Source organism: Actinomyces glycerinitolerans (assembly GCF_900098745.1).
Taxonomy (GTDB): Bacteria; Actinomycetota; Actinomycetes; order Actinomycetales; family Actinomycetaceae; genus Actinomyces; species Actinomyces glycerinitolerans.
Genome location: NZ_FQTT01000011.1, coordinates 276,945 through 334,615, shown reverse-complemented (window position 1 = coordinate 334,615; position 57,671 = coordinate 276,945). Strand labels below are relative to the sequence as shown.

At 69.5% G+C, this 57,671-nt stretch carries 49 protein-coding genes and 1 CRISPR repeat array (2 of these 50 cut by a window edge); of the genes, 38 read left to right on the top strand and 11 right to left on the bottom strand.

From position 1 onward, the window contains the following. On the bottom strand, positions 1-198 hold the beginning of the coding sequence (locus tag ACGLYG10_RS10010; protein ID WP_073331229.1) for an LppM family (lipo)protein. 594 nt of this gene lie to the left of the window's left edge; 198 of the gene's 792 nt are visible here — the first part of the coding sequence; its start codon is at positions 196-198; the stop codon falls past the left edge of the window. Positions 199-356: 158 nt separating this feature from the next. Between ACGLYG10_RS10010 and ACGLYG10_RS10005 the strand changes: the two genes are divergently transcribed. The 3 genes from ACGLYG10_RS10005 to ACGLYG10_RS09995 all read left to right on the top strand — a co-directional run bounded on the left by ACGLYG10_RS10005 (position 357) and on the right by ACGLYG10_RS09995 (position 4,190). Beyond that, entirely contained in the window at positions 357-2,207 is a 1,851-nt protein-coding gene (locus ACGLYG10_RS10005) for a phosphoenolpyruvate carboxykinase (GTP) (protein ID WP_073331226.1), read from the top strand. A gap of 337 nt (positions 2,208-2,544) precedes the next feature. Beyond that, positions 2,545-3,480, top strand: a complete 936-nt coding sequence (locus ACGLYG10_RS15610; protein WP_244542649.1) for an endonuclease domain-containing protein — start codon at positions 2,545-2,547, stop codon at positions 3,478-3,480. Between the two features lie 122 nt (positions 3,481-3,602). After that, positions 3,603-4,190 carry an isochorismatase family protein gene (locus tag ACGLYG10_RS09995; protein WP_073331220.1) on the top strand — a complete coding sequence of 196 codons (588 nt, stop codon included), beginning with the start codon at positions 3,603-3,605 and terminating at the stop codon, positions 4,188-4,190. On the opposite strand, the gene ACGLYG10_RS09990 is transcribed toward ACGLYG10_RS09995, so the two are convergent. The 3 genes from ACGLYG10_RS09990 to ACGLYG10_RS09980 form a co-directional block, all read right to left on the bottom strand. Further along, complete coding sequence (locus ACGLYG10_RS09990; protein WP_073331217.1) at positions 4,187-5,671, bottom strand: hypothetical protein; 1,485 nt, start codon at positions 5,669-5,671, stop codon at positions 4,187-4,189. The genes ACGLYG10_RS09995 and ACGLYG10_RS09990 overlap by 4 nt on opposite strands. Before the next feature lie 88 nt (positions 5,672-5,759). Continuing rightward, entirely contained in the window at positions 5,760-7,322 is a 1,563-nt protein-coding gene (locus ACGLYG10_RS09985) for a hypothetical protein (protein WP_073331214.1), read from the bottom strand. A 214-nt stretch (positions 7,323-7,536) separates the two neighbouring features. Beyond that, positions 7,537-8,874 carry a hypothetical protein gene (locus ACGLYG10_RS09980; RefSeq protein WP_073331211.1) on the bottom strand — a complete coding sequence of 446 codons (1,338 nt, stop codon included), beginning with the start codon at positions 8,872-8,874 and terminating at the stop codon, positions 7,537-7,539. 143 nt (positions 8,875-9,017) lie between these two features. Between ACGLYG10_RS09980 and ACGLYG10_RS09975 the strand changes: the two genes are divergently transcribed. The 14 genes from ACGLYG10_RS09975 (at position 9,018) to ACGLYG10_RS09910 (ending at position 23,043) form a co-directional block, all read left to right on the top strand. Further along, positions 9,018-9,248 (top strand): hypothetical protein, encoded by a 231-nt coding sequence (locus tag ACGLYG10_RS09975; RefSeq protein ID WP_073331208.1) that lies wholly within the window; start codon positions 9,018-9,020, stop codon positions 9,246-9,248. A gap of 78 nt (positions 9,249-9,326) precedes the next feature. Then, positions 9,327-10,580: a phosphoribosylamine--glycine ligase gene (gene purD, locus ACGLYG10_RS09970; RefSeq protein ID WP_073331205.1), complete on the top strand. Its 1,254-nt coding sequence runs from the start codon at positions 9,327-9,329 to the stop codon at positions 10,578-10,580. A 59-nt stretch (positions 10,581-10,639) separates the two neighbouring features. After that, a complete protein-coding gene (locus ACGLYG10_RS09965; protein ID WP_073331202.1) occupies positions 10,640-11,593 on the top strand; it encodes a phosphoribosylaminoimidazolesuccinocarboxamide synthase in 954 nt (317 codons plus the stop codon). After that, entirely contained in the window at positions 11,590-12,195 is a 606-nt protein-coding gene (locus tag ACGLYG10_RS09960) for a hypothetical protein (protein ID WP_073331199.1), read from the top strand. Before ACGLYG10_RS09965 ends, ACGLYG10_RS09960 begins: the two co-directional genes overlap by 4 nt. Next, the gene (locus ACGLYG10_RS16685; protein WP_244542648.1) at positions 12,192-13,058 is read left to right on the top strand and encodes a PsbA protein; all 867 of its coding nucleotides are present in this window, start codon (positions 12,192-12,194) and stop codon (positions 13,056-13,058) included. Before ACGLYG10_RS09960 ends, ACGLYG10_RS16685 begins: the two co-directional genes overlap by 4 nt. Positions 13,059-13,184: 126 nt before the next feature. Further along, positions 13,185-13,472, top strand: a complete 288-nt coding sequence (gene purS, locus ACGLYG10_RS09950; protein WP_073331196.1) for a phosphoribosylformylglycinamidine synthase subunit PurS — start codon at positions 13,185-13,187, stop codon at positions 13,470-13,472. Then, positions 13,473-14,168, top strand: coding sequence for a phosphoribosylformylglycinamidine synthase subunit PurQ (purQ, locus tag ACGLYG10_RS09945; protein ID WP_073331193.1), 696 nt, complete (start codon positions 13,473-13,475; stop codon positions 14,166-14,168). Positions 14,169-14,475: 307 nt separating this feature from the next. Further along, positions 14,476-16,173, top strand: a complete 1,698-nt coding sequence (locus ACGLYG10_RS09940) for an ABC transporter substrate-binding protein (protein WP_073331190.1) — start codon at positions 14,476-14,478, stop codon at positions 16,171-16,173. An 84-nt stretch (positions 16,174-16,257) separates the two neighbouring features. Next, complete coding sequence (locus ACGLYG10_RS09935) at positions 16,258-17,247, top strand: ABC transporter permease (RefSeq protein ID WP_073331185.1); 990 nt, start codon at positions 16,258-16,260, stop codon at positions 17,245-17,247. Positions 17,248-17,260: 13 nt separating this feature from the next. Next, positions 17,261-18,220 (top strand): ABC transporter permease, encoded by a 960-nt coding sequence (locus ACGLYG10_RS09930; protein ID WP_073331182.1) that lies wholly within the window; start codon positions 17,261-17,263, stop codon positions 18,218-18,220. Beyond that, positions 18,217-19,122, top strand: coding sequence for an ABC transporter ATP-binding protein (locus ACGLYG10_RS09925; protein WP_073331179.1), 906 nt, complete (start codon positions 18,217-18,219; stop codon positions 19,120-19,122). Before ACGLYG10_RS09930 ends, ACGLYG10_RS09925 begins: the two co-directional genes overlap by 4 nt. Next, positions 19,119-19,943 (top strand): ABC transporter ATP-binding protein, encoded by an 825-nt coding sequence (locus ACGLYG10_RS09920; RefSeq protein WP_073331175.1) that lies wholly within the window; start codon positions 19,119-19,121, stop codon positions 19,941-19,943. The genes ACGLYG10_RS09925 and ACGLYG10_RS09920 overlap by 4 nt, the downstream gene beginning before the upstream one ends. Then, positions 19,940-20,590, top strand: a complete 651-nt coding sequence (locus ACGLYG10_RS09915; RefSeq protein ID WP_083565825.1) for an SGNH/GDSL hydrolase family protein — start codon at positions 19,940-19,942, stop codon at positions 20,588-20,590. Before ACGLYG10_RS09920 ends, ACGLYG10_RS09915 begins: the two co-directional genes overlap by 4 nt. A 20-nt stretch (positions 20,591-20,610) precedes the next feature. Continuing rightward, positions 20,611-23,043, top strand: a complete 2,433-nt coding sequence (locus ACGLYG10_RS09910; protein ID WP_073331172.1) for a glycoside hydrolase family 2 protein — start codon at positions 20,611-20,613, stop codon at positions 23,041-23,043. Between the two features lie 40 nt (positions 23,044-23,083). Here ACGLYG10_RS09910 and ACGLYG10_RS09905 read toward each other — a convergent pair whose 3' ends face one another. Then, positions 23,084-23,947: a LacI family DNA-binding transcriptional regulator gene (locus ACGLYG10_RS09905; RefSeq protein ID WP_073331169.1), complete on the bottom strand. Its 864-nt coding sequence runs from the start codon at positions 23,945-23,947 to the stop codon at positions 23,084-23,086. Positions 23,948-24,105: 158 nt separating this feature from the next. Between ACGLYG10_RS09905 and ACGLYG10_RS09900 the strand changes: the two genes are divergently transcribed. Further along, entirely contained in the window at positions 24,106-25,296 is a 1,191-nt protein-coding gene (locus ACGLYG10_RS09900; RefSeq protein ID WP_073331166.1) for an ROK family protein, read from the top strand. A gap of 872 nt (positions 25,297-26,168) precedes the next feature. Here the strand turns inward: ACGLYG10_RS09900 and ACGLYG10_RS09895 are convergent. Beyond that, entirely contained in the window at positions 26,169-27,587 is a 1,419-nt protein-coding gene (locus tag ACGLYG10_RS09895) for a glycosyltransferase (protein WP_073331163.1), read from the bottom strand. 221 nt (positions 27,588-27,808) lie between these two features. On the opposite strand from ACGLYG10_RS09895, the gene ACGLYG10_RS09890 reads away from it, so the two are divergent. From ACGLYG10_RS09890 to ACGLYG10_RS09875, 4 genes are all read left to right on the top strand, one after another. After that, on the top strand, positions 27,809-28,291 hold the full coding sequence (locus tag ACGLYG10_RS09890; RefSeq protein ID WP_083565824.1) for a TM2 domain-containing protein: 483 nt from the start codon (positions 27,809-27,811) through the stop codon (positions 28,289-28,291). A 197-nt stretch (positions 28,292-28,488) separates the two neighbouring features. Continuing rightward, positions 28,489-28,776 carry a 2'-5' RNA ligase family protein gene (locus tag ACGLYG10_RS09885; RefSeq protein WP_244542647.1) on the top strand — a complete coding sequence of 96 codons (288 nt, stop codon included), beginning with the start codon at positions 28,489-28,491 and terminating at the stop codon, positions 28,774-28,776. Between the two features lie 1,364 nt (positions 28,777-30,140). Next, positions 30,141-32,522: a phosphoribosylformylglycinamidine synthase subunit PurL gene (purL, locus tag ACGLYG10_RS09880; protein WP_073331160.1), complete on the top strand. Its 2,382-nt coding sequence runs from the start codon at positions 30,141-30,143 to the stop codon at positions 32,520-32,522. Between the two features lie 512 nt (positions 32,523-33,034). Then, positions 33,035-34,172: a CRISPR direct-repeat array (repeat unit 37 nt; unit sequence GTCAGGAAGCACCTCGCACCTTAAGGTGCATTAAGAC). Positions 34,173-34,224: 52 nt separating this feature from the next. Beyond that, positions 34,225-35,034: a class I SAM-dependent methyltransferase gene (locus ACGLYG10_RS09875; protein ID WP_073331157.1), complete on the top strand. Its 810-nt coding sequence runs from the start codon at positions 34,225-34,227 to the stop codon at positions 35,032-35,034. Between the two features lie 204 nt (positions 35,035-35,238). Here the strand turns inward: ACGLYG10_RS09875 and ACGLYG10_RS09870 are convergent, their stop codons facing one another. Beyond that, entirely contained in the window at positions 35,239-35,658 is a 420-nt protein-coding gene (locus ACGLYG10_RS09870) for a type II toxin-antitoxin system VapC family toxin (RefSeq protein WP_073331154.1), read from the bottom strand. A gap of 275 nt (positions 35,659-35,933) precedes the next feature. On the opposite strand from ACGLYG10_RS09870, the gene ACGLYG10_RS09865 reads away from it, so the two are divergent. The 6 genes from ACGLYG10_RS09865 to ACGLYG10_RS09840 all read left to right on the top strand — a co-directional run bounded on the left by ACGLYG10_RS09865 (position 35,934) and on the right by ACGLYG10_RS09840 (position 41,254). Continuing rightward, positions 35,934-36,626 (top strand): FadR/GntR family transcriptional regulator, encoded by a 693-nt coding sequence (locus ACGLYG10_RS09865; RefSeq protein ID WP_073331151.1) that lies wholly within the window; start codon positions 35,934-35,936, stop codon positions 36,624-36,626. A gap of 95 nt (positions 36,627-36,721) precedes the next feature. Continuing rightward, positions 36,722-38,140 carry a four-carbon acid sugar kinase family protein gene (locus tag ACGLYG10_RS09860; protein ID WP_073331148.1) on the top strand — a complete coding sequence of 473 codons (1,419 nt, stop codon included), beginning with the start codon at positions 36,722-36,724 and terminating at the stop codon, positions 38,138-38,140. Positions 38,141-38,232: 92 nt separating this feature from the next. Then, positions 38,233-39,120: an NAD(P)-dependent oxidoreductase gene (locus ACGLYG10_RS09855; protein WP_073331145.1), complete on the top strand. Its 888-nt coding sequence runs from the start codon at positions 38,233-38,235 to the stop codon at positions 39,118-39,120. Positions 39,121-39,130: 10 nt separating this feature from the next. Then, positions 39,131-40,501: a GntP family transporter gene (locus ACGLYG10_RS09850; RefSeq protein ID WP_073331142.1), complete on the top strand. Its 1,371-nt coding sequence runs from the start codon at positions 39,131-39,133 to the stop codon at positions 40,499-40,501. 91 nt (positions 40,502-40,592) lie between these two features. Continuing rightward, complete coding sequence (locus ACGLYG10_RS09845) at positions 40,593-40,832, top strand: AbrB/MazE/SpoVT family DNA-binding domain-containing protein (RefSeq protein ID WP_073331139.1); 240 nt, start codon at positions 40,593-40,595, stop codon at positions 40,830-40,832. Further along, positions 40,829-41,254 (top strand): type II toxin-antitoxin system VapC family toxin, encoded by a 426-nt coding sequence (locus tag ACGLYG10_RS09840; protein ID WP_073331135.1) that lies wholly within the window; start codon positions 40,829-40,831, stop codon positions 41,252-41,254. The genes ACGLYG10_RS09845 and ACGLYG10_RS09840 overlap by 4 nt, the downstream gene beginning before the upstream one ends. 60 nt (positions 41,255-41,314) lie before the next feature. On the opposite strand, the gene ACGLYG10_RS16390 is transcribed toward ACGLYG10_RS09840, so the two are convergent. Continuing rightward, complete coding sequence (locus ACGLYG10_RS16390; RefSeq protein WP_211483012.1) at positions 41,315-41,866, bottom strand: hypothetical protein; 552 nt, start codon at positions 41,864-41,866, stop codon at positions 41,315-41,317. A 218-nt stretch (positions 41,867-42,084) separates the two neighbouring features. Between ACGLYG10_RS16390 and ACGLYG10_RS09830 the strand changes: the two genes are divergently transcribed. The 10 genes from ACGLYG10_RS09830 (at position 42,085) to purM (ending at position 56,654) form a co-directional block, all read left to right on the top strand. Next, complete coding sequence (locus ACGLYG10_RS09830; protein WP_073331129.1) at positions 42,085-42,522, top strand: cupin domain-containing protein; 438 nt, start codon at positions 42,085-42,087, stop codon at positions 42,520-42,522. 220 nt (positions 42,523-42,742) lie between these two features. Then, a complete protein-coding gene (gdhA, locus tag ACGLYG10_RS09825) occupies positions 42,743-44,080 on the top strand; it encodes an NADP-specific glutamate dehydrogenase (protein WP_073331127.1) in 1,338 nt (445 codons plus the stop codon). A gap of 339 nt (positions 44,081-44,419) precedes the next feature. Further along, positions 44,420-46,843 (top strand): bifunctional metallophosphatase/5'-nucleotidase, encoded by a 2,424-nt coding sequence (locus ACGLYG10_RS16865; protein WP_280173612.1) that lies wholly within the window; start codon positions 44,420-44,422, stop codon positions 46,841-46,843. Further along, entirely contained in the window at positions 46,840-47,211 is a 372-nt protein-coding gene (locus ACGLYG10_RS09815) for a sterol carrier family protein (RefSeq protein ID WP_108968904.1), read from the top strand. The genes ACGLYG10_RS16865 and ACGLYG10_RS09815 overlap by 4 nt, the downstream gene beginning before the upstream one ends. Positions 47,212-47,319: 108 nt before the next feature. Further along, positions 47,320-48,090 carry a DeoR/GlpR family DNA-binding transcription regulator gene (locus tag ACGLYG10_RS09810; protein ID WP_073331116.1) on the top strand — a complete coding sequence of 257 codons (771 nt, stop codon included), beginning with the start codon at positions 47,320-47,322 and terminating at the stop codon, positions 48,088-48,090. Continuing rightward, positions 48,087-49,118, top strand: a complete 1,032-nt coding sequence (locus tag ACGLYG10_RS09805) for a 1-phosphofructokinase family hexose kinase (protein WP_073331113.1) — start codon at positions 48,087-48,089, stop codon at positions 49,116-49,118. The genes ACGLYG10_RS09810 and ACGLYG10_RS09805 overlap by 4 nt, the downstream gene beginning before the upstream one ends. A gap of 50 nt (positions 49,119-49,168) precedes the next feature. Further along, a complete protein-coding gene (locus ACGLYG10_RS09800; RefSeq protein ID WP_073331110.1) occupies positions 49,169-51,265 on the top strand; it encodes a PTS fructose transporter subunit IIABC in 2,097 nt (698 codons plus the stop codon). A gap of 127 nt (positions 51,266-51,392) precedes the next feature. Then, positions 51,393-53,672, top strand: coding sequence for a 5'-nucleotidase C-terminal domain-containing protein (locus ACGLYG10_RS09795; RefSeq protein WP_073331106.1), 2,280 nt, complete (start codon positions 51,393-51,395; stop codon positions 53,670-53,672). Positions 53,673-53,799: 127 nt separating this feature from the next. After that, complete coding sequence (gene purF, locus ACGLYG10_RS09790) at positions 53,800-55,506, top strand: amidophosphoribosyltransferase (RefSeq protein WP_244542657.1); 1,707 nt, start codon at positions 53,800-53,802, stop codon at positions 55,504-55,506. Continuing rightward, entirely contained in the window at positions 55,503-56,654 is a 1,152-nt protein-coding gene (purM, locus tag ACGLYG10_RS09785) for a phosphoribosylformylglycinamidine cyclo-ligase (RefSeq protein ID WP_073331100.1), read from the top strand. Before purF ends, purM begins: the two co-directional genes overlap by 4 nt. A gap of 124 nt (positions 56,655-56,778) precedes the next feature. Here the strand turns inward: purM and ACGLYG10_RS09780 are convergent, their stop codons facing one another. From ACGLYG10_RS09780 to ACGLYG10_RS09770, 3 genes are all read right to left on the bottom strand, one after another. Then, on the bottom strand, positions 56,779-56,988 hold the full coding sequence (locus tag ACGLYG10_RS09780) for a DUF3073 domain-containing protein (RefSeq protein WP_073331097.1): 210 nt from the start codon (positions 56,986-56,988) through the stop codon (positions 56,779-56,781). 215 nt (positions 56,989-57,203) lie between these two features. Next, a complete protein-coding gene (locus ACGLYG10_RS09775; RefSeq protein ID WP_073331094.1) occupies positions 57,204-57,614 on the bottom strand; it encodes a hypothetical protein in 411 nt (136 codons plus the stop codon). Beyond that, positions 57,611-57,671, bottom strand: the end of a protein-coding gene (locus ACGLYG10_RS09770) for a phage holin family protein (RefSeq protein WP_073331420.1). Its footprint extends 407 nt past the window's final position; 61 of the gene's 468 nt are visible here — the last part of the coding sequence; its start codon lies off the right edge, out of view; its stop codon occupies positions 57,611-57,613. The genes ACGLYG10_RS09775 and ACGLYG10_RS09770 overlap by 4 nt, the downstream gene beginning before the upstream one ends.

The window sequence follows — 57,671 nt, the reverse complement described above, 5'->3', positions numbered from 1 at the left end:
GCAGTCGGCGCCGTCGGTGAAAACCGCGCCGGTGGTGTCGCGCATGACCAGGTCGACGGCGTAGGTGCCGGCCGCATCCAGGTGCATGTCCATGTGGGCGGTGCAGCCCGACAGCACCAGTGCGGCCGCGCCCACCGTGATCGCGAGGCGGTGGGCGAGTGCGCGTTTGCGGCGGTCGGCGAGTGGCTTCGGGGACACGCCCCGACGCTACACGGCGGCGGGTGTGGCGGGAAACACCACCCCGGAGGGCGCCAATTCCGCGTTCGGGGGACCTTCGGACGTGACCTGGGGCGCCAGATGAGGAAGGATAGGACCTGACCCGTTGAGTCACGAGAATCGAAGAAAGAAGGACTCACATGACAGTGTCTGAGCAGGATGTCCGGGCGGCTGCACCGGCCAACGCCCCCGAGGACGTCATTGCCTTCGCCGTCCGTCTCGCCGAGCTCGGCAAGCCGGAGGACGTTTACTTCTGCGACGGCTCCGAGGAGGAGTGGGACCGCCTGACCACCGAGATGGTCGAGTCGGGCATGTTCATCCGCCTCAACCCGGAGAAGCGCCCCAACTCCTTCCTGGCGCGTTCGCTGCCCAGCGACGTCGCCCGCGTTGAGTCCCGCACCTTCATCTGCTCCGAGAAGGAGGAGGACGCCGGGCCGACCAACAACTGGTACGACCCGACCGAGATGAAGAAGATCCTCAACGAGAAGTTCGACGGCACCTACGCCGGCCGCACGATGTACGTGATCCCCTTCTCCATGGGTCCGCTCGGCGGCCCGATCTCCCAGCTGGGCATCGAGATCACCGACTCCCCGTACGTCGTGGCCAACATGCGCATCATGACTCGCATGGGCGCCAAGGCCATGGACCTCATCAACGAGGGTCGCACCTGGGTTCCCTGTGTGCACTCCGTGGGCGCCCCGCTGGCCCCCGGCCAGGAGGACACCACCTGGCCGTGTAACGAGGAGAAGTACATCACCCAGTTCCCGGAGACCAACGAGATCTGGTCCTACGGCTCCGGTTACGGCGGCAACGCCCTGCTGGGCAAGAAGTGCTACGCGCTGCGCATCGCCTCGACCATGGCCCGCCGCGACGGCTGGATGGCCGAGCACATGCTGATCCTGCGCCTGACCGACGAGAAGTCCGGCAAGCAGTACCACGTGACCGCCGCCTTCCCGAGCGCCTGCGGCAAGACCAACCTGGCCATGCTCCAGCCGACCATCCCCGGCTACAAGGTCGAGACCGTCGGCGACGACATCGCCTGGATGCGCCCCGGCGAGGACGGCCGCCTGCGCGCCATCAACCCCGAGGCCGGCTTCTTCGGCGTCGCCCCGGGCACGTCCTACAAGACGAACCCGGTGGCCATGGACACCATGAAGGCCAACACCATCTTCACCAACGTCGCCCTGACCGACGACGGCGACGTGTGGTGGGAGGGCATCGACGCCGAGCTGCCGGACCACCTGATCGACTGGCAGGGCAACGACTACACCCCCGCCGACGCTGAGGCCGGCAAGAAGGCCGCGCACCCGAACTCGCGCTTCACCACGCCCGCTTCGCAGTGCCCGATCATCTGCCCCGACTGGGAGGCCCCCGAGGGCGTTGCCATCGACGCCATCCTGTTCGGCGGTCGCCGCGCCACCAACGTGCCGCTGGTGGCCGAGCAGTACAGCCCCGCGCACGGCGTCTTCATCGGCTCCTCGGTGGCCTCCGAGGTCACCGCGGCCGCCCTTGACGCCAAGGTCGGCTCGCTGCGCCACGACCCCTTCGCGATGCTGCCCTTCTGCGGCTACCACATGGCCGACTACTGGGGCCACTGGCTGGAGATGCAGGAGCAGCTGGGCGAGAACTTCCCGAAGGTCTACCAGGTCAACTGGTTCCGTAAGGACGAGAACGGCAAGTTCCTCTGGCCGGGCTACGGCGACAACTCCCGCGTGCTCGACTGGATCGTGCGCCGCTCCGCCGGTGAGGTCGACGCGATCGAGGGCGTGACGGGCCTGTACCCGAAGTTCGAGGACTTCAACCTCGAGGGCCTGGACGTCGACGAGTCCATCTGGAACCAGATGTACGACATCGACCCCGACGCCTGGGCTGCCGAGATGGACAGCACCGAGGAGTACTACGAGCAGTTCGGTGACAAGGTCCCGGCTGCCATCCGCGAGGAGCTGGCCAAGTTCCGCGAGCGCATCGCCGCTGCCAAGGCCAACGCCTGAGCAGCCGACACTCCCCAGGCGACGCCTGGATGTCAGCGGGCGCCTGAGCGCCTCGGGGTCCCCGGTCTTCTGACCGGGGACCCCGCCGCATTCAGCGGGCGAATTGTCCAGAATCGGCACGAACGCCCCTCCCGCCCGCCGACGGCGAACCACGATCGGCGTCATTTCAACGTTCCGCACCCGGCCGGTGTGCGCCCGCAGGGCGTTTATGCCGTTTGGAGCACCATTCGCGCCAGCCAATGTCACCGGCGCCCACAGGCTCGGTTCGTGCAGGGTGAATCCACAGAGCTCGTTCGGTCGGGTGGCGCGGCATCGCCCACCGGCGCACCCTCGGGACATGAGACAGGATGAGGATGACATTCTGGTGCGGGTACGGGCTTGCCATGGCGCCGTTCGGATACGGGACTTGCATCCGGATCGGACGGAGCGTCGTCACATCGAGAGGCTGGTCGAGGCTCGCGAACTGATTGCGCATCCCCATGGGGTGGTGAGTTTGCCTGGCGTGGGCTGGGACTTGGTCCTTGCTCGCATCCATGGCGGGGTGATCACCTGTATGCACGCCGCCAAGCATTATGGGTACCCATGCCCGCGGCTGTGGGTGCCGGTGCATTTGGCGGTTCCTCGCGGCAGGACGATGCCTTCGCTCAAGGGCGAGGTGCTGCACGCTGAGGGCTCCCTTCAGCCGCCTCCTCCGACTCGGTTCCCGGTTGCGCCAGTGCCGCTTATGCTGGCGCGCTACCTGCGCTGCGATCCCAGCCGCGAAGCACCACTAATGGCCTGCGACGCCGCCCTTCACCAGGGACATACCAACATCGAGACCATCGCGGCGCTGCTGCGAGGGCCGGGGTCCCGGCAGGCGCTTCGGCGGCTGGCGCTGGCCAGCCCGCGGGCGCGCTCCCCGCTAGAGACTCTGGCCCGTTTGCAGTTGTACGACGCTGGGATTCCCTTCGAGGACGGTGTGGTTATTCCGCACGTGGGCGAGGTAGACCTGCTGGTTGACGGCCGCCTGGTTATGGAACTGGACGGTTACACCTACCACGAGGACGACTTTCAGTTCGCTAAGGATCGCACCCGCGATCGGGAACTGGTCCGACAGGGGTATCGGGTTGCCCGTTTTACCCGCAAGGACGTCCACCTTGGGAAGGTAGGTGCGGAGGTTCGGAGTCTGCTGGCCGCACGCGACGATCTACTCGGACGCCCGCACACGGCTGACGGTTCTATGGCTGTCAAAAATGATGACAAACGGGGAAGCCGACGTCCGCGACGCTCTTGAAAATGGCGAAATCATGCGGGTGCCGAGCCGGTGCCCGCGGCCACGCGAGCCGTTTGTCATCGATTTTGACACCCGGGCCGCTCCGCCTTGTGTCAAGACACCTGGGCGGCTAGCGTGGCCACATGACTGCTGCCAACCGCGCTCTGATCATCGTCGACGTCCAGCCGACCTTCTGCGAGGGCGGCGCCCTGGCGGTGTCCGGCGGTAACGCGGTCGCCGAGCGAGTGGCCGCCTATGCCGCCGCTCACCGCGCCGACTATGCCCTGGTGGTCACCACCCAGGACTGGCACATCGATCCCGGCGAGCACTTCTCCGAGACCCCCGACTTCGTGGACACCTGGCCGCCGCACGGCGTCGCCGGCACCGCCGAGGCCGAACTGCACCCGGCCCTGACGGCGCTGGCCCCGGACGTGAGCGTGAAGAAGGGCCAGTACGCCGCGGCGTACTCCGGCTTCGAGGGTGTGGACGAGACCGGCACCGGCCTGGACGCGATCCTGCGCGCCCACGGCATAGAGGCCCTGGACGTGGTCGGCCTGGCCGAGTCTCACTGCGTGAAGGACACGGCGCTCGACGGCGTGCGCGGCGGTTACCGGGTCCGCGTCCTGACCGACCTGACCGCGCCCGTCAGCCCCGAGCAGGGCGAGGCGGCCCGCACCGCCATGGCCGAGGCCGGCGTGGAGCTCGTGCCCTCCGCCCGGGCCGCCGGCTAGGAATCCCCCAGCCGGGCTTGCGGTGCCCGCCAAATGCCGAAGCGCTCGATCTCGGCCCGCAGCGCCGGCCGGGCGGCGACCTCGTCCCAAGGCAGAAATACGTGCCGCATGCGGTCGTCGACGAGCATCAGCACCTGACTGTCGGCGTCGTAGCTGGTCAGCTGCAGGCGGGACATGTCGGCCCAGCGCACGGAGGTGTGCCCGGTCAGGCGCCAGGCGCCGTCGTCGTCGCGACGACGCTCCTGCCACAGGGCGGCCAGCGTGTGCTCGCTGACGCGCAGGCTCTCGGGGTGGGCGATGTCGATGCCGCGGTCGGGGTCGTAGGGGAGCGCGACCTCCATGCGGGCGGGCTCTTCGGGCACGTCCCAGACGATGTAGCCGTGGCGCTCGGCCAGTGCGCGGGTGGAGTCGTTCAGGGGCACGTGCACGCCGGCGCGCAGTTGGTCGTAGGCGCGGCGCACCCCGGCGGAGGTCGGATGCAGTTCGGCACTGCGGCCGGTCAGGTGCAGATGGCGGTCGAGAGCCGCCACTTCCTCCGCCCCGAACTCCTCCAGCGCGGCATCGACGACGGCGTCCGGGATGGGCAACGGGTTGTGGATCAGCTGCTCGACGATGCGGCGCAGCAGCATGGGGGTTGGCTCGCGCTCCTCCAGGTGGATGCAGCAGTAAGCCGCGTCGCGCAGCTCCACCACGTTCAATCCGAGGTTGTCGTAGACGTTGAAGTCGCGCAGGACGCGGATCGACTGGTGTGCCAGAGCGCGCATGGCTACCAGCGTGTTCGCGCCCGGGTTCCCCGTCGCGCTCAGCAGGATGCGCCGGTCGTCATTACAGGGCAGCAGGGCGGGGCGGCGGTCGAGGTACACGGGCGGACGCGCCGGGGCCGCGCCGTAGGCGGGCTGCGCGGTCCAGCCGACGCCGACCAGGTAGGGATCGTTGGTGTCGAACACGTGCCGGACCTCGCCGCGGCGCGGGTCCAGATGCGCCAGCAGGGAGCGCACGGCCTGCCAGGCGGCCTCGCCGTCGGGCGCGTGCACGCGCAGGTTTCCGAGGGTCTGGGTGTTGGTGCCGACGTAGGTGGCCAGGTCCCGGTCCCAGACGACCCCGGGTCGGCTAATCGGTGTCGCGTCGGTGGCCAGCAGACCCGGCTCGGCAAACAGGTCGCCCAGATGCTCCCAGGCGCGCAGCACAGCCTCGCGGCGCCCCCACACGGCGATGGTGAGGCTGACGGCGGTGAAGCTCGCCTCCGCCTCGGGGACGACCACGTCGCCGACGCCGACCTCCACCGGCCGCTGCAACTCGGCGCGCAGCGCCCCGCACAGGCGTGCCAGGGTGTCGAGCGCGGCGGGCGGCTCGTCGACGGCGCCGTAGTCCAGACTCAACCCCAGCAGCGCCTGCCCGGGCTCCAGGCCCGCGGTGCGCACCATCCAGTCGTGCCCGGCGAAGGTCGCCCACTCGTGCTCGGGTTCGACGGCGTCGTTCATCTCGGCTCACCTGCTTGACTGCGTGCTTGGGTGTGGACCGCGGCCGGGCCTGGCGAGGCCGGCCTTCCCGGCCGGCGGACGGGCGCGGTCATTGGATAAGTCCGAAGGTACCGCGCGGCAGGCGCCAGATGCCGCGGCGTTCCAGTTCGGTGCGCAACTGGGGGTGGGTGACGACCTCGTCCCAGTACAGGCTGACGGTGCGCAGCCGGTCGTCGATCAGCTCCAGGTACTGGTCGGAGGGGTCGTAGCAGGCCATCACCAGCCGGGTGGAGTCCACCCACCGGAAGCCGGCGGAGTGGTCGGGATGCCAGCGTCGAGGCAGCCCCCGATACACCCAGTTGAACTGGTGCGCTTGAATCTGGTGGGCGGTCAGCTTGATGGCATCGGGATGGTCGGCGTTGCGCCGGTGTTGCGGCCCGTCATGGAGGAGGATGACGTCTCCTCCGGGCTCATCGATGTGCTTCCAGAGCAGGTAGCCGGCCTGCTCCGCCAGCGGCTCGGTCTCATCGCGCAGCGGCAGGTGCACCGAGGCGCGGATCTCCGCCAGGGCCCGCCGCACGCCGTCGGCGGTCGGCTGCACGTTGCCGGCCCGACCGCTGGTGCGTAGCCGCAGCGCGTCGTCGACCGTCGCGGAGGGGCCGTATGCGTTCAGCGCCCGCTCGATGAGCGTGTCGGGCACGGGCTGGGGGTGGGTGACGACGGCGTCGTGCACGGCCATCACCTCCCGGCCGCCCAGGCGGCCGTCGTTGGTGTTGAGCGCGAAGCAGCAGTAGAAGGCGTCCCGCAGGGTGATGAACTCGTAGCCGAGGCGGGCCTGCATATCCATCCGGTCCAGCAGGTCGGCGATCAGGGCCTGCATGACGAACCCGGCCACATAGGCGTCCGCGCCCGGGGTGGCGGTGGCGGAGAGCACCACGCCGTCGTCGGGAGGGCACAGCACCAGGGCCGGACGCCGGTCGAGGTAGACGGGCGGGCGGGTCGGCGGTGCCGCGGCGGGCGGGTCGGCCGTCCAACCGACGCCGACCAGGGTGGGATCGTTGGTGATGAACACGTGCCGGACTGCGCCGCGGCGGGGGTCCAGGTGGGCGAGCAGCTCGCAGGACAGCAGTCGGCCCGCCTCGCCGTCGGGGCCGTGGATGGGCATGTCTGCCAGGTTCATGGCGGAGACGCCCGCATGGGTGGCCAGATCCCGGTCCCAGGCGTTGACCTGACGGGGGAGCAGCGGCGCATTGGCGGGCAGGTCCGGGCGAGCGAAGAGCTCTCCCAGATGCGTCCAGGCTCCGAGCACGGCGGCGCGGCGGCCGCGGATGCGCAGTCCCAGCATGGACGGCTCCAGCTCGACGGCGACCTCGGGCACCGAGACCTCGCCGACGCCGACCTCGATCGGGCGCTGCAACTCGGCGCGCAGCGCGCCGCACAGGCGAGCGGCGGCATCCAGGCGGGCGGGCGGCTCGTCCACCAGGCCGTAGTCGAAGTAGGCGGCCAGCAGCAACTGCTCGGGGTCGGGATCGGCGAGTATCAGCCAGTCGTGGCCGGCGGAACTGGTCCAGGAGCCGACGTCGCCGAGGTCCGGTGGTTGGGTGGAGGGCGCGGGGGAAGCGCTCGCAGTGGGGGCGTTCGCGGAGCTGATGCCGTATCCGCCGTCGCTCATGGGGGTCCTTCCTGCGCCGCGGCCGGGAACCGCGCACACTCCAGGCTACACGCGTGAACCCGCGCCGCCATGGGCAGCGGTGCCCACGGGCGAGTCGCCCCCTTCCGCCGAGGTCGGTCGAAGTTACCGGCGAGGTCGGTTGATATGGCGGCGGCTGGGACGCTTGTGAAGCCCGGCAGCTGTCGTCCGGCTCGGAGGCACCATCGGTCGGGGATCAGCCCGCATAGCGGGTCAGGCCTTCGAATTCGCCGATGTTGACCTCGACTTCGCTTCCGACACTGACTTTCACGCCGGTCCGACCGACTCGGAAGAGACGCATGAGATGTCCCCAGGTAGACAGTTCCTGCCCGAACGGTCTGCCGTATCGCCCTTCGAGCGCCTGGGCCAGCCACCATCCCAGTCCAAGCACCTCCCGCGTCTTGTAGGTGACGCCCCGTGGCGGATAGGGCAGGACATTCACGGTCCACGTGCCGAGGTGCTCCTCCGCGTACCACCCCTCACCGATCAGGGCGGGTCGGCCATGACGCTCCCCGGCAGTTGCCCCCATCTTCGTAAGGACCTCAATCGCAGGCTCTCCACGCAGTAATCCGTCTATCAGGTCCAGGACTTGGGGAATCGTCAGGCCCGGTTGCATGGGACGAACCTCCCGAACGCGCGGCCCAGGACGATTGGGACGGGCGGGCCCCTCCTCCACAAGGGCACGCAGCTTCTCCAAACTGATGCCCGTGCGCGGCGTGTCCTCTACGTCATCCCAGCCCGGCTCGGGGATCGGGATCTCCGCTCCGAGGGTGCTGTAGCGACCTGGCGTCATGATGAATAGGTCCCCGGTGCGCAGATCGAATCCCTCGACGTCGAGAAGTCGGATGTCCGCGGCCAGCCCGCCTCCCGCCAGCCCCGCCAGGATATCGGCGACTGTCAGACGATGGTGGCGGAGCACGGTCGGGGGGACCAACAACCGGGCAGGTTCGGCCTGCCCGTCACGGCTCGTGGCGACGATCTCGATGCCCTCGGGGTTCGCCGCCACGCGGACTTTGCTCCAGGGGGAGGTCTCGGGCATCTCCCACAGGTAGGCGAAGTACCTGCGCCATTCCGGCGGAGTGAGTGCCACGTCCAGGGGCCAGTCATCCATTACGGGGTCTAGGGTGTTCTCCACTCCCGCCCAGGTTGCGACCGTAGTAGCCGAATCGGGATCCCACATCTCCACCAGACGGTCATTGGGCTCCTGATCGATCCCGACCGACCACAGGTAGGGAAGCGAGTGGTCCAGGACGCCGTACTTGAACCACCGGTACTCGATGTCGTCGACCACCTCCGTGCTGAAGGATTGCACCTTAAGGCTGTAGTCGGTACCGATCCCCTTGCCAGCACCGACCTGCACGACGCGATCATCAAGGAACCAGCGGAACCTTACGCCCGGCCCCACCATCTCCCGTGGTGGTGAGCCCAGGAAGTCGGCTGTGTCCAGGAGGAACCGGTGCACGTCCTCCTGGCTGACATCAACATCGAGCAGGGCTGCGGCTCGTTCCTCCAACACAGCGGTAGGGGCGTCCATCTGTTCTCCTCCGGTGTCGCAGACGCTCGCGGGTGCGGGGGCGGTCGTAATGAACGCCGACGATACCGCCACACCGGCCTGCCAGGGATCCGATACGTCGGCGATTGACCGTACGCTCGGGTGTGCATGTTGAGGAGGAGCCGATGGAGATACCTATCGGGGTCAAGGGGAGAATCCTTGCGGGAGAGTATGCGGGCTGGGACGTCGAAGTCATGTATGACGCCGAGGGGACTGGTGGCTACTACATTTTCCTCACCCGCGGCGAGCAGGGCTACGACGACTGGGTGGAGGACGCCGACAGTGTCCGAGGCTACTTCGAGGAAGCGAATTGGCCTATCGACTGGGGGCGCGGCGACCCGCGACCGCATCGATGACTGACCTGAGCATGTAACTGGTGCCGGTCTCGGTGAGGGGTGGAGGCGGAATGGTCACGGGACGGCTAGGCTGGGAGCGTGAAGATATTGCTGCTGGGGTCCGGCGCGCGCGAGCACGCCCTGGCCCGCGCCCTCGCTTCCGACCCCGCCACCACCGAGCTCGTCGTCGCCCCCGGCAACCCCGGCACGGCCGACATCGCCACCAACATCAAGATCGACCCCACCTCCCCGGAGGAGGTGGTGGACCTGGCCACCCAGATGGTCGCCGACCTGGTCGTCGTCGGCCCGGAGGCACCACTGGTCGCCGGGGTCGCCGACGCCGTCCGCGACGCCGGCATCCCCGTCTTCGGGCCCGGTGCCGAGGCCGCCCAGTTGGAGGGATCGAAGTCCTTCGCCAAGCGGGTGATGGCCTCGGCCGGCGTGCCCACCGCCGACTCCGTCACCTGCACGACCGAGGCCGAACTGGACACCGCCCTGCGCAACTACGACGCGCCCTACGTCGTCAAGGATGACGGCCTGGCCGCCGGCAAGGGCGTGGTGGTCACCTCCGACCTCGAGGCCGCCCTCGCCCACGGGCGCGCCTGCCTGGCCAAGGAGGGCGGGGCCGTCGTCGTCGAGGACTACTTGAACGGCCCGGAGGTCTCGCTGTTCTGCGTCTGTGACGGCGCCACCGTCCGCCCACTCGCCCCCGCTCAGGACTTCAAGCGGCTCGGCAACGGCGACGTCGGCCCCAACACCGGCGGCATGGGCGCCTACACGCCGCTGACCTGGGCACCCGATGACCTGACCGAGCAGGTGCTGCGTGAGGTCGCCCAGCCGGTCGTGGACGAGATGGCCCGCCGCGGCACCGCCTTCATCGGCCTGCTCTACTGCGGCCTGGCCCTGACCGACAAGGGCCTGCGCGTGGTCGAGTTCAACGTCCGCTTCGGCGACCCCGAGACCCAGGCCGTCCTGGCCCGCCTCGACTCCCCGCTGGCCGAACTGCTGCTGGCCGCCGCCACCGGCCGCCTGGCCGAGGTCCCCGCCCCGCGCTGGTCGGAGCAGGCCGCAGTCGACGTCGTCCTGGCCGCCCCCGGCTACCCCGGCACCGTCACCACCGGCGGCCTGATCACCGGCATCCCCGACGCCGAGGCCCTCGAGGGCGTCCACGTCCTGCACGCCGGCACCGCCCGCGACGACGACGGCAACCTGATCGCCTCCGGCGGGCGGGTGCTGTCCGTGGTCGCCCTGGGGGAGACGGTCGCCGACGCCCGCGCCCGCGCCTACGAGGCCATCGGCAAGATCCACCTCGACGGCGCCCAGTACCGCACCGACATCGCCGCCGGGCGCTGAGCCGGCGCAGTTGCTCGCGCCCATCGCCGCAGGCACGCCTGCGGTGGCAGGATGGGGGCATGAGCGAGCTCAGCACCCCTGACGCCCCCTTCACGTCCGCTGCGGGCGGGCCCCCGCCGGCCCCCGACCTGCCCGGCTGGAAGCACATTTCCTCCGGCAAGGTGCGCGACGTCTACGCCCCCGCCGAGGTCGGCCCCTGGTCCGGGCAGGACGTGCTGTTGCTGGTCGCCTCCGACCGCATCAGCGCCTATGACCACATCCTGTCCACTCCGGTTCCGGACAAGGGCAAGGTACTCACCGCCCTGTCCGTGTGGTGGTTCGAGCAGCTCGCCGACATCGTTCCGGGCCACGTGGTCAGCCTGGACGTGCCGGCCGCGGTCGCCGGTCGCGCCATGATTTGCCGGCGCCTGAAGATGTACCCGGTCGAATGCGTCGCCCGCGGCTACCTCACCGGCTCCGGCCTGGTCGAGTACCGCGCCGGCGGCACCGTATGCGGCCTGCCCCTGCCCGCGGGCCTGACCGAGGCGTCGCGCCTGCCAGAGCCGATCTTCACGCCAGCCGCCAAGGCCGAACTCGGCGAGCACGACGAGAACGTCTCCTTCGAGCGGGTGGTGGAGACGGTCGGCCGCGAGGCGGCCGAGGCACTGCGCGAGACCACCCTCGCCCTGTACACCCGCGCCGCCGAGATCGCCCGCGCTCGCGGCATCATCCTGGCCGACACCAAGTTCGAATTCGGCCAGGACCCCGCCACCGGCGCCCTGATCCTGGGCGACGAGGTCCTCACGCCCGACTCCTCCCGCTTCTGGCCCGCCGACGCCTGGACGCCCGGCCGCCCCACCCCCTCCTTCGACAAGCAGTACGTGCGTGACTGGCTCACCTCGCCCGCATCCGGCTGGGACCGCGGCTCCAATACCGCCCCGCCCGCCCTGCCCGACGACGTCGTGCAGCGCACCCGGCAGCGGTACCTGGAGGCCTACGAGCGCCTTACCGGCAGCCCCCTGGAGCTGGCATGAGTGCTCCCCAGGCGACTCCCGACCCCACGGCCGTGCGCACGACCCGCAGCTTCCAGCCGGGGCCCGGCTTCGTGATTGCGCTGGTTGCCGTCGGCGCGGTGCTGCTGCTGGCGCTTGTGGCCGCCGCCGCCAGTGCCTTCGGTGCGCCCGGTCTGTCCGCCATCCTCGGCGGCGTGGCGCTGGTGATAGTGGGAGTCGGGCTGCTGCTGCTGCTGCGCGTGCCGGCGCGAAGCGTCGTCGTCAACGCACCCCGGCTGCGGCTGGAGCGCAACCGGGCGCGGATGGCGCGGCGGCGGCGCGGGACGCAGCAAGCCGCCGCGACGGGGTACCCGGAAGAACCGGCCCCGCTGACGGTGCCCGGCACCGACCTGATCATTCCCGACTCCGGTGGGCGACGGGAGCTGACCACGCTCGACGTCGTGAGCGGGCCGCTGACCACCGCGCTCGCCACCACCGCCGCGGGGCGGAAGGCCGACGAGTTGCTGGCCGGAACCACCATCGGCGAGACGCTGATCCGGGTCCTGCAACTGCTCGCCGGAACGCTCGGCTTCCTGCTGCTCGCCCTCGGACTCGCCTCGATCCTCGGGCAGGTGATCGTGTGACGCCGCCACGCGACCGTCGTCGGGAGGATGAGCGCGGTCCCGTCGACTGGGGCATGGGGGAGCGCGCCAGGGCCTACGCCGCCCAGGGCGGCACCCGGGCCCGCGCCTATGCAGCGCCGGACACGGATACCGAGCCCGACGTTGACTGGGGCGCTCCCGCCTCTCCCGGAGGCGCACAGCGCCGCCGCAACGACACCGGCACCGACTGGGGCGTGGGGCGCGGGCCCGCTTCCGCCGCCGCGCCCGGTCGCACCCCCTGGCCGCAGGCGGTGCGCCGCCAGCGCCTGGCCGGCATCGTGTTCGCCATGGTCGGGCTGGCGCTAGCCACCTGGTCGGCCATGCACCTGGCCGCCAACGCGGAGGCCGGCCACCCGTGGCTGCCGCCCTGGCTGGTGGTTGTGCTCGGCGGGGCCGGGCTGGTCTCCGCCGCCGGCTACCTGGCCTGGGCCGGCGGCACGGCCGTGCGCCATGAGGCCGAGCGGTGGGAGCCCACCGTCGTCGACGCGGCGGCGGGCCTGACCGCGGGCGTCGTCGACGCCGCCGACCCCCACCACCTGCTGGCCGGCGCGGGCCTCGGCGGGCCCGCACTGCCACCGGGGCAGCGCAATGTCGGTGTCGGCGGCTCCGGTGTGAGGATCGACTCCGGACCTAAACCGGTCATGGGCACCTCCACCATGGACCAGTCCGTGCACGCCCCGGCGGGTGTGGCCGGCGCGGTCGGCGGCTTCATGCTCGCCGCCGCGGTGGTGTGCGCGATCCTCGCGCTGGTGCTGGGCAGCGAATGGCTGTTGGGCACGCTGGCTCTTGCCATCGGTGGCATCCTCGCCGTCCGCCTGGCCGGCGACTGGCTCGGCACGATCTAGCTCGCCGAGGTCGGTCGTTGTTACGTGCCGAGGTCGGTTGATATGGCGGGCCATGCGATTCATGCAGGCCCGGGCCGGTAGGCTGGGCCCGGACCCGCTCCCGCCCGACCGCATCCAGGAGGACCGATGGGACGCATCGTCGTCGAGGTCATGCCCAAGCCCGAGATCCTTGACCCGCAGGGCAAGGCCGTCATGGGCAACCTACCCCGCCTAGGATTCGACCAGTTCACGGCGGTGCGGCAGGGCCGCCGCTTCGAGCTCACGGTTGACGGTCCCGTCACCGACGCCCACCTGGCCGCCGCCGCCGAGGCCGCCGAGAAGCTTCTGTCCAACCCGATCATCGAGGACGTCGTCTCCGTAACCGCCGACCCGGCCGACGGCGCGGACGCCGCGTCGAACCCCGAGGAGGCCTGAGTGACCCGCATCGGCGTCATCACCTTCCCCGGTACGCTCGACGACGTCGACGCCGCCCGCGCGGTCCGGCTCGCCGGCGCCGAGCCCGCCTCCCTGTGGCACAAGGATGCCGACATCCACGGCGTGGACGCAGTGGTGGTCCCGGGCGGCTTCTCCTACGGCGACTACCTGCGCTGCGGCGCCATCGCCCGCTTCGCCCCGGTCATGGACGAGGTCATCGCGGCCGCTGGGCGGGGCATGCCGGTGCTCGGCATCTGCAACGGCTTCCAGATCCTCACCGAGGCCCACCTGCTGCCCGGCGCGCTGATCCGCAACGACCACCAGAAGTTCATCTGCCGCGAGCAGCGCCTGCGCGTGGAATCCACCACCACCGCCTGGACCAACCTGTTCGATGAGGGGGAGGAGATCGTCGTCCCGCTGAAGAACGGCGAGGGCAACTTCATCGCCTCCCCCGATGAACTGGACCGCCTCGAGGGCGAGGGACTCGTCGTCTTCCGCTACCTGGACAACCCCAACGGCTCCGCGCGCGACATCGCCGGCGTGCGCAACCAGCGCGGCAACGTCGTCGGACTCATGCCGCACCCCGAGCACGCCGTCGAGCCCGGCTTCGGCCCGGACTCTCCGGCCGGCGCCCGCCAGGGCGTAGACGGCCTGCGCCTGTTCCAGTCCGCCATCAGCGCGCTGGTCGGCGCCTGAGTTCGAGTCGCCGGCCGGCGTCACGCCGGTTGCGCGTCAACTGCACCGCCCGGCGGCCTACTCCGTACGTCGCCTTCGGCCATACCACCGACGGCAACGTGGCGTACCAGCAGCGTTCGGGACCGTCATGCGGGCGCGCCGCAATTGTGGGCAAAAGTAGGGACGATCGTCCCATTGCACTTAGTTAAGTAAGTGAGTTAAGTTGCGGTGGTCGGTAGAGACCGCGACCGATCCAGCGGCGACACCCTTCCCCGGCCGCGTCGAGAGGTCCTCGCCAACGATGGCGAATACGGAAAGTAGGCACGCAATGCAGCTGCGCAACATCCCCATCACCCGCCGCTCCTTCCTGGCCTCGACGGCGGCGGTCGCCGCCGTCGGCACCCTCGCCGCCTGCGGAGGCGGCTCGGGCTCCTCCGGCGGAGGGGCGGGCGGCTCCGGCGGCACCCTGACCATCTTCAACGGCGCCACAGGTACCGTCACCGCCAACTTCAACCCCCAGAGCCCCACGGCGCTCCAGCCCACCCGCGGCGTGATCTACGAGCCCCTGTTCTTCTACAACCTCGTCACCGGCGAGGACCCCCAACCGATGCTGGGCACGGAGTACAGCTGGAACGACGACGGCACGGTCCTAACGGTCAAGACCCGCGAGGGCGTCACCTGGTCCGACGGCGAACCCTTCACCGCCAACGACGTGGCCTTCACCTTTAACCTCATCCAGAAGACGCCGGCATTGAACACCTCCGGGCTGGCGGCGACGGCCGAGGCCCCCGATGACACCACCGTCGTGCTCACCTTCCAGCAGACGTCCTTCACCTCGGAGGCGGACACCCTGGGCAACCAGGCGATCCTCCCCGAGCACCTGTGGAAGGATGTCGCCGAACCCGACACCTACACCAACGAGGAGCCCGTCGGCACGGGCCCCTTCGTGCTGGACAGCGTCTCCTCTCAGTCCTACTCCCTGGTCGCCAACGAGAACTACTGGAACGGCAAGCCGAAGGTCGAAGAGATTCGCTACATCTCCTTGGAGAACGCCGACTCGGCCTCCGCCTCGCTGGTCGCCGGCGAGGTCGACTGGATGAGCGCGTTCCTGCCGAGCATCGACGACATCATCGCCTCCAATCCCGACCTCACCTACGTCAACACCCCGACGCTGACCAGCTGCATCTACGCCTCCTGCAACCCCGACCTCGGCTCCACCGGCCCACAGACCGACAAGGCGGTGCGGCAGGCGATCTACTACGCGATGGACCGCAGCCAACTCAACCAGCTGGCCGGCGGCGGGCTCGCCGGCGAGGCCTCCCCGTCCTACCTGGTTCCCGGGCGCGACGACGACTGGATCGCCGACCAGGACAACCTGGTCGTGCCGCAGAGCCCCGACGTCGACAAGGCCAAGCAGATCCTCGAAGACGCCGGCTGGACCGAGGGGTCCGACGGGGTCCGCGTCAAGGACGGCGAGCGCCTGGCACTGAACATCCAGACCGTGACCGGCTGGTCGGACTTCATCTCCATCAACGACACCCTGGTGCAGCAGCTCGCCGAGGTCGGCATCGAGCTGAGCACCTCCCAGGTGTCCTGGAACGAGTGGAACCAGAAGGAGGTCACGGGCGACTTCCAGCTCTCCCTGGACTCGCTCAACCTGGGCGCCTCCACCGACCCCTACTTCACCTACAACCGCATGCTGCACTCCGACAACACCGAGCAGGTGGGGGACTCCGCCACCGGCGGTAACTACAGTCGCTACGTGAACGAGAAGGTTGACGCGGCCATCCGTGCCGCCGGGCAGACCAACGACCCCGAGGAGAAGAAGGCGCAGTACGCGATCGTCCAGGAGCAGATCGCCGAGGACCTGCCCTACATCCCGATCTACGTCAACTCCATGCTCACCGAGTTCAACACCTCCCGCTACACGGGCTGGCCCACCGAGGACGATCTGTACGCGCTGCCCGCCTCCTGGGGCAGCTGGTCTACCGGCATCATCCTGCAGCGGCTGGAGCCCGCGTCCTGACCCGCGGCGACGGCGGACTCACATAGGTGAGTCCGCCGCCACCGTATGCAGGCACCGGCTACTCGGAACCCTAAGGACCCCAGGTTGCGTTTTCTCCTACGAAAGATCGGGTTTTACGCCATCGCCCTGTGGGCGGCCGTAACCCTCAACTTCCTCCTGCCCCGGCTGCTGCCGGGCAACCCCGTTGACATCATGGTCTCCCGCCTGGCCACGCACGGTCAGGTCAGCCCCGCCACGCGGCAGGCGATCGAGGCCCTGCTGGGCGCCGACACCGGTGCGAGCATGTGGGATCAGTACGTGCAGTACCTGGGCCAGCTGCTGCGCGGCGACCTCGGCGTATCCGTGGCCTACTTCCCGACCCCGGTCGGGCAGGTCATCGGTCAGACGCTCCCCTGGACGATCGGGCTCGTCGGGCTGGCGACCATCATCTCCTTCCTGCTCGGCATCGTGCTGGGTACGGCCGCCGGCTGGAAGCGCGGACACCTCTTGGACAACATCATCCCCGGGCTGACCATGCTGCAGTCGGTGCCCTACTTCTGGCTCGCACTGATTCTGCTGTTCCTGTTCTCCTCCACCTGGCGGATCTTCCCGATCCACGGCGGCTACGACGTGTACGGCACCGTGGTCGGACTCAACTGGCCGTTCATCAAGTCGGTCGTCTACTACGGAATCCTGCCGGCGATCACCATCGTCATCTCCTCGGTGGGCGGCTGGACGCTGGGCATGCGCAACATGATGGTGTCCACCATGAGTGAGGACTACATCCTCACCGCGGAGGCCAAGGGCCTCACACCCCGCCGCATCCGCACCTGGTATGCGGCCCGCAACGCCGTCCTGCCATCCATCTCGGGCTTCGCCATCTCCCTGGGATTCGTGGTCGCCGGCTCGCTGGTCACCGAGCAGGTCTTCTCCTACCCCGGCATCGGCACCGCCCTGTACCAGGCAGTGAACAACAACGACTACGCCCTCATGCAGGGGATCTTCCTGGTGATCACCCTGTCCGTGCTGGGCGCCAACCTGATCGTCGACCTGCTGTACGGCGTCATCGACCCGCGCACGCGCGCCCGCGGCTGAAGGAGGCTCCACCATGTCCACGCAAACCTCTACCGCGGCCGGCAGCAGGCCCGCCCGCAGGAGCGGCAGCCGTTTCCGCCTCCGCGTCACCCCCAAGCTCGTCGTCGGCACCACGATCGTCGTGCTCACCATCCTGTTCGGGCTCGTCGGACCGCTCGTGGTCGGCAACCCCTCGACCGTGCGCAACCTCGGCATGACGGCGCCTTCCGGCGAGTTCCTGCTGGGCACCACGCAGACCGGGCAGGACGTACTCGCTCAACTCACCTACGCCACCCGCGGATCGCTACTGATCGGGTTGATCGTCGGCAGCCTCACGCTGCTGCTGTCCGCGTTCTTCGGAGTCGTGGGCGCCTTCATCGGCGGCATCGTGGATGACCTGTTCTCCCTGTTCACCAACATCATGCTGGTGATCCCCGGGCTCCCGCTGGTCATCATCATCTCCAGCTACGTGCCCAAGAAGAGCATCTGGCTGGTGGCCTTCATCCTCTCGCTGACCAGCTGGGCGGGGTCCGCGCGGGTGCTGCGCGGCGTCACCCTATCGGTGCGCAATCGCGACTACGTGCTGGCGTCCCGCGTGAGCGGGGAGAAGACCTGGCGGATCCTGACTATAGAGATCCTGCCCAACCTGATCCCGCTGCTGGCCTCCCAGGTGGTCGGCGCGGTCATCGCCGGCATCCTCGGCGAGGCCGGGCTGTCCTTCCTCGGCCTGGGTGCTTCGGGCTCCTTCACCTGGGGCACGATGCTGTTCTACGCCCAGAACGGACTGGCGCTCAGACTCGGCGCCTGGTGGTGGTTCGTGCCGCCGGGCCTCATGCTCGCGCTCTTCGGCGCGGCACTGTCGATGATCAACTACTCGATCGACGAGACCATCAACCCGAAGCTGCGGGCGGCCACGGACGCGAAGAAACGCCGTCGTGCACGCAAACGCTCCGAGTCCGCCCGCAACCGCACCCCCCAGAAGGTCGCCGCATGAGCCCCCGAACCACAATCGACGGCACCGTCCGGCCCGCCGGCCGCACCCCCCGGCCCGCCGTCCTCGATATTGAACACATGTCGATCGACTACGACGTCGACCCACCCGTACATGCCGTCAAGGACGTGTCCCTGACCCTGCACCGCGGTGAGATTCTGGGCCTGGCGGGGGAGTCCGGCTGCGGAAAATCAACGCTCGCCTACGGCGTGGTCCAACTGCTCAAGGACCCGGCCCGCCGCGTGAGCGGCTCCGCGGTCTTCCACTCCCGCGAGGGCTACGACATCGACCTGACCGCCCTGACGGGCGCCGACCTGCGGGCAGTGCGCTGGGACAAGATCGCCATGGTCTTCCAGGGGGCGATGAACTCCCTGAACCCGGTGCTCAAGGTCAAGACCCAGCTGGGCGACGTGCTGACCACCCACCGTCCGGAGATGAGCAAGCAGCAGCGGCTGGAGCGCAGCGGCGAACTCCTGGAGAGTGTGGGCGTGGACCGCAATCGCCTGGACGCCTACCCCCACGAGCTGTCCGGCGGCATGCGGCAGCGCGTCATGATCGCCATGGCGCTCGCCCTCGAGCCGCAGATCCTGATCATGGACGAGCCCACCACCGCGCTCGACGTCGTCGTCCAGCGGGAGATCCTCCAGGAGATCTCGCGGCTGCGGGAGGAGCTCGGCTTCGCGGTCATTTTCATCACCCACGATCTGCCGCTGCTGCTGGAGATCTCCGACCGCATCGCCGTCATGCGCGACGGCGTGGTCATCGAGCTCGACGACGCCATCGAGCTGTACACCCACCCCAAGGAGGAGTACACCAAGCAGCTGCTCAGCTCCTTCCCGTCGCTGACCGGCGAGCGTGGCGCGTTCGTCCGCACCCGCCGCACCCACGTTAAGGAGCAGTCATGACCGTCCTTGAAGCGCGGAACCTCGTCAAGGAGTACACGCTCCGCAACGGGCTGCACACCTCCACCCTGCGCGCGGTGGATGACGTCTCATTCCGGCTGGTGCCGGGGAAGACCATTGCGCTGGTCGGACAGTCCGGCTCCGGCAAGTCCACCATCGCCAAGCTCCTGCTGCAGCTCGAGTCGCCCACCAGCGGCGAGATCCTGCTCGACGGCGAGCCCGTCAGCCGCCGCGGCCGGGGACTGGCGCGCTACCGCAACACCGTGCAGATGGTCTTCCAGGACCCCTTCGCCTCCCTGAACCCCTACCACACGATCGGCCACCACTTGGCGCGTCCGGTCCGGCTCCACAATCCGCACCTGGGCAAGGATGCGGTACGCGAGCGGGTGCTGGAGCTGCTGCGCCGCGTGCGACTGGATCCGGCCGACGACTACGCCGATCGCAAGCCGCATGAACTGTCCGGCGGCCAGCGCCAGCGCGTGGCCATAGCCCGTGCCCTGGCCCCCGACCCGGGCATCCTCATCGCCGATGAACCGGTGTCCATGCTGGACGTGTCGATCCGCCTGGGGGTGCTCAACCTGCTGGCCGAGCTGCAGCAGGACAACGACCTCGGCGTCCTGTACATCACTCACGACCTGGCCACCGCCCGCCACTTCTCCGACGAGATCATGGTGCTCTACCACGGTGACGTCGTAGAACGCGGGCCGGCAGACACGGTGATCCTCCACCCGAACCACGAGTACACCAAGCGACTCCTGGCCGCCGCCCCCGACCCGGAGCGCCGCCTGGCCCAGCTGCGCCGTCAGCAGGGGGCGAACCAGTGACGCCCCCGGCAAACCCGGGCCCCCAGCGGTGGCTGTTCACCGGCGACTCGATCACCGAGTGGGGGCGCATCGATAAGCGCGACCCGCACGACCTGGGACACAACTACGTGCAGCTCCTGGCCGAGGAACACCTGGCCGGGGGCACGGTCCTGAACACCGGCATCGGTGGGGACCGCCTGGTGGACCTGGCGGAGCGTTGGCAGCGAGACGTTATCGATCTGGCCCCCGACGTGCTCAGCGTCTACATCGGCATCAACGACACCTGGCGACGCTATGACGAGGGCATCGTCTCTCCCATTCCCGACTTCGGACGGCGGCTGCGGGAACTGCTCGCTCCATTCGCCGCCGCCGGCACGCCGCTGGTCCTGCTCTCCCCCTTCGTGCTGCCCTACACCGGGGAGGACCGCAGCTGGCAGGAGGACCTGAACCCGCGGGTGCGGGCGATCGCACGGATCGCCCAGGAGCTCGACGCCGTATACGTGCCGCTGCAAGAACCCATGACGGCGCTCGCGGCCCAAATCGGTGATGCCGCCGTCGCTGCCGACGGCGTCCACCCCACGCCCGCCGGCCACCGCGCCATTGCCGACGCCTGGTGGCAGGCCTGGCGGGCCGCCGGCATGGACGCCCCGGAATCATCCGCACACTGACCACTCAGGAAAGACCACCCATGATCACCACGACCACGCTGAACTCCGGCTGGCGACTGAGCCATCTGGCTGGCGCCGTCCCGGAGGAGACCCGGATCCCCGAGACGGTGCCGGCAACCGTCCCCGGCTGCGTACACACCGACCTGTTGGACGCCGGCCTCATCCCCGACCCGCTGGACGCCGACAACGAGGAGCGCCTGGCCTGGATGTGGCGCTGCGACTGGCGCTACGAACTGCGCTTCGACGCCGCACCGGCCGCGCCCGGTGAGCATGTCGAGCTGGTATTCGAGGGCCTGGACACGATCGCCACGGTCACCCTCAACGACGTCGAGCTGGGCCGCACCGACAACCAGTTCCGACGGTACCGGTTCGACGTCGGCCACCTGCTGCAGGCCGGTGAGAACCGCCTGGTGGTCGACTTCACCTCCGCGCTCAACGTGGCCGAGGAGCGCGAGCGCCTCCACGGCGAGTACCCGTTCGTCAACGCCCACCCCTTCCCCATGGTCCGCAAGAGCGCCTGCTCCTTCGGCTGGGACTGGGGGCCGGTGACGATCACCGCCGGCATCTGGCAACCGGTGCGCCTGGAGCGGTGGAGCGGGACCCGGGTCCGCGGCGTGCGCCTGGGGGTGGACCTGGAGGGGAGTGTGGGCGTCGCCCGGCTGGTCGCCGAAGTCGAGCGGGACCCGGACGCGCCGGCCGCGTCCCTGGCCTACGCCGTCGCGGGAACCACCGTGGAGGTAACGGCCGAAGCCCCCGGCATCAGCGAGGTCGTGCTCGAGGCGCGCGTGGCCGACGCCGACGTGTGGTGGCCGCGCGGATATGGTGACCAGCCCCTGTACGAGTCGACGTTGCACCTGGACGGGGAACCCGTCTGGTCCCGTCGCGTCGGTTTCCGGCGCATGGAGGTGGATCTGACGCCCGATGAGATCGGGACGCCGCTGCGGCTCAAGGTCAACGGAGAGCTGGTGCTGGCCAAGGGGGTCAACTGGATCCCCGACGACGTCTTCCCCACCCGCATCACCCGTGCCCGCTACCGGCGCGCCCTGGCGGACGCGGTGGAGGCCAACTGCAACACCGTGCGTGTGTGGGGCGGCGGCATCTACGAGTCCGAGTACTTCTACGACGCCGCCGATGAGTTCGGGCTGCTGGTGTGGCAGGACTTCATGTTCGCCTGCGCCGCCTACAGCGAGGATGCCTGGATGAGGGACAACGTCATCGCCGAGGCCCGCCAGGCGGTGGCCCGGCTGGGTGGACACGCGTGCCTGGCACTGTGGTGCGGCAGCAACGAGAACGAGACGGCCTTCCAGGACTGGGGTTGGAAGGAGCGCCTGCGGGGCCGTGCCTGGGGGCAGGGATACTACCGGGAGATACTCCCGGCGGTCGTCGCCGAACTGGACCCGACCACTCCCTACATCCCCTCCAGCCCGTTCAGCCCGGATCCCGAGGCCGAGGCGAATAACCGCACCGACGGCGACACGCACGTATGGGACGTGTGGAACGAGCTCGATTACCTGCACTATGCGGACCAGACGCCGCGCTTCGCCTCCGAGTTCGGCTTCGGCGGGCCCATGGCCTACTCCACCCTCACCGCCGCGGTGCACGATGAGCCGCTGGACGTGAGCGGCGCGCAACTGGCCGTGCACCAGAAGGCCGAGGACGGCTTCACCAAGCTGCGCCGCGGGCTGGATGCCCACTTCCCCGAGCCGGTCGACTTCCGCCACTGGCACTGGGCCACTCAGCTCAACCAGGCGCGCGCCCTCGACTTCGGAGTGCGCCACTTCCGCTCGCTCCAGCCGCACTGCACGGGATCGCTGATCTGGCAGCTCAACGACTGCTGGCCCGTCATCTCCTGGGCCGTGGTCGACTCCGCCGGGGTGCGCAAGCCCGCCTGGTACGCGTTGCGCCACGCCCAGCAGGACCGCATGCTGTGCCTGGAGCCCGCCGAGGGCGGCCGGGTCCGGCTGGCGGCGGTCAACGACCTGGCCGAGCCTTGGGTCGCGCACGTCAGGATTGGATACGGCACGCGCCACGGGCTGGAGGTCGCGTGGGAGGAGCGCCGAATCGAGGTCGCGCCCCGCGCTGCCGCCGCGGTCGAGCTGGCCCTGCCGGAGGACCCGGATGGCTTCCTCATGGCCGAGGCCGACGACGCCCGCCGCGTCGTCTGGTTCGTGTCCACCGACCGCGAGGCCGGCCTGCCCGAATTCGACGCGGACGTGAAGGTGGCCCGGATTGCGGGCGGTTACCGGCTCGACGTGACCGCGCGAGTGCTGTTGCGGGACGTGGCGGTAACCGCCGATGCCGAACGGCCCGGCGCCGTCGTCGACGACATGCTCACCACCCTGCTGCCCGGCGAGCAGGCCTCATTCACTGTCCTGACCGACGGCGAACCGACAGACCCGCAGGTGCTGGCCACCTGGCCGGTGCTGCGCAGCGCCAATCATTTGGCGGGCTGACCGCGACGGCGATCGGGCATGTTGCGGCCACGTGCCGCCGTCACGGCTGCGGCGTCACCTCCGCCACGGAGGCGCGCCGCAGCCAGTGGTGGGCGGGCTCAGGAACTTCGAAGGAGGTCTGCCCGGACTCAATGCGCAGCACGCATTCGGCGATGGTCCGGCCAAACGCATGCACATCCTGTGCGATCGCGGTGATTGGGGGTGAGGCCAGCTGGCAGGAGGAGGAGTCGTCCCAGGCGACGAGGCTGACGTCGTCGGGCACGACGGCGCCCAGAGCGGAGGCGGTGGCCAGCCCGGCAAGCGCCATGGTGTCGTTGTCGTAGATGATCGCCGTCGGACGCGTGGCCGCGGGGAGCTTCAGCAACTCCGCGGTGGCCCGCTGACCAGAGGCCTCGCTGTAATCACCCGGGACGATGCGCAGTTCTACGCCGAGTTCCTGTGCCACCCGGCGGGCCACCGTGTCCCGGATCAGGGTGTGCGCCAGGTGCTCAGGGCCGCTTACGCGGGCGATGCGCTCGTGGCCGAGTTCGTGCAGCCGCTCCATCACCCCGCGGGTTGATTCGGCGTTGTCGGAGACGATCGAAGCAGTGTCAGGTACAGCCTGCTCCACACCCGCGTGGAGTGTGGCCAGGCCCAGCTCATTCAGGAGTGCCGGACGCGGATCGTCCACCAGCGGATTGACGAGAATCACCCCGCGGACGAAGGCCTCGGCGGCCCAGCGGCGATAGACCTCCAGCTCCTCACACAGTCCGGGAACCTGATGCAGGAAGAACAGTACAGAGGTGCCGCGCAGGGTTTCTTCGATGCCGTCGGCGTTCTCCGACCAGAAGGACTCGGCAGTAAGTAGTCCCCGTGGGCGGGCTAGAACCATGCCCCAACGGTGAGTATCCGAGCCGGTAGTCATGCGGGCCTTTCAGTCTGAACCAATTGCTGGTCGGGCCGAGATCAGCGGCGCCTGGGAAGCCACCCGGTGTGAGCCGGGACGCCCCCTATCCTAGGTCGGAACGGGGATGTGGCCTGCCGCATTTGTCCGGGATAACGGGATTATGAAGGAGACAGTGGATGGTACGAGGTACCGATACCAAGGCGCTGGTGTTCGACCTCGTGCGCGCTCTGGAGCGCACCTCACGGGCGGAACTGGTCAAGCGGACCGGGCTGACCGGAGCGTCGATCTCGACCATTACCCGTCGCCTGCTGGATGAGGGGCTGCTTGAGGAAACCGGAAGAGCTCCATCAACCGGTGGGAAGCCGCGAACCTTCGTGCGGGTTGCGCCGGACTCTAGGTATGCGGTCGGTGTGCACCTGACGCGCACCGACATGGTGCTGGTGCTGACCGACCTGTTGGGCGCGATCATTGGACGCACCCGGAGAGAGCTGCCAACAGACCCGGGGAAGGGCGTGGGACAGGGCTGTCTGCGGGAGACTGTGCAGGAGGCCATTGCGGAGATCATTGCCGGCACCGGAATCGACAACACCAAGTTGGTTGGAACCGGCGTGGTGCTGGCGGGACCCGCCGACCGCGGTCTGCCCGGGACGACCTCCGCGACCGACCGCGATGAACTGCGCGCGGCGTTGGAGCGGTCGACCGGCATGCCCGTCCTCATGGAGAACGATGCCACTGCGGCGGCACTAGGCGAATGGTGGGTTTCTCCGAGCGGGCGCGCAGACGACGCCCTGGTGGTCTACCTGGGTGCCGGCATCGGCGGAGGACTGCTGGTCGGCGGCCGCTTGCAGCGGGGGACCTCGGCCAATGCCGGCGAGCTCGGGCACGTTTGCGTGGATCTCAACGGCCCGGTGTGCACTTGTGGGGCCCGCGGCTGCGTGGAGGCGGTTGCCGGACCACAAGCGGTGGTGTCCAGGGCGCTGTTGGACCCCGACATCGCCGGCCCCGCAGGGTTGGGGGCGCAGGTCGGTTCACGCGGTTCGGTCGAGGCGGATTTCGCGGCGATCGCCCGGGCCGCGCACCTGGGGAACGAGTCCGCGCGGCGTCTGCTCGCCGAGTCCGCTCGCGCTCTGGCAGTAGCGATACGGTCGGTCGTCAACGTGCTGGACAATGCGGCCGTCATCCTCACTGGGCCGAGTGCCGCCGGCGCTGGCGCGGTGTACCTGCGGGCCATTGAGAGTGAGCTCAAACTGCGCTATGGGGCGGCCGCCTCGCGTCCGGTGTCGGCGAGGCTTTCACAGAACTGCGGCACCGCCGCGGCGCTGGGAGCCGCAGCCATGGTTTTGGATGCCGCAATCCGCTCCTCCTAAACGGGCTTTTCCGGCGTGTGGGTGTGGTGGGTGGTGGGTGTTGCCGGCCTGGTGGGCTGGGTGCTGGTGGGTGTGGGTGGTGTGTGCCCGGGCGCCCCGCCGTGGGGCGGAATGTCCGAATTCGGCACTAAGGCCGTCGCCGACCGCTGGAGCCGATTTTGAATCCGCATGATTCCAACGTTCTGCCCATGGCCGCGGGCCGCGTCGGAGTCGTTTGTGCCGATCCTGGACACTTTGTGCCGCCACGCGCGGGAACGAGCGCCGACGGCGGTTCGTGGGCGGACAGGCTCCCCGCGTGCCTGACACCACCCAACCCCCGCCTCCACACCCGCAAACCGGAAGAGCTCTTAAGCGGTCCGACTGCCGAGCGGGATGCATTCGTGCTTGCCGGCCGACCCGGCGGCAAACGAATCGGCAAAGGCGCGGTCGCATCCACATTGCCTGTGGATAACTTCTTGTGCATGCCGCGTGGGTGGATGATCATGAATGTCCGTGCAGGCTGCAGTTGGTGCAGCCGCGGCGGCCTCGCCAGTAGCGGTGAAAGTGGCGCGCTCGCGCGGATTGGCGTCGATCGATTCTCGGAGGCGGCGTCGTAGAACCGCGTAATTGCAACGATTTGACCGGCCGGTGGTGGCGGTGGTACTGGCCGCTCGGCGAGGTGTGTGCCCAGTTGGACGCCGGGTTTCACGCCCTCGGGGCGGGTGTTCCGACGGTCGCCCACAGGCCAAGCGGCGGCATTCTCGGCATCACCAGGTCTGTGCACAAACCTGTGGATCAATTCTGTGGATAACCGTCGGTGGGGCGGGGTGCGGGCAGACGTCGGCGGCGGCGCCGTCGTCTTGCGAACGGCCCCGCCGCCGGTGTGGTTCTGCTCACTCCAGGGCGCCGGCGATGGCGTCGACCAATTCCAGCAGGTGGCGGTCGGGCAGGAACTCCCGGCGCACGGACTCGTGCGCTGCCAGCCCCATGTCGTGTGCCCGCTCCGGGAAGCGCAGCACGTCGGCCACGGCCTGTGCCCACGCGGCGCCGTCGGCGGGATCCACCAGCATGCCGTCGACGCCGTCGTCGATCTGGTCCTGAATGCCGCCTACCGCAGAGGCGACCACGGGCGCCTTCTTCCACATGGCCTCCGCCACCGGCAGCCCGAAGGCCTCCACCAGGGAGCGCTGGGTGACCACGTCGGCCACTCGCTGCACGGCGTTGACCACCATGGCGTTGACATCCCGGTCGTGCATGGGCACGGCGGCGATGTGCACGCGCGAGGCCACCGACTCCGGCAGCAGGTCCCAGCGGTCCAGCACCTCGCCCAGCACCGCGGCGGCTTCGGCGTCGCGCTCGGGGTCCGGGTCCGGCCCCACCAGCAGCAGGTGCGCGTCGGCCGGCAGCGTAGCCACGTTGTCCGCGAAGGCGTCGATCAGCTCCTTGGCGCCCTTGAGGCGGTCCCAGCGGGACACCTGCGCGATCACGCGCACGCCCTGCGGCACCGGCAGGCCCGCGCCGGCGAGCGTGGGCAACTCGCGAAGCGCGTCGGGGCGCCCGTCCTCGTGCACGAAGGCGACCGCGTCGAAGGGCGGCTCGCCGGCGAACACGCCCGCCAGCCTCGCCACCGACCAGGACTCGTCCAGGTCCAGCACTCGGTTCTTGGGGGAGTCGGGGTTAATCGAGGGGGCAATCACCACGCAGCGCTCCGGCTCCACGAAGGGCGGCCGGTAGTTGGGGCGTGAGACGACGACGAGGTCCACCTCCTCCAGGTAGCGGTCCAGGAAGGCCCAGGCGCGCTGGCCGGCGTCGCCGGTGTCCTGAGCGCCCAGGTGGCAGCGCCAGATGACGGCGGCGCCGGCCGCCTTCAGCGCCTTGGCCAGGCCGGCCGTGGGCGGGTCGTGCAGGATGACCACATCGCCGTCGCGAATGTCGTCGACGATGTTCTCCGCGTTGGAGGCGATCACGTGCTCGTAGATGTCGCGCTGCTTCTCCGCGAGCTTGCCGCCATCGCCGCGGTCGCCGTGAATGCCGGCGTGCAGGCGGGCTGCGATCGTGTTGAACTCGCGCGGCGCGTCCAGCACCAGCCAGCGGGCGTCCACGCCGATGTCCAGCGCGTATCCGACCAGTGGGGCGACGATCTCCGCAGGCCCCGACGCTGCGGCGGACGTGGGCGTGATGGTCCAGACGGTGCGTCCCTCCAGGAGGTTGCGGGCCGCGGCGACGCCGTCGCGCAGGCGTCGGGTGGCGACCTCATCCAGGTGGCTTTCGAGGTCCGACAGTGGGAGCGGGGCGACGTCGATGGTTCTCATGTCCCGATACTGCCCCAAAGCCGTGTGATGCGCAGCACTTTCGACGGCGCGCCGTGCGTTTCAAGGTGTTGCGTCACCCTCAGTTGTACGAACCGGCTTGCGCGTCGGGAGGTGTGGGGGAGAGGCTAGCCGGGTAACGAGCATGTCGCGGGATGGCTGTGTTACCGGTGCGACCTGCGATCATCCCGTGCCCAGTCCAACCCGTCTGAAGGGAAACAGTCATGAGCCAGAGCCCCAATAACCCCGGCCAGCCGCAGCCCCCTGCGTACGGCGGTGGGCAGCCGAGCAATCCCTATGGCCAGCAGGCATACAGTCAGCAGCCGGCCTATGCGGCCCCCGGTTACGGTGCGCCGGCATACGGCGACCCCTATGGGCAGGGCGGATACGTCGAGCCCAAGTCGAAGGTCGCCGCGGCGGTGCTGGCCTTCTTCCTCGGGACCCTGGGCATCCACAACTTCTACCGGGGCCAGACCCGCAACGGCATCATTCACCTGTGCCTGGTTGGCGCGGCGATTGTGCTGTTCATCATCGGCGGGGTGGTCCTGGGGACTAACGTCGATGCCTACGGCAATGTGTCGGACGGCGCAGCTTCCACCGCCGGGATGCTGATGCTGCTGGGCTGGCTCGTCGCCGCTGGTAACGGCATCTGGGCCTTCGTCGAGTTCATCATGATCCTGGTCTCCAACGACGGCAGCCTCCGGTAGGGGCATAAGTCGCCATCGTTGCAGTCGATATAACCAACCCCTTGTCGGAGAGCGTAGATCGGTCGTGACCGCCTTCGGGTCCGGTCGGTGTGGCTGTCCGGGAGGGTTTTGGCGGCGCGGTGAAGGCCGCGGAGTTGGTTGCGAGGGCGCGCACGATCGGCCCCATCCGCACCAGGTGAACGGCGGTCTTCAACCTGGTGAACACGAGCGTCGTCGTCGGGATCAGAGCGGTGGATGAGGGCGAGCATCGCAAGCTGCTTTCGGCTCGCCCCCTGTTCGACGAGATCGTCCCGTCCGGGCCGTTCACGCCCCACATCACCGTTGCCTACTACCGGCCGGAGGCGCCGACGCCGTTGGCGCCCGACGCACTGCGCGCCGTGCTCGGTGAGCTCACCGCACGGGTCACGGGCACGCCCGTCATGCTCACCCCCGAACGTCTGCACGTACTGCACTTCGACTCAATGAGCAACTACTGGGCGGTTTGAGCCAGAGCAGCCGACGCTGTCGAAGTCCAGATCGCGACGCGTGCGCACCGCGTTGGGGAACGTATGGCAGGAGCGCTCATCGGTGCTATGGGGCTACCGCCCGGGACCTCGTCCGTGCATTCAGCCATGCCCGGGCGCAGCCTGCCTTTGGCTACCAGTCCGACTCTCTGTTTCGTCCGACGACGTCCTTGGGTGCTCGTGTTGACGGTTCGTGTGCTTCCACGGCGGTTCGGTACTTGGCAGCGACGCTTCGGCACCTGCGACGACGGTTCGGCACCTGCGACGACGGTTCGGCACTTGGCACCGACGCTTCGGCACCTGCGACGACGGTTCGGCACCCAGGGGTACGAACTGTCACCGGAGGGTACGAAGCGTCCACCGGAAGGTACGTACCGTCGGGTCGGGGTACGAAGCGTCAGCCCCATCCGCCCCATAACCGTTGGCGCGGCCGTCCCGCCGCGGGGCTCTAGGTGTGTAAGTCGTTTGTGGTGGTGGGTCGGTGCTGGCGATGTGGGTGGTGGTCTGGTGGCGGATGGTGAGTTGGTCGTGTCTGGTGGCTACGGGGCCCTAGTTTGAGTGGGCTGCGTGCGCCCGTGGGGGACGCGGAGTCGCCTTCGTGAGCACGCTCGCGCTGTTGGGAGCGTCGTCCCGGAGCCGGGTTGTCGACGCGGGTGCCTGTGGGCGGGCCGGTTGTGTGCTCAGCGAGGATCGTTGTGCGCAGTCAGGCGCGTAGGGCGTTCCCGCGGTGTCGGGGGCCTGGTTGCCGACAGTCGAAGGGGGCGAGTGGGTCTCGTACCGCCCCGGTTGGACCGCCCACGCCCCGTTGGACCGCCCACGCCCCGTTGGACCGCTGTAACCGGCGGCTACGGCGGTCCAACGGGGGAACAGGGGTCCAACCGGGGAACAGCGGTCCAACTGACAGGCTCAACATCCACACACCGCCACCCAAGTACTTACACAACAGGACCTAGAGCGCGAGTTGCTCCCAGACACACGAGTTCAGCTCGGGTGCAGGAGATCTTGGCGGTTTGCGCGGGTAGAAACCGTGCAAACCGCCAAATCACGTGTCGATGCTGCCGACGCGTGTTCACGATGTCCCCGAGCTCGTCGACGGCGCCAGTCGTCGGCAGCAGGAATAGCCCATTACGTTTGCCCACCCGACCCACAGGCACACAGCCGACCACCACCTGGACGGCGGATGACCAGCCACCATAACGACCGATCTCGACCGTCATGTCAACCGATCTCGGCGAGGGGACCTGGGGCGGTCTCGCAACGTTGAGGCGGACACGGAGGGGGAATAGGTGCGAGGCCGCCCCGCCGGGTAACCTCTAACCGGTTCCACCGCCCACCCAGGAGCAGCCATGTCCGCCGTCGAGCCCAACGCCGTGACCGAACCCGCCCGCCCCGCCGACCACCCCGACACCGTCGCCCACGCCGCGGCCACCCCCGACCAGGCGATGCCCTACCGCGAACTCGGTCTCAAGGACGAGGAATACGACTCCATCAAGACCATCCTCGGCCGTCGCCCCACCGCCGCGGAGCTGGCCATGTACTCGGTGATGTGGTCCGAACACTGCTCCTACAAGTCCTCCAAGCTCCACCTGCGCCAGTTCGGGGAGAAGACCACGCCCGAGATGCGTGAGCACCTGTTGGTGGGTATGGGGGAGAACGCCGGCGTCGTCGACATCGGCGACGGCTGGGCCGTCACCTACAAGGTCGAGTCCCACAACCACCCCAGCTTCGTCGAGCCCTACCAGGGGGCCGCCACCGGCGTCGGCGGGATCGTGCGCGACATCATCTCCATGGGTGCCCGGCCCGTGGCCGTCATGGACCAGCTGCGCTTCGGCGCCGTCGACCACCCGGACACCGCCCGCGTGGTGCACGGCGTCGTCGCCGGGGTGGGCGGCTACGGCAATTGCCTGGGCCTGCCCAACATCGGTGGTGAAACCGAGTTCGACCCCTCCTATCAGGAGAATCCGCTCGTCAACGCCCTGTGCGTGGGCGTGCTGCGGCACGAGGACATCCACCTGGCCAACGCCTCCGGCGCGGGCAACCAGGTGGTCCTGTTCGGCGCCCGCACCGGCGGTGACGGCATCGGCGGTGCCTCCATCCTCGCCTCGGAGTCCTTCGAGGACGGCATGCCCGCCAAGCGGCCGAGCGTGCAGGTGGGCGACCCCTTCATGGAGAAGGTCCTGATCGAGTGCTGCCTGGACCTGTTCGCCTCCGACCTGGTGCTCGGCATTCAGGACCTCGGCGCCGCCGGCATCTCCTGCGCCACCAGCGAGCTGGCCTCCAATGGCGACGGCGGTATGCACGTTGACCTGGAGAACGTGCTGCTGCGCGACCCCACCCTCACGGCCGGGGAGATCCTCATGAGCGAGTCCCAGGAGCGCATGATGGCGGTCGTCGCCCCGGACAAGCTCGACGACTTCATGGCGGTGATCGACAAGTGGGACGTCGAGGCCTCCGTGATCGGCGAGGTCAATGGCTCCGGTCGGCTCACCATCGACCACTTCGGGGAGCGGATCGTGGACGTCGACCCGCGCACGGTCGCCCACGAGGGGCCCGCCTACGACCGCCCCTACGCCCGCCCGGCCTGGCAGGACGCCCTGAACGCCGACACCTCCGACGCACTGGCCCGGCCCGAGACGGTCGCCGAGCTGGCGGAGCAGGTGCGTGCCGTCGTCACCAGCCCCAACCAGGCCTCCGCGGCCTGGGTCACCGACCAGTACGACCGCTTCGTGCGCGGCGCCACCGCCCTGGCCCAGCCCGACGACGCCGGTGTCATTCGCGTGGATGAGGCCACCGGCCGCGGGGTTGCGATCGCCACCGACGCCAACGGCCGTTTCACCAAGCTCGATCCGGCCACCGGCGCCGCCCAGGCGCTCGCTGAGTCGTACCGCAACGTGTGCACCGTGGGTGCCCGCCCGCTGGCCGTCACCGACTGCCTCAACTTCGGCTCCCCGGAGGACCCCGATGCGATGTGGCAGCTGGTGGAGGCGATCACCGGCCTGGCCGACGCCTGCCGGGAGCTGGGTGTGCCCGTCACCGGCGGGAACGTCTCCCTGTACAACTCCCACGGCAAGGTCAAGGGCCTGCCCGATTCCTCCATCAACCCCACCCCGGTGGTGGGTGTGCTCGGCGTGATGGATGACGTGCGCCGCGCCAACCCCTCGGGCTGGCAGGAGGAGGGCCTGGCCATCATCGCCCTGGGCGAGACCCGCGACGAGCTGGACGGTTCGGCCTGGACTCGCGTGGTGCACGACCACCTGGGCGGGCTGCCGCCGCAGGTGGACCTGGAGGCGGAGGCCGCCCTCGGGCGGGTGCTGGTGGCCTTGAGCGAGGTGGACCTGCCCGACGGCTCCCGGCTGGTGCGCGCCGCCCACGACCTGTCCACCGGCGGGCTGGCACAGAGCTTGGTCGACGCCTGCTTGCGCTTCGGTGTGGGGGCGGCCATCGACTTGGCCGCCCTGCCCGGCGACGTCGACGACTTCACCGCTCTGCTGTCCGAGTCCGGCGCCCGCGCCCTGGTGGCGGTGCCGGAGGGTGCCCTGCCCGCGGTGGCGGCGGCCGCCGAGGCCGAGGGCGTGACCTGGGGGCGCCTGGGCACCACTGGCGGGGACATGCTCGCCGTCACCGGCACCGACCTGCTCGCCGACGGCGGCTCCGGCCGCCCGCTCGTGCTGGACCTGGACGAGCTGCGGGCGGGTGTGGACGCCACCCTGCCGGCGCTGTTCGATTGAGGTCGCCCAGGGGGCGTTCTAGGGAGGGCATTTAGAACGTCGGTTCGCGGTCTGTTACGCCTGTTCGGGGTTTTTAGGGGTCTGCTGAATGGCTCGGAGGCCTTCAGCAGACCGTTAACTGGCGTTGTTAACGGTGAAGCGGCGTAGTAGACGCGCGGCGTGGTGTGGGTGCTCGAGGTGGTGCATGGCGGGGTGTTCGCGGTGTCGGGCAACGGTGGCGGGTGTGGTGTGTGGGGTTGTTGGGACGTGTGGGGTTGGTGTGGTACTCGCCAGATGGTCACGATTCGGTCTACGGTACAAAGATTGGTGCGTTTTGACCCTGACTTTTCCGCATGACTTCGTTGAAAGTTGGTGGCTGGAGGGGTTTGGAGGGGTGTCGGTGGCGCTTGGCGTGTTTTCAACGAAAGGTGGTAGTTTTGGCCTGGTGCCAGTCGGTCTCGTGGGGTGCTTGCGGGGTCGGTGGCGATCTCGCCTCTGGAAGTGGCGGTATGGCGCGGTTTCCAGGGGTAGGGGTCAGGAAGCACCTCGCACCTTAAGGTGCATTAAGACTTAATGAGTCGGGGTTAGTTGATGTCCGCGTCGAACGGTCAGGAAGCACCTCGCACCTTAAGGTGCATTAAGACGTAGCGTCGCCGCTCCGCATCGCCACGTTCGACACATGGTCAGGAAGCACCTCGCACCTTAAGGTGCATTAAGACGTTAGGGCGTTCCCCGTTGCCTCGAGAACAGTGACGCGTCAGGAAGCACCTCGCACCTTAAGGTGCATTAAGACGACCTCGCCAAACGTGCTACGCATACTATTTCCTGTCAGGAAGCACCTCGCACCTTAAGGTGCATTAAGACCCCCCTGTAGGGGGAGGTTTGGAGGGCTGCGGCAAGTCAGGAAGCACCTCGCACCTTAAGGTGCATTAAGACCGAGTCATCTTGCAGGGCACGCGCACCACATTCACGTCAGGAAGCACCTCGCACCTTAAGGTGCATTAAGACGGATCGGGTCGGACTGTTTCCAGTCATACACGAACCAGGGTCAGGAAGCACCTCGCACCTTAAGGTGCATTAAGACGCCCGGGTGGTGCAGGTTCGCCGCATCTCCTCGCGTGTCAGGAAGCACCTCGCACCTCAAGGTGCATTAAGACGTGCCGTCATGTACGGGTGGTCGTAGGACAGGAAGTGTCAGGAAGCACCTCGCACCTTAAGGTGCATTAAGACATCAGCAGGACGATCAGTACGCCCTGACCGGGTTGAGTCAGGAAGCACCTCGCACCTTAAGGTGAATTAAGACGCCGGTCCTCCCTGATGCTCACGACTCCTCCTTGAGGTCAGGAAGCACCTCGCACCTTAAGGTGCATTAAGACTGATTGCCCTGCTTGACCGCCTCAGGCTCATTGCGCGTCAGGAAGCACCTCGCACCTTAAGGTGCATTAAGACGTCAACTCATGGAGCAGGTCGGCCCACTCTTGGCCGGTCAGGAAGCACCTCGCACCTTAAGGTGCATTAAGACTGATTGCCCTGCTTGACCGTCTCAGGCTCATTGCGCGTCAGGAAGCACCTCGCACCTTAAGGTGCATTAAGACGTCATAGGGGACTCCCTTCCGGGGTGGAGTGAGCGAACCGTCAGGAAGCACCTCGCACCTCAAGGTGCATTAGGCGCGGGCGGGGCGTGTGGGGACCGTCGGCCTCGGATCGGCACTATGGTTAGTGCCTGCTTAGTCAGGCGGTTCAGCGGACCCTGTTCACTCCACTGCTCGGTAGAGCGCGTGCGGCACGCCTGTGGCCGCACTGCTTTCAGGACGCCTGGGCCCAGGACCTCGCCCAAAGAATGACAGGGCGCATGCCCGAACTAGCGGCAGCGGACCTGGGTGACGTCCCCGCAGCCATCTACGCCCTGCGGCATCGGGCTGCGGTAAAAGAGGTGCGCAGGTACCTTCGGGACCACCCCGGCGCCGCCGTCGTCGACCTGGGCTGCGGAATGGACCGACTCGTAGACGATTTGGACGACCCCGCGGCGCGCGTCTACTGCCTGGACCTGCCGGAAGTCGTGAGCCTGCGGCGTGAGTGGCTACCACCTCACCCACGTGAGAGGGAACTGTCCGCCTCCCTGACGGACACCGACTGGATGGCAGACATCGACGCCGACGCCGGAATGGTCGCCGTCGCCTCCGGCGTGGTCTACTTCTTCGCGGAGGAGGACGTGCGGCGGCTGGTCGACGAGCTGGCGCACAGCTTCCCCGGTGGCGGAATCGTTTATGACGCTGAATCGCCCGATCTGGTCGCGGCGAGCGAGCAGGCTGTACGTGACGCGGGCGTCGCCGACGCACCCATGCCCTACCGGGTTGAGGATCCGCTGGCCCCGCTGCGCTGGTCCCGGGCGGTGGGAACGGTAAGGGCGGATTACGGGTTGCTGTCCTATCTGCCCGAGGACGCCGATCTGCCCGCCCCCGTCATGCAGGCGCTGGAGGACCTGCGTGAGCACCGCTCCCTATACGAGGTTGTGGCCGATTTCGTCCGTTGAGGCGCGCAGGATGCGTTGTCCCCGGTTTCGGCTGCGGGCAGCGCGCCGAAGCGGAGCCACCAGATTCTCCGCTAGCTACCACTGCCATGCCCCCGACTCAATGAGTCTCCTCGCCGGCGCCAACGGGGCCTGCGCGGACTCGACATCCTCTATGACGGCTCTTTGTCTTGGCGGGTGCTCGTGGGCTGGCGGGTGATGTGCTGGTCACGCCGAATTCGGGGAGGACGGATATTCGACCGGGTCGATCACGCTCAGCCCGAGATTCTCGGCAACGGTCTTCATTGTGGCGTCGTGAGTGGCGACGGCACTCGTTTCACCCAGAACAAGAGCGGTCGCCAGATGCAGGGCATCCAGGGTCTTGACGTGCCTCTCAATGGATTCGGCCACGGTGTGCACCTGGCGCGTGATGTCGATCAGACCCGCGCGGTCGAGCAGCGGAAGCCCGTCGCGTAGCGGTCGGTTCTCTCTTCGCAGGACGCGGATTACCTCCGTGCGCAGCAGGCGCGAGGAGACGAGCGTCATCCCCGGTGATTGCATCCAGGCCTGCACCCGTTTCCGCTCGGGCACATCCAGGATCGTGCGCAGGGCCACCGACGAATCGAGATAAACCACTTGACCGGGCATGGTCAGTGGTCCCTGCGCTGCTCGGCGAGCAGGGCGTCCGCCTCCGCGCTCGTGTATGCCGGACCGCCCGGGTGGGACGGCCAAGGCGTGGGGGCCTCGGCCCATGTCCGGGACGCGCGGATGCTGCGCTAGTCCTCTGAGGATTGTGGCGCGTGTGTGGCTCGCTCGCCCCTCGCCAGGCGGGGTGATTTGTCGATTCAAGCCGTAACTGCCCTTGCGAGCCGGCGCCCGGAAGCGTACGCTCGTGCTCAAGTCCTCAGAGGAGTTGAGTTTGCATGGCCCCGTCGCGCATCGACACCGCAGTCGCCGAGCTGCTGCGCCGCGTCGTGGACGGCACCTATGCCGTGGGCTCGGCTCTGCCGGGGGAGGAGGCGCTCGCCGCCGTCTTGTCCGTCTCCCGGCTCACCGCCCGCGAGGCGGTGCGGGTCCTGATCACACGGGGCGTCCTCTCGGCCCGCCAGGGATCGGGTACATACGTCAACGATCCCGCCGACTGGCAGGACCTGGCCAGCCTGGTCGCCCTCGCCCGCCACGAAGGCTCGGAGCGCGAGATCGGCCTGGCCCTGCTCGAGGTGCGGCGCATGATCGAGGTCGGCAGCGCCGGCATCGCCGCCGCCCGCATCACCCCCGAGCGGCTGACCGCGATGGAGTCCACTATCGCTGCCCTCAAGGCCGCGGACGCCGCCGACGACGTCGAGGCCGCCACCGCCGCGGACCTCGCCTTCCACGACCACATCATCGAGGCCACCGGAAACCTCTTCATTCACGCCACCTTCGCACCCCTGCGGCAGGAGCTGATGACTGCGCGGCGGGTCACCTCCGCCCACCACGAGGTGCGCGCCCACGCCATCGCCCAGCACGAGCGCATCCTCCTGGCCCTGCGCCTCGGCTCGCCCGACGCCGCCAAGGCGGCCATGCGCGCCCACATGGATCAGACCACCAACGACCTTCTGGAATACACCACCTGACCGCTCCGCCGTGCCGGCGCGCGGCCTGAGGCCGGCAATCCGGACGACGCCGACAACCTCATATCCGAAAACATCAGTCACAAAGGAGTGCACTCATGAAGACGCTGGACGAGCTCACCGCCGGCATCCCCGCCGGCCCGGCCGTGGACCCGGCACAAGTATCCGCCGCCCTGACTCGGGCCCTGGTCGTCCTCGACGACGACCCCACCGGCACCCAGTCGGTCGCCGACCTGCCGGTGGTAACCGGGTGGGCGGTCGAGGACCTGGAATGGGCCCTCGCCACCGGCGCCAGCGCCGTTTACGTAATGACAAACTCGCGCAGCCTCGACCCAGCCGAGGCCGCCCGCGTCAACACCGAGGTCGTCACTAATGCCCTGGCTGCAGCCAACTCCGTCGGCAGGGAGATCGCCTTCGTGTCCCGCTCCGACTCCACACTGCGCGGCCACTTCCCGCTGGAGCCCGACACCATCGCCAACCTGCTAGAAGACGCCGGCACCAAGGTGGACGGCGTCATCCTGTCCCCGGCCTTCCCCGACGCCGGACGCATCACCGTGCACGGCACGCACTACGCGGGCAATGCGCAGACCGGTTTCGTGTCCGTCGGAGACACCGAGTTCGCCGCCGACAAGACCTTCGGCTACCGGGCCTCCTACCTGCCCGAGTGGGTCGAGGAGAAGACCGCCGGCGTCACCCGGGCGCAGGACGTCGTCGTCATCGACCTGGAGATGCTACGCACCGATGAGGACGCCGTCGTCGACCGGCTCACCTCCGTGCACAACCGCACGCCGATCGCCGTCGACTGCGTGGAGGAGAACGACCTGCTGCTGCTCGCCCGCGCCCTCCAGCGGGCGGAGGCGGCCGGCGCGAACTTCGTCTACCGCGTCGGCCCGCCCTTCGTCCGGGCACGCATCGGGCAGGTGCCGCATGCGCCGCTCACCCCCGAGCAGGCCCGCCCGGCCGACTTCGCCCCCGCCTCCGACGCCGCCGGAGGCCTGATCGTGGTGGGCTCGCACGTGGGCCTGACCGGGCGCCAGGTCGACGCATTGCGCGAGGCCACCGGCACGCCCGAAGTCGTCATCGACGTCCCCACCGTGCTCGACCCGGACCGGCGCGACGCCCACGTCGAACAGGTCGCCGAACAGGCCGCCGCCGCGCTGCGCGAGGGCAACGTGGTGGTCCGCCGCGGCGGCGCCTTCGTGGCCGGACGAGACGCGGAGGAGTCCCTCGAATTCGCCCGCCGCGTCTCGGCCGCCGTCGTCGAAATCGCCCAGCGCATTGTCGCCGCCCGCTGCCCCCGCTTCGTCATCGCCAAGGGCGGCATCACCTCCTCCGACGTCGCCTCCCGCGGCCTGGGCATGCGTCGGGCACTGGTCCGCGGTCCCATGCTGCCCGGCATCGTCTCCCTGTGGGAGCCGCAGGACGGCCCTGCCGCGGGCGTCCCCTACATCGTGTTCGCCGGAAACGTCGGCGACGAGAGCTCACTCACCGCCGTCGTGAGCACCCTCAACGCCTGATCGCCTCGCCGGGCGGCGGCGCTGCACACCTCACCATTTCCCATCAACACCCGGGGGCAGTTGCCCCACAACCGATCAAAGGAGATCTCATCATGACCACCACCGTTGCCGTCCTGGGACTAGGCGCCATGGGTCTGCCCATGGCCACCAACCTCTCCCAGACTTTCACCGTCCGCGGCTTCGACATCTCGGCCGAACGACTGGCCCTCGCCCAGCAGGCCGGGATCGTGCCCGCGACCTCGGCAGCCGAGGCCGTAGCCGACGCCGACGTCGTACTGGTCGCCGTCCGCAACCAGGCGCAGCTGGAGGAACTGCTGTTCGGCCAGGACGGCATCGCCGCCGCCATGCGCCCCGGCGCCGCGGTCCTGCTCACCTCCACGGTGGGCGGGGCCGGCGTGGAGGCCGTCGCCGGTCGGCTGCGGGACATGGGCCTGCTGCTGGTGGACGCCCCCGTTTCCGGCGGACCGGTACGCGCCGGAGACGGTGACCTGCTCGTCGTCGTCGGCGCCGATGACGAGGCCTGGGCGGCGACCGAGGATGTGCTCGAGGCGATGTCCTCCACCCTGGTGCGCGTGGGCGACGAACCCGGCTACGGCCAGTCCATGAAGACCGTGAACCAGCTGCTGTGCGGCGTGCACATCGCCGCCGCCGGTGAGGCACTGGCGCTGGCCCAGGCCCTCGGCCTGGATGTGGAGGCCGCGCTGAAGGCGCTCATGGCCGGCGCGGCGGAGTCCTTCATGCTCGGCGACCGTGGGCCGCGCATGCTGCAGGCCTACGACGATGACGGGCCCGAGGTGCGTTCCCGGCTCGACATCTTCGTCAAGGACATGGGCATCGTTACGGCCGCCGCCAAGTCGGTCGGGCTGTCGACGCCGGTGGCGGCCGCCGCCGAGCAGCTGTACCTGCAGGGGGCGCGGCGCGGCCTGGGAGCGCAGGACGACTCCACGGTCATCACCGTGATCGCGCCCGAGCAGGACTGAGGGCGGGACCATGTCCACCACCGTCCTGCTGCTACTGGCGGTAGCGGCGATAGCCGTTCTGCTGGTGTTGGTCATCAAGGCCAAAATGAGTGCCTTCGTGGCCATGATCCTGGTGTCCATGGTGCTCGCGCTGGCCGCGCGCATCCCGATCGGGGACGTAGTCCAGACGATGATCGACGGCATGGGCAAGACCCTAGGGTCCGTGGCCATGGTCGTCGGCCTGGGGGCGATGCTGGGCCGGGTCATTGAGGCCGCCGGCGGCGCGGAGGTCCTGGCCGAGCGCTTCACTCGGATGCTGGGGCGTGAGCGCGTGGTCGCGGCCGTCGTCGCGGCCGCCTTCATCCTCGGCATCCCGATCTTCTTTGACGTCGGCTTCATCATCCTGGCGCCGATCGTCTTCGGCTTCGCCTACATTGCGAAGATCAACCCGCTCAAGATCGGCCTGCCGGTGGCGGCGACGATGCTCGCCCTGCACGTGGTCATCCCGCCTCATCCGGGGCCGGTAGCCTCGGCGGCCACGCTCGAGGTTGACGTCGGTTTGCTGATGCTGCTGGCCCTGCCCGTGTGCGCGTTGGTGGCGGTCGTGGTCTACTTCGCCTCCACGCGACTGGGCCTGGAGGCGGTTCCGGTCGGCCCGACGCCGCTCGGCAGCGCCACGGAGGCCGCCGAGTCCACCTATACGCCCGGCGGCGCGGTGCCCCGGGCGCACGCCACCGGCCCCGGAACGGTCGTCTTCCTGATTCTCGAGCCGATTGTGCAGATCATGGTGGGCACCGTCGGGCAGATGCTGGTGGATGAGGAGTCCTCCGCCCACGCGGTGCTCGGATTCATCGGCTCTTCGACGACGGCGCTGCTGACCGCCGTGCTGCTGGCCTACTTCATCGTCGGCCAGCAGCAGGGGTGGTCCTTGGAGCAGCGCGGCAAGATCCTCGACTCCGCACTGCCCGATGTGGCCACCATTGTGTTCGTCACCGGCGCCGGGGGAGTGTTCGCCGGCGTGTTGGTGGCCAGCGGTATCGGCGATGCGCTGGCGCAGGCCCTGGTGACCGCGCACCTGCCGATCCTCTTGACCGCCTTCGTCATTTCGGCAGCGCTGCGGGCCTCGCAGGGCTCGGCGACGGTGGCGATCCTGACCACGGCAGGGCTGCTGGCGGACGCGATTGCCAGCGGCGGCTACTCGGCCCTGCAGGTGGTGCTGATTCAGATGGCGATCGGCTTCGGCGCCCTGGGCTTCTCCCACATCAACGACTCCGGCTTCTGGATCGTCACCAAGTACATGGGCCTGTCCGTCAAGGACGGGCTGAAGAAGTGGACCCTGCTGTCGACCGTCGGCGGACTCACCGGCTTCCTGCTCACCGGCGTCGTCTGGCTGATCGCCTGACTCCGGCGCCCCTCCTGGGCCCGGTCCCGGCCCTGCCGCGTCCGTGCGAGCGACCCTCAGCGAAATGGGACTACGATGGTAATCTCATCCCATGGAGTTGACGATCGATTCGGGCGGACGCATCCTCCTGCCGAAGAGCCTGCGGGAGTCGCTTGGATTGCTGCCGGGAACGAAGGTGGATGTGTCCCCCTATGGAGGCGGCGTGCAGCTGACCCCGGGTGGGCGTACTGCCCGAGTGGAGCGTGGTGAGGATGGGCACCTGGTCGCCACTTCGCAGACCCCAGTCACCGATGACGTGATGTTCGCACTGATCGATGGTGGCAGAAGGTGAACGCCGCGCCGCGCCTAGCCGTCGATACGAGTGTTGCCATTCCTCTGCTGGTCGCCTCCCATGAGGCACATCGCCCGGTGCGTGACTGGGCGAGGGGGAGGCGGCTGAGTCTCAGCGGGCACGCCCTGGCGGAGACCTATGCGGTGCTGACGCGGCTCCCCGGAGACGCGCGCGTGTCCGCCGAAGACGCGGTTGCGCTTATCGACGACCGTTTCCCAGAGGTACTCGCCCTTTCTGCGAATTCGGCGATCACGGCACACCGGCGATTGGCCGGCCTTGGAATCGCCGGCGGTGCCGTCTACGACGGTCTGGTCGCTCTCGCGGCGTTGGAGAATGGCGCGGTGCTCGCCACACGGGACGCGCGCGCGAGGGGGACATATGAAGCGGTCGGAGTCGCCGTCGAGGCAGTCACGGCCGGATAGCGCGCCAGGTGGTGGCCTCTGCGTCGACGGCGGTGCGTCGACTGCGGTCGGCGGGCGTGATTACACCTCGTACCGGTGACCGAAGCTTTCATTGATGTTTGCGGCGAGGTCGCGGATGGCGCGGACGAGGACGATGCCGAACACGAAATTGACAACCCATCCGCGCGTCCACCAGACGTATTCAATCGGCCACAATCCATACAGGATCGTCCAGGTAACTAGCGAGGCGGTGAGCGTGACGGCGGCCAAGATCGTTCCCCAAATGGCGGCGCGCAGTGATTCCGTGCTCAGGAGGACTAGGCAGGAGATGAGGCCGAGGATGCACAGGAGGATGGTCGAGTTCGAATATGCCTCCGTCATTTGGCTCACCCGGTCAGAACTGTCGGAGAACTCCTCGTCAAGGCGTAGGGCTATCTGCAGTAGCAGCGCGAGGGACCATGCGGCGACCGTCCACCACTCGGTCCGGCGACGTCGTGGAAGTCGGGTCGGTGCTTGCAGCAGGATCGAATCAACCGGCGGAGCGCTCCACCGCTTGCTATCGGCGCGGCCGCGGCTGGACGAGGAGGGCCTGGAGTCAGAGGGGGCGGACCCGGAAGAGTCAGTGGCGCTCATACCTGGATCATGCCAGTTGGCGGTGCTGGAGGCGGCGTAGACGGACCGAATGCTGCCGCCGCCTCGACCGGCCTCGGCGCGAGACTTCTGCCGACCTCGGCGTGCTCCCAGAGTGCGGCGGGACGGCGCATGGGGGTCCGGTCGGTGCCTGGCTGCGGCCGGGCGGCGCTCCTAGCCTGAGGCTGCGCGGCCGTCCAGGCCGCGGGAGAGGAACCACCATGACCGCCACCACCGACGAATCCGTCTTCGCCGCCGAGAACGTCTTCGGCAAGGGCGAGCTGAACACCGCCTTCGCCCAGTACTTCATCGGCGACAGCTACCTGAACAACCTCGTCGACGACCCCGAGTGCGCCGTCGGCGTCCACAACGTCACCTTCTCGCCCGGCTGCCGCAACAACTGGCACATCCACCACGCCACTTCCGGCGGCGGCCAGGTGCTCATCTGCACCGCCGGCTCCGGCTGGTACCAGGCGGAGGGCGAGGAGCCCGTCTCCCTCGAGCCCGGATCGGTGGTGTTCATCCGCGCCGGCGTCAAGCACTGGCACGGTGCCAAGGCCGACTCCTGGTTCTCCCACATCGCGCTCGCGGTTCCCGGGGAGAACACCTCCAACGAGTGGCTCGAGCCCGTCGACGACGTCGCTTACGCTGCTCTGTGAGTGGCGCCCCCGCGTTCGCGGTCGCCGCTCCCTCCCTCTCCGCAGCCTACGGTCGAAACATGAGATGTTTCGTCTCAGTTACCGGCGAGGTGGGAGTGTTTAGCCCAGCGCGGGATGCCCGCCTGCTCAAAGACGTGCTCCTGCGCCGTAATCGCAGTCACGCGACGCTGATGGGAAATCGGCACGCGCCGCTGCCAGGTGACAGGTGAAGGAGTTCCCCATGCAGGACGTCGTTGAGAAGGTTTATGAGCAGGTTGTGGCTCGCAACCGCGGGGAGGCCGAGTTCCACCAGGCCGTCCGCGAGGTGCTGGAGTCGCTCGGCCCGGTAATCGCCAAGCACCCCCACTACGCCGAGAATGCGCTGCTGGAGCGCATTGTGGAGCCGGAGCGGCAGATCATGTTCCGGGTGCCGTGGGTCGACGACGCCGGTGAGGTCCACGTCAACCGCGGTTTCCGCATCGAGTTCAACTCGGCGCTCGGTCCCTACAAGGGGGGCCTGCGCTTCCACCCGAGCGTCAACGCCGGCATCATCAAGTTCCTCGGCTTCGAGCAGATCTTCAAGAACGCGCTCACCGGCCAGGGCATCGGCGGCGGCAAGGGCGGCTCCGACTTCGACCCGCACGGCAAGTCCGACGCCGAGGTCATGCGGTTCTGCCAGTCCTTCATGACCGAGCTGTCCCGCCACATCGGCCCGAGCGTGGACGTGCCCGCCGGTGACATCGGCGTGGGTGGCCGTGAGATCGGCTACCTCTTCGGTCAGTACAAGCGCCTGCGCAACAGCTATGACGCCGGCGTTCTGACCGGCAAGGGCCTGGCCTGGGGCGGCTCCCTGGTGCGCACCGAGGCCACCGGCTACGGCACGGTCCTGTTCGCCCAGTCCATGCTGGCCACCAAGGGCGACTCCCTGGAGGGCAAGACGGTCGCCGTCTCCGGCGCCGGAAACGTCGCCATCTACGCCATCGAGAAGGCGCAGCAGCTGGGCGCCAAGCCCATCACCTTCTCCGACTCCTCCGGCTACGTCGTGGACGAGGCCGGCGTGGACCTGGAGCTGCTCAAGCAGGTCAAGGAGGTCGAGCGCGGCCGCGTCGCCGACTACGTCTCCCGGCGCCCCGGTGCCCGCCTGGTCACCGAGGGCCGCCCCTGGGACGTCCCGGTCGACGTCGCCCTGCCCTGCGCCACCCAGAACGAGCTCGACGCCGACAACGCCGCCACCCTGCTGCGCAACGGCTGCGCCGTCGTCGCCGAGGGCGCGAACATGCCCTCCACCCCGGAGGCCATCGAGGCCTTCCAGGCGGCCGGCATCCTCTACGCCCCCGGCAAGGCCTCCAACGCCGGTGGCGTGGCCACCTCCGCCCTGGAGATGGAGCAGAACGCCGGCCGCACCCGCTGGGACTTCGCCACCGCGGAGGCCAAGCTCACCGGCATCATGGCCGACATCCACGACTCCTGCGTCGAGGCCGCCGAGACCTACGGTCGCCCCGGGGACTACGTCCTGGGCGCCAACGCCGCCGGCTTCACCCGCGTGGCCGACGTCATGATCGCCCACGGCATCGTCTGATCCGATGATCCGAAAGACGGGGGTAGCCAATCGGCCTAGCCGATCGGCCGATGCGTAGCGCGGGTGCGGTTACCTCGCGGTCACGTGCTCCGGGACTTGCTGCCCGACGACGGCGCCCGGTCGCTTCCCAAGCGGCCGGGCGCCGTCGTGTCGTATGCGCGGTATGGAGCCGGAAAGTAGGGGGCGCGGTGGCGGCAATCCGGGTTCATAGGTGGAGGCCTGCCTAGCATCATCAAATTGTCATGATTACTAATTGGTATGTGCCCTGGCCCATAGGTGTCCTGACACTTATGGTGATGTCAATCGTTCGACCTACTGATGATCACTACGAGGACCACCATGAGATCGCGACACCTGGGCCGGCTGGTCGTCCCCCTGACGGCCCTTTGCCTCGCTGCCCTTGATCCCGGCGCAGTGGCTGCGCCGACCGCGGTTACCGGCTCCGCCATCGGCGGCCCGGTGGTAGTGGCCGCCCCGGTAGGCGGCATGCTGAGCGCGAGCCCCGGCGCGAGTGTCGCCGACGAGCGGGCGGCTGCCGCTGCCGCCCCTGCCGGTGCGGACGCTGCGACCGTCACGATCAACCTGCTGGGTATCAGCGACTTCGGCGGCCACATCGAGCGGGTGTCCACCGACAGCGAGGGCGCGCAGCTGGTCTCCGAGCCCGGCGCCGTCACCCTGGCCTGTGAGGTCGCCGCCGCCCGCTCCGCCACGCCGGGCACCCTGCTGGTCTCCACCGGCGACAACGTGGGCGGCTCGGCCTATATCTCATCGGTGCTGGACGACCAGCCCACCATCGACATCCTCAACGCCATCGGCCTGGACGTCACCGCCGCCGGCAACCACGAATTCGACAACGGCGCCACCGACCTCTCCGCCCGTCTGCTGGGCGCCTTCGACGCCCCCGTGCTGGCCGCCAATGTCACCGGCAACGACGCCCTGCGCGCCGAGGGGGACGGCGACGGCGTGTGGACGACGCAGGTGGACGGCGTGACCGTCGGCTTCATCGGCCTGGTCACCGACTCCCTGCCCAGCCTGGTGGCAGGCCCGGCCCTCGAGGGACTCGAGGTCGCCGACCTCGTACACACCGCCAACGCCCGCGCCGCCGCCCTGAAGGACGGCGATCCGGACAATGGGGAGGCCGACGTCGTCGTCGTCCTGGCCCACGAGGACGCCGCGGTCTACGCCACCCAGTTCAACGGTTCTGTCGACGCCGTCTTCGGCGGGCACACCCACGTCGCCCACGCCACCACCGTCACCGGCAAGGACGGCAACCGCATCGCGGTGGTCCAGTCGGGCCAGTACGGGGAACTACTGGGCGACATCACCCTGTCCTTCGACCCCGCCACCGGTGCCGTGGGCGTGGTGCAGGCCGCCAACATCGACCTGGCCGCCTCGAACTGCGCCACCGACGCCTATGGCGTCCAGGCCATCGTCGACCAGGCCGCCCGCGAGTCCCGCGCCGCCGGCGCCCGCGTGCTGACCAGCCTGGGCACCGGCTTCTACCGTGGCACCAACACCGGCTCCGACCCCGGTGCCAACCGCTCCACCGAGTCCACCGCAGCCAACCTAATCGCCGACTCCTACCGCGCCTGGCTGACCACCGATATTCGCCCCGAAGGCGACCACTATGTGGGGCTGATGAACCCCGGCGGCGTGCGCGCCGACTACCTGTTAGGCGATCTGACCGAGGGGGAGGCCTACACCGTCCAGCCCTTCGGCAACGAGATGGGGTACGCCGCCTATACCGGCGCCCAACTCAAGGACGTGCTCGCCCAGCAGTGGCAGCCCGACACCTCCCGGCCGGCGCTCATGCTCGGCGTCTCCGCCAACGTGCAGGTCTATATCGACCAGGACGCCGCCGACGAGCTCGAGGAGTACTGGAGCCGAATCTCCAACGGTGCGCAGAGCGCTGCCGAGCTCGAGTCCGCCATCGACGCCGCTCGCGCCCGTGTCATCCGCTCGGTCTACGTCGACGGTGTCGAGCTCGACGACGATGCCAGCGTGGTGGTGGCCTCCAACTCCTTCATGCTGTCGGGCGGCGACGGCTTCACCGTCCTGCGCGGGGGCGAGGTCTCCAGCACCGGCATTCTGGACCGCGCCGTCACCGCCGAGTACCTCCAGGCCGGCGGCGCCACCTCCGCCGACCTGGCCAAGCGGCAGATCGGCGTCGACCTGGACGTTGACGCCGCCGACGGCAGCGCTACGGTCCGTTTCACCGGGCTGAGCTTCACCGCCGCCTCCGAACAGGCCGCCCCCGGCGCCGCCGCGGAGGTCACCGCCACGGTGGCCCTGGCCGACGGCGGCACCCAGCATCTGACCAGTGCCGCCATTGACGCGACCATCACCCCCGAACTGCCGGAGACCGGCGCCAGCACGCTGAAGATCGCCCTGCCCGCCGACGTCGCCACCACTACCTGCCCGGCTGACGCCGGCAGTGCTGCCGGCGTCAGCGCCAATGCGGCCTGCGCCGTCGTCTCCTTCACCCTGGTGGCCCGCGACGGCTCCACCCGCAGCATTGATCTGCAGGCCCTGGTGCCGGTCGGTGCGGCCGCCGCTCAGGCCGATGCCGGCGTCCCGGAGGCGGCCGATCAGGTGATCGTCGCCCCCGCCGACGACTCGCTGGCCGGCTTCGAGGTGGCGGACTTCCTGGGTTCCTTCAGCGTGATGTCGGTGGCCGTGGTCGCCGCCTCGGGGCTGGCCTGCTACCGCGTGATCCGCCGGGGCCTGCGCGGGTGGCGCCATGCCGTACCGTCGGAGGCGTGAGACGACGTATTGATCCCGCCGCGGGCGCCCACGCCGTGCGGCAGTGGGCGACCGCAACCGATGCCGGCGCCCGGCCCCAACGCGCCGATACGGCCGCCGCCGTGCGATACACCCTGGAGGAGCTGGCGGCCTGCGCCCCCGGGCATGCCGTGGAGGTGCGGGTGCCGCCCTTCGGCGTCACCCAGGCGGTCTCCGGCACCGTGCACCGCCGGGGGACCCCGCCCAGTGTGGTGGAGACCGACGCCGCCACCTGGCTGGCCCTGGCCACCGGCCGCCTGGGCTGGCGGGAGGCGCTGGACTCCGGGGCCCTGCACGCCTCCGGTGAGCGCTGCGACCTGTCCGCCTACCTGCCGCTGCTGCGCGCCTGAACGCCCGGTCGGACAAGAAAGTTCCCCGAAGTTCGCATAACCCCTTCACAAGAACGTCCGTTCGGGCATATGCTTATGCCCGAACGGACTTCAGGGTGGAGGTACGCAGTGAACGCCGAACAGCGCCAGCAGGACATCGTTGATGCCGTGGCCCACGAGGGTCGCGTCGCCGTCGCCGACCTGGCCACCCGCTACGGCGTCACCGTCGAAACCATCCGCCGCGACCTGACGGCCCTGGACCGCGCCGGCGCCGTGCGCAAGGTCCACGGCGGCGCCGTCCCCGCCACCGTGCTGGCCCTCCCGGAGACCGCCGTCGCCGAACGCGAACTGCTGGGCGCCACCGCCAAGCAGGCCATCGCCGCGGCCGCCGTCGGTGCCCTGGAGCTGCGCCCCGGTGCCACCATCCTGCTCGACGCCGGCACCACCGTCGGCTGCCTCGCCCGGCTCCTGCCCGAGGGCCTGGGACTGACGGTGGTAACCGACTCCGTACTCACCGCCGCCCTGCTGGCCGGCCGCAGTGACCTGACCGTGCGCATGCTCGGCGGTCAGGTCCGCGGCATCACCCAGGCCGCCGTCGGCCCCGAGGCCCTGGAAACGCTCGCCGCCATGCGCGTGAACGTGGCCGTCATGGGCACCAACGGCCTGACCGCCGAGCATGGGCTGTCCACACCCGACCCGGATGAGGCCGCCGTAAAGCGCGCCATGGTCCGCGCCGCCCGCCGCGTCGTCGCCCTGGCCGACGCCACCAAGATCGGCCAGGAGCACCTGGTCTCCTTCGCCGACATCGACGACGTCGACCTGCTGGTCACCGACGCCGCCCTCCCCACGCCACTGGCCGCCCAACTCGCCGACACCGGAACCGAGGTCCTCATCGCATGATCATCACACTCACCCCCAACCCCTCACTGGACCGCACGGTCACGCTCGCCGGTCCGCTCGTGCGCGGTGGCGTCAACCGGCTGCAGTCGGTCACCACCGAGCCTGGCGGCAAGGGACTCAATGTCGCCCGCGTGCTGGCCCGCTCCGGCGAGGCCGTAACCGCCGTCCTGCCCGCGCCCGAGCACGACCCGCTGGTGACCGCGGTCAAGGCGCTGGACGCGCCCGGCCTGAGCACAATCCCCGTGGATGTGGCCGGGGCCGTGCGCATCAACACCGCAGTCACCGAGCCTGACGGCACCACCACCAAACTCAACGAGCCCGGTGCCACTCTGACGGACGCCGAGGTCGCCGCCGTGGAGGCGGCCCTGAGTCGAGCCGTGGCGGCGGGTGCGGCCGACAACACCGCCGGCGTCGATCGGGACAGCCCGGCCGGCGTCCACAGCTGGGCCATCCTGTCCGGTTCGTTGCCGCCCGGCGCCCCCACCGACTGGTACGCGCGCCTGGTCGGTCTGCTGCGTCGGGCAGCCCCCGGGCTGCGCATCGCGGTCGACACCTCCGACGCGCCCCTGGCCGCCCTGGCCGCCGCCCTGCCCGAGGCCGCCCCCGACCTGATCAAACCCAACGGGGAGGAGCTCGGCCAGCTCGCGGGCCTGCCCCCCGAGCGCGCCACCGCCCTGGAAGAGGGTGCGCTCGCCGGTGACTACGCCCCCGTCGCCCAGGCCGCCCGCGTCCTGGTGGACCGCGGCGTGGGCGCGGTGCTGGCCACCCTCGGCGGCGCCGGTGCCGTCCTGGCCACCGCCTCCGGCGCCTGGCGGGCCACCGCGCCCGCCGTCCCCGTCATCTCCACCGTCGGTGCCGGAGACTCCTCCGTCGCCGGCTACATCCTGGCCGACGTGCACGGCGCCGCCGCCCCCGAGTGTCTGGCCACCGCCATGGCCTACGGCTCCGCCGCCGCAGGCCTGCCCGGTACCACCCTGCCCGGACCCGCCGACCTGTCCACGCAGGCCGCCGAAATCACCGAGCTCTGACCAGCCCGCAACCACACCACCACTAACCAGGAGACCACAAGGAAAACACCATGTCCCAACCCACCAACGCAGCGAACACGCCGCTGATCGTGCCCGAACTCGTCCGCCTGGACGCGTCCGCCGGCACCGACAAGCAGGCGGTCATCAACTACCTGGCAGACGTCGTCGCCGCCGCCGGCCGCGCCGACACCACCGAGGGGCTCGCCGCCGACGCCCTGGCCCGCGAGGCCACCGCGCCCACCGGCATCCCCGGCGGCATCGCCATCCCGCACTGCCGCAGCCCGCACGTGCTCGCCCCCTCGCTCGGCTTCGCCCGCCTGAACCAGCCGGTCGACTTCGGTGCCGCCGACGGGCAGGGCGCCGACCTCGTGTTCATGATCGCCGCCCCCGCCGGTGCGGACGACTTCCACCTGCAGCTGCTGGCCAAGCTCGCCCGCGGGCTGATGAAGTCGGAGTTCACCGGCGCCCTGCGCGCCGCGGCCACCCCCGAGGACGTCGCCCGACTGGTCACCGAGCAGGTCCAGCCCGAGCTGCTCGGCGACGGCGCCGCCCCCGCTCAGGAGGATGCCGCTGCGCCCGCCGCGGCTCCCGCCGACACCGGCCGCGTCATCGTCGGCGTCTCCTCCTGCCCCACCGGCATCGCCCACACCTTCATGGCCGCCGAGGCGCTCGAACAGGCCGGCAAGGAGCGCGGCGTGACCGTGCGCATCGAGGGGCAGGGCTCCGGCAAGATCGACTGGCTCGACGCCGACCTGGTGGAGGCGGCCGACGCCGTCATCTTCGCCCACGACCTGCCGGTCAAGGGCCTGGAGCGCTTCGCCGGAAAGCCCGTGATCGACGTCGGGGTCAAGGCCGCTGTCAACGACGCCGGCTCCCTGGTGGACCAGGCCCTGGCCGCCATCGACGATCCCGGCGCCAAGCGGGTGGCGGCGGGAGCCGGCGGCGGCGAGGCCGAGGGCGAGGAGGAGCACGTGCACTGGGCGCGGCGCCTGCAGCGCTCGGTGATGACCGGCGTGTCCTACATGATTCCCTTCGTGGCCGCGGGCGGTCTGCTCACCGCCCTGGGCTTCCTGTTCGGCGGCTACGACATCGGCTCCACCGCCCAGACCATCGTCATCGGCAACGCGGATGAGGGGCTCGCGGCCTCCAGCCTTTGGAACCTGCCGGATCTGAGTAACCCGGCCTACGCGGCCCCGCACGCCCTGGGCGGTTCCCCGCTGATGGCCTACATCGGTGCGGTCTTCGCCCTCCTGGGCACCGCGGCCATGAACTTCCTGGTGCCGGCCCTGGCCGGGTACACCGCCTTCGGCCTGGCCGGACGCCCCGGCATCGCCCCCGGCTTCGCCATGGGCGCGCTGTCGGTGGCCATCGGTGCCGGCTTCATCGGCGGTCTGATCGGCGGGCTGCTCGCCGGCTACATGGCCTCCTGGCTCGCGGGGCTGGACGTGCCCCGGTGGCTGCGCAGCCTCATGCCGGTGGTCATCATCCCGCTGTCCACCACACTGGTGGTCGGTTCCCTGATGTACATGGTCCTCGGCAACCCGCTGGCCTCCTTCATGACCTGGATGAGCGACTCGCTGACCTCCATGGCAGACTCCGGCTCCGCCATCTTCCTGGGCATCATCCTGGGCCTGATGATGTGCTTCGACCTGGGCGGTCCGGTCAACAAGGCCGCCTACCTGTTCGCCACCGCCGGCCTGTCCGCGGCGACCACCGCCTCCTACGAGATCATGGCCGCGGTTATGGCGGCCGGCATGGTGCCGCCGCTGGCCCTCGCGCTGGCCACCACGGTGCGCCCGGGCCTGTTCACCGACGTCGAGCGGGACAACGGGCGGGCCGCCTGGCTGCTGGGCGCCTCCTTCATCTCCGAGGGCGCCATCCCCTTCGCCGCCGCCGACCCGCTGCGCATCATCCCGCCGTCCATGGTGGGCGGCGCCGTGACCGGCGCCCTGTCCATGGCGCTGCACGTGGGTTCGCGTGCTCCGCACGGCGGTATCTTCGTGTTCTTCGCGATCGACAACCTGCTCGGGTTCTTCATCTCGATCATCGCGGGCATGTTGGTCACCGCCATCGGCGTGCTCGTCCTCAAGCAGGCCCGGGCTCGCAAGCTCTTGGCTGAAGCCGCCGCCGAGGCGGTTGCCGCCTGATCCGACCGTCGACTGAGTCGGTCCGAAGCGTCCGGGCCCGGGTGGGATTGCCACTCGGGCCCGGACGCCGTGTGAAAGGGGTTACACTCGTCGCGTCTTCCACCCCACTAACCTCCCGAGACTGCTCATGCCACACCTATATCGCCGCCTCGTCGCCTTCACGGCGGCCCTGGCCCTCGGTGCCTTCGCGCCGGCAATCACCGCCCCGGCCACGGCCGCGGAGGCCGCCGACACCACCACGCTTTCCATCCTCGGCATCACCGACCTGCACGGCCACATCGAAACCACCGGCGACGAGCCCGGCGCCGTCACCCTGGCCTGCGAGGTCGCCGCCGCCCGCGAGCGCAACCCCAGCACGCTCTTCGTCTCCAATGGTGACAACGTCGGCGGCAGCGCCTACATCTCCTCGATCCTCGACGACCAGCCCACCATCGACGTCCTGAACGCCATCGGCCTGGACGTCACCAGCGCCGGCAACCACGAGTTCGACAAGGGCATCACCGACCTCGCCGACCGCCTCCTGCCCGCCTTCAACGCCCCGATCCTGTCCGCGAACGTCACCGGCAACGCCGCCCTGGGCGCCGAGGGCTCCGGCAACGGCACCTGGATCACCGAGGTCGACGGCGTCACGGTCGGCTTCATCGGCGTCGTCACCGAAGAGCTGCCCAGCCTGGTGTCCAAGTCCGCGCTCGAAGGCCTCACGGTCTCCGACGCGACCGCCACCGCCAACGCGCGCGCCACCGCGCTGAAGGACGGCGACGCCGCCAACGGAGAGGCCGACGTCGTCGTCGTCCTGGCCCACGAGGACGCCGCCATCTATGGCAACCAGTTCAACGGCGCCGTCGACGCCGTCGTCGCCGGCCACACCCACGTGCCCTTCGCCGACGTCGTCAAGTCGACCGACGGCACGGACATCGCCGTCGTCCAGCCCGACCACTACGGCCTCAAACTCGGCGAGATCTCCCTGACGGTGACCACCGCCGCGGACGGCACCAAGGACGTCACCGCCGCCACCGCCCGCAACCTCGACCTGGCGGAGTCCGACTGCACCACCGACGCCTACGGCGTGGCCGACATCGTCGCGAAGGCGAAGACGGACTCCGAGGCCGCCGGCAACGAGGTCCTCACGACCCTCGGCTCGAACTTCTACCGCGGCACCGACACGGGCACGGACTACGGGGCCAACCGCTCCACCGAGTCCACCGCCTCCAACCTCATCGCCACCTCCTTCGCCTCCTGGCTGGCCGAGGACATTCAGCCGTCCAGCGACTACGCGATCGGATTGATGAACCCCGGCGGGGTGCGCGCCGACTACCTGGCCGGCGAGCTCACCGCGGGGGAGGCCTACACGGTGCAGCCCTTCGGCAACGAGATGGCCTACGCCACCTACACGGGCGCCCAGGTAAAGCAGGTGCTCGCCGAGCAGTTCCAGCCGACGACGACGCGCGCCGCGCTCATGCTCGGAACCTCGGACAACGTCGAGGTCTACCTCGACCAGGACGCCGCCGACCAGCTCGAGGACTACTTCACGCAGATCTCCACCGCCGCCTCCGAGGCGGAACGGAGCGCACTGGTCGAGAGCCTCGCCGACGACATCGCCGACGCGCGCTCGCGGGTCATCGACGCCGTCTACATCGACGGCGAGCTGCTCGACGACGCGGCGACCGTCACGGTCGCCTCCAACACCTTCCTGCTCGCGGGCGGCGACAACTTCGACACCCTGGGCGAGAAGACGATGATCAACACCGGCATCCTCGACCGCACGGTCACCTCCGAGTACCTGGTGCGCATCTCCCCGGCCACCGCCTCCTACGACAAGCACCAGGTCGGCACCTCGCTCGCCGTCGACGGCGACACCGTGACGGCCCGCTTCACCGGACTCAGCTATTCGGCCACCGCCGAGCAGGGCGTGCGCGACGCGGCCACCTCGATCGCCGCCACCGTCGACATGGCCGACGGCACCACCCGCACCCTGACGACGAGCGACATCGACCAGTCGGTCACCCCGGGCCTGCCCGAGACCGGCCAGGCGACGCTCACCTTCACGCTTCCCGACGGCGTCGCCACCCAGGACTGCACGGTCGACGGCGTGAGCACGACGTGCGCGACCGTCTCCTTCACCATCACCAGGGCCGACGAGTCCACCGAGACGCTCGCCGTCACCGCCCAGGTCGTGCGCGCGGTCTCGCCGGAGACGCCGGCACCGTCGACGCCCAGCGCGGCGGTGGGGCCGGCCACCGGGGCTCCGACGACGGCCGGCGTGGTCCCGGTAGTCGCCGGTACGCCCGCCACGGGGCACGGCTCGCGCGGTGCCCTGGCCCGCACCGGCGCGCCGATCGCCCTCGGCTTGCTCGCCCTCGGCCTCATGGGCGGTGGCACCCTGCTGACCGCCCGCCGACGCGACTAGGGTCCGCCGGATCGGCTTGTGGGATGATGCTCCGGTGAGCTTTGGTGACCCCGACCGGACCACCCCGCCCTCCGGCGGCACACTCGCCCCTGCCCGCCCCGCTCCGCCGCTCGCCCTCGGCGAGGAGGTGAACGAGGAGTGCGGCGTCTTCGGCGTCTGGGCGCCGGGGGAGGAGGCCGCGCGGCTTACCTACTTCGGTCTGTACGCCCTCCAGCACCGCGGCCAGGAGGCCGCCGGCATCGCCTCCACCGACGGCAGCAAGATCCTGGTCTACAAGGACCTCGGCTTGGTCTCCCAGATCTTCGACGACGGCACGTTGTCCAGCCTCACCGGCCACCTCGCCGTCGGACACGTCCGCTACGCGACCCAGGGCGCCGGCACCTGGGAGAACGCGCAGCCGATGCTCGGGCCCGCCGCCGGCTCCACCCTGGCGCTGACCCACAACGGCAACCTCACCAACACCCGGGAACTCATGGAGGCGGTCCACCGCACCAGCGGGGAGGACCTCACCGGCGAACTCGGCCGCGGCTCCTCCACCGACACCGCCGTCATCGCCGCCCTCATGGAGCTGGTCTCCCAGCGTGGCCGCCTGGACGCCTGGGACTATGACGCCGTCGACGCCGACACCCCCCTGTACCTCCCGGTGACCGATGCCGACGCCGCTCCGCCGTTGAGCATCTCCGCCACCGCCCGGCGGGTGCTGCCCCTGCTGCGCGGCGCCTTCTCCCTGGTGTTCATGGATGAGCACACGCTGTACGCCGCCCGCGACCCGCACGGCGTGCGTCCACTGGTGCTCGGCCGCCTGCAGCGCGGCTGGGTGGTCGCCTCCGAGAGCGCCGCCCTGGACATCCTCGGGGCCGCCTTCGTCCGCGAGATCGAGCCCGGCGAGCTGATCGAGATCGACGCCGACGGCGTGCGCTCGACCCGCTTCGCCACGCCCCGCCGGGCCGGCTGCGTATTCGAGTACGTCTACCTCGCCCGCCCGGACACGCGCATCGCCGGCACCTCGGTGATCGCCGCCCGCAACGCCATGGGGGCGGCCCTGGCTCGCGAGCACCCGGTCGACGCCGACCTGGTCATCGCCACCCCCGAATCCGGTACCCCTGCCGCCATCGGCTACGCCCAGGCCTCCGGCATCCCCTATGGGCAGGGACTGGTGAAGAACACCTACGTCGGCCGTACCTTCATCCAGCCCACCCAGACCCTGCGTCAGCTCGGCATCCGGCTCAAGCTCAACCCGGTGCGTGAGGTCATCGCCGGCAAGCGCCTCATCGTCGTCGACGACTCGATTGTGCGCGGCAACACCCAGCGCGCCCTGGTGCGCATGCTGCGGGAGGCCGGCGCCGCGCAGGTGCATGTGCGCATCTCCTCCCCGCCGGTGCTGTGGCCCTGCTACTACGGCATCGACTTCGCCACCCGCGCCGAGTTGATCGCCACCGGCATGAGCGTGGAGGAGATCCGCGACTCCCTCGGCGCCGACTCCCTCGGCTACCTGTCGGTGGACGGTATGGTCGCCGCCTCCGGGCAGGACGCCGACGCCCTGTGCACCGCCTGCTTCACCGGCAACTACCCCACCGCCACGCCCACCACGGGCCCGCTACCCGGTGCGCCGGCCGCCCGCGTCCCCGGCGCCTACCGGCGTCGTCGCGCCGACACCGATGCCGCACCCGTCCCCGCGGCCCCGCGCCGCGTCACCCGCCCGGACCTGAGCGCCGGCAGTCCCCACCGGGCCCCGGCCGACCCCGAGGCCGCCACGTCTTCGGGTGCCGACACCGCATCCACCCGGCACGCCGCCACCCCCGCCGACCCCGCACCGGAAGGAACCGTCCGATGAGCCAGAGCGACGCCCCCAACGCCCCCATCACCTACGCCGCCGCCGGCGTCGACACGGCCGCGGGCGACCGGGCGGTCGAACTTATGAAGGCGTCGGTTGCCGCCACCATGACCCCCGCCGTCGTCGGGGAGGTGGGCGGCTTCGCCGGAATGGTCGACGTCTCCGAGCTGCGCAGCTACCGCCGCCCCCTGCTGGCCACCTCCACCGACGGGGTCGGCACCAAGGTCGCCATCGCCCAGGCCCTCGACATCCACGACACCATCGGTCAGGACCTGGTGGGCATGGTCATCGACGACATCGTGGTGGTCGGCGCCCGCCCCCTGCTGATGACCGACTACATCGCCTGCGGCAAGGTGATCCCGCAGCGCATCGCCGACATCGTGCGCGGCGTGGCCCAGGCCTGCGCCGCCGTCGGCACCCCCCTGTTGGGTGGGGAGACCGCCGAGCATCCCGGGCTGATGGGCCCGGACGACTACGACGTCGCCGGTGCCGCCACCGGCGTGGTGGAGGCCGACCGGGCGCTCGGCGCGCAGCGGGTGCGCCCCGGCGACGTGCTCGTGGCCTTGGCGTCCTCCGGTCTGCACTCGAACGGCTACTCACTGGTGCGCCGCGTGGTGGATCAGGCCGGCTGGTCCCTGGACCGGGAGGTGCCCGAGTTCGGCCGCACCGTCGGGCAGGAGCTGCTGGAGCCCACACGTCTGTACACGCGGGTGCTGCTTGACCTCATCGCCCAGATCGACCCCGCCGACGTCGACCCCGCCGAGTTGCGCATCCGCGCCCTGGCGCACGTCACCGGCGGCGGCCTGGGGGCGAACCTGGCCCGCGTCCTGCCCGCCGGGACCATCGCCGTCGTCGACCGCGGTACCTGGGTGGTGCCCGCGGTATTCGACGTCGTGCGCCGCCTGGGCGCGGTCCCGTGGGACGACCTGGAGTCCACCCTCAACCTGGGGGTGGGCATGGTCGCGGTGGTATCCCCGGACGCCGCCGATGCGGTGCTGGGCGGAGCCGAGGCCGCGGGCGTGCCCGCCTGGGTGCTGGGCAGCGTCGAGGACGCCGCCGACTACGCGCCCCGGGGCCGGCTGATTGCCGGCACCAAGGGCGTCGACGGTGGTGGCGTGGACCTGCTGGGGACCTATCGGATCGCTTGAGCCGACACCGGGGCGGGGCCGCCGGAGCCGCTGTGGGCCCGGCGGCGCGTCGCGGCGTCACGCGGAGACGCTCAGGTGCCGCACTCGCGCATGGCTGCGTACGGCGAGGCGCCCGGGGCGGGTGTCAGGCGTCCTCGTCGTCCCAGTCGTCGTCGACCGCATACTTTGCGGCCAACTCCTCATACATGTCGTCGTCGGACTCGACGTCGGGGGACGCTGCGGAGGACGCTGTGGCGAGCTCGCGTTCGAGTGCCGCATAGTCGGTCTCCGGGCTGAAGTACTTGAGCTTGCGGGCGACCTTGGTCGCCTTGGCCTTCTGACGGCCGCGCCCCATAGGCTCGACCCCCTCCAACATATCTCTGGGCGCGCACGTGGGCGCGCAGCAACTGGGCAAATGTGTCGTGAGGCAACCGTACAACGTCACCGCGCCGAAACACCATTCCACAGGCGGCGCTTCGGTCGTGGTAAGGCCCACGGATGGGGCGCCGCATGCTGGGAATACGGGTGTGGGCGGGGTCGGGCGGCGCGCGGGATGGCGGCGGCGCGCGCCTAGCGGCGCAGGGCCTTGATCAGGGCGAACACGCTCAACCCGGCCAGCCCCGCCACGGCTCCGGTGACCAGGGCCAGTGCCTGCGGATCTCCGTCCTGGGCGTCGTCGAGCAGACGCCGGGCCCGCTCGATGAGTGACAGGCTGTCGGTTCTCGGCGCGTCGGCCGACACCAGTGGAGCGCCGGCGTCGCCCTGCAGGCGGGCCTTCAGACCGGTGGCCGCCGACCGGGCACGTTCGCGCAGGTCGGCCACGGTTGCCTCGGTGGTGGAGCGGGCCACCGCCTTGAGGGCGTTGGGGGCCAGGCGTTGAGTCAGCTCCTCAACGTCGTTCACAACCGATGCGCGCAGGTCGGCCAGCCGGGCCTCGATCTCTTCCGGGGTAGCCGCTGCGGCCGAATTGTTCTCACTCACTGCTGGCTGCCCTTCTCGAAGCCGGTGGTGGCGGCGGACTTGACGGTGTTCAGATCA

Bases quoted from the DNA above. Each gene is read 5' to 3' on its own strand.
- ACGLYG10_RS10005 (WP_073331226.1), top strand. From the start codon at position 357: ATGACAGTGTCTGAGCAGGATGTCCGGGCGGCTGCACCGGCCAACGCC.
- ACGLYG10_RS15610 (WP_244542649.1), top strand. From the start codon at position 2,545: ATGAGACAGGATGAGGATGACATTCTGGTGCGGGTACGGGCTTGCCAT.
- ACGLYG10_RS09995 (WP_073331220.1), top strand. From the start codon at position 3,603: ATGACTGCTGCCAACCGCGCTCTGATCATCGTCGACGTCCAGCCGACC.
- ACGLYG10_RS09990 (WP_073331217.1), bottom strand. From the start codon at position 5,671: ATGAACGACGCCGTCGAACCCGAGCACGAGTGGGCGACCTTCGCCGGG.
- ACGLYG10_RS09985 (WP_073331214.1), bottom strand. From the start codon at position 7,322: ATGAGCGACGGCGGATACGGCATCAGCTCCGCGAACGCCCCCACTGCG.
- ACGLYG10_RS09980 (WP_073331211.1), bottom strand. From the start codon at position 8,874: ATGGACGCCCCTACCGCTGTGTTGGAGGAACGAGCCGCAGCCCTGCTC.
- ACGLYG10_RS09975 (WP_073331208.1), top strand. From the start codon at position 9,018: ATGGAGATACCTATCGGGGTCAAGGGGAGAATCCTTGCGGGAGAGTAT.
- ACGLYG10_RS09965 (WP_073331202.1), top strand. From the start codon at position 10,640: ATGAGCGAGCTCAGCACCCCTGACGCCCCCTTCACGTCCGCTGCGGGC.
- ACGLYG10_RS09960 (WP_073331199.1), top strand. From the start codon at position 11,590: ATGAGTGCTCCCCAGGCGACTCCCGACCCCACGGCCGTGCGCACGACC.
- purS (WP_073331196.1), top strand. From the start codon at position 13,185: ATGGGACGCATCGTCGTCGAGGTCATGCCCAAGCCCGAGATCCTTGAC.
- ACGLYG10_RS09940 (WP_073331190.1), top strand. From the start codon at position 14,476: ATGCAGCTGCGCAACATCCCCATCACCCGCCGCTCCTTCCTGGCCTCG.
- ACGLYG10_RS09930 (WP_073331182.1), top strand. From the start codon at position 17,261: ATGTCCACGCAAACCTCTACCGCGGCCGGCAGCAGGCCCGCCCGCAGG.
- ACGLYG10_RS09925 (WP_073331179.1), top strand. From the start codon at position 18,217: ATGAGCCCCCGAACCACAATCGACGGCACCGTCCGGCCCGCCGGCCGC.
- ACGLYG10_RS09920 (WP_073331175.1), top strand. From the start codon at position 19,119: ATGACCGTCCTTGAAGCGCGGAACCTCGTCAAGGAGTACACGCTCCGC.
- ACGLYG10_RS09910 (WP_073331172.1), top strand. From the start codon at position 20,611: ATGATCACCACGACCACGCTGAACTCCGGCTGGCGACTGAGCCATCTG.
- ACGLYG10_RS09905 (WP_073331169.1), bottom strand. From the start codon at position 23,947: ATGACTACCGGCTCGGATACTCACCGTTGGGGCATGGTTCTAGCCCGC.
- ACGLYG10_RS09900 (WP_073331166.1), top strand. From the start codon at position 24,106: ATGGTACGAGGTACCGATACCAAGGCGCTGGTGTTCGACCTCGTGCGC.
- ACGLYG10_RS09895 (WP_073331163.1), bottom strand. From the start codon at position 27,587: ATGAGAACCATCGACGTCGCCCCGCTCCCACTGTCGGACCTCGAAAGC.
- ACGLYG10_RS09890 (WP_083565824.1), top strand. From the start codon at position 27,809: ATGAGCCAGAGCCCCAATAACCCCGGCCAGCCGCAGCCCCCTGCGTAC.
- purL (WP_073331160.1), top strand. From the start codon at position 30,141: ATGTCCGCCGTCGAGCCCAACGCCGTGACCGAACCCGCCCGCCCCGCC.
- ACGLYG10_RS09870 (WP_073331154.1), bottom strand. From the start codon at position 35,658: ATGCCCGGTCAAGTGGTTTATCTCGATTCGTCGGTGGCCCTGCGCACG.
- ACGLYG10_RS09865 (WP_073331151.1), top strand. From the start codon at position 35,934: ATGGCCCCGTCGCGCATCGACACCGCAGTCGCCGAGCTGCTGCGCCGC.
- ACGLYG10_RS09860 (WP_073331148.1), top strand. From the start codon at position 36,722: ATGAAGACGCTGGACGAGCTCACCGCCGGCATCCCCGCCGGCCCGGCC.
- ACGLYG10_RS09855 (WP_073331145.1), top strand. From the start codon at position 38,233: ATGACCACCACCGTTGCCGTCCTGGGACTAGGCGCCATGGGTCTGCCC.
- ACGLYG10_RS09850 (WP_073331142.1), top strand. From the start codon at position 39,131: ATGTCCACCACCGTCCTGCTGCTACTGGCGGTAGCGGCGATAGCCGTT.
- ACGLYG10_RS09845 (WP_073331139.1), top strand. From the start codon at position 40,593: ATGGAGTTGACGATCGATTCGGGCGGACGCATCCTCCTGCCGAAGAGC.
- ACGLYG10_RS16390 (WP_211483012.1), bottom strand. From the start codon at position 41,866: ATGAGCGCCACTGACTCTTCCGGGTCCGCCCCCTCTGACTCCAGGCCC.
- ACGLYG10_RS09830 (WP_073331129.1), top strand. From the start codon at position 42,085: ATGACCGCCACCACCGACGAATCCGTCTTCGCCGCCGAGAACGTCTTC.
- gdhA (WP_073331127.1), top strand. From the start codon at position 42,743: ATGCAGGACGTCGTTGAGAAGGTTTATGAGCAGGTTGTGGCTCGCAAC.
- ACGLYG10_RS16865 (WP_280173612.1), top strand. From the start codon at position 44,420: ATGAGATCGCGACACCTGGGCCGGCTGGTCGTCCCCCTGACGGCCCTT.
- ACGLYG10_RS09805 (WP_073331113.1), top strand. From the start codon at position 48,087: ATGATCATCACACTCACCCCCAACCCCTCACTGGACCGCACGGTCACG.
- ACGLYG10_RS09800 (WP_073331110.1), top strand. From the start codon at position 49,169: ATGTCCCAACCCACCAACGCAGCGAACACGCCGCTGATCGTGCCCGAA.
- ACGLYG10_RS09795 (WP_073331106.1), top strand. From the start codon at position 51,393: ATGCCACACCTATATCGCCGCCTCGTCGCCTTCACGGCGGCCCTGGCC.
- purM (WP_073331100.1), top strand. From the start codon at position 55,503: ATGAGCCAGAGCGACGCCCCCAACGCCCCCATCACCTACGCCGCCGCC.
- ACGLYG10_RS09780 (WP_073331097.1), bottom strand. From the start codon at position 56,988: ATGGGGCGCGGCCGTCAGAAGGCCAAGGCGACCAAGGTCGCCCGCAAG.